Origin of the sequence: Caballeronia pedi, from assembly GCF_001544915.2 — a bacterium.
GTDB classification, from domain to species: domain Bacteria; phylum Pseudomonadota; class Gammaproteobacteria; order Burkholderiales; family Burkholderiaceae; genus Caballeronia; species Caballeronia pedi.
This window is the reverse complement of record NZ_FCOE02000008.1, coordinates 222,513-280,183: the sequence shown is the minus strand read 5'-3', so window position 1 is coordinate 280,183 and position 57,671 is coordinate 222,513. Positions and strand designations below refer to the sequence as shown.

The window sequence follows — 57,671 nt, the reverse complement described above, 5'->3', positions numbered from 1 at the left end:
TCATCGCGGTGAAGCAGGCGATGAGCATCGGCAGCAGCAGCGAAAAGCTCGCCGTCATCTCCGTGACGAGCACGATGCCCGTGACCGGCGCGCGCACCACCGCGACGAAGAACGCCGCCATGCCGACCACCGCGAACGTGCTGGTATCGCCGGCGGCGGGCGCCATGCCCGGGAACCAGTCGAAACATACGCGGCCGAATACGAGTCCGGTTTGCGCGCCGAGCACGAGCATCGGCGCGAAGATGCCGCCGGGCGCGCCCGCCGCGTACGAAACCGGACCCATCACGAAGCGCAGCGCGAACATCGCGATCACGCCGGCCACGGTGCCCGCGCCGAGCAGCGCGCGTTCGGTCAGCGCATCGCCGCCGCCGGCGAGATCCGGCGCGAACCACGCGATCAGACCGACCGCCGCGCCGACTGCCGCCGCGCGCACGGTCGCATGCTTCACCGATTCGGGACGCGCGAGCGAATCGGCGATATCGAGTGTCCATAGAATGAGGCGGCAATAGGCCGCGCCGAGCAGGCCGAGCAACGCGCCGAGCACGAGATGCGCGCCGGCCATTTCGAAGCCGGGAAACGGCTGCGCTGGCACATGAAAGTCGGGCAGATCGCCGTGCAGCAGCCGCGCCATCGCGATCGCGCTCGCCGATGCGCCGAGCGCCGCGACCGCCGTGCGCGTATCGAAGCGACGCATCAGTTCTTCGAGCACGAACACGGCGCCCGCGATCGGCGCATTGAACGCCGTCGCCAGCCCCGCGCCCGCGCCCGCCGCGAGCAGCACGCGGCAATCGACGGCGTTGCGCCTGAACATCGTGCCGATGGCATGCGCGATCGATGCGCCCATCTGCACCGTCGGACCTTCGCGGCCGAGCGCGAGCCCCGCACCGATGGCCAGCACGCCGCCGACGAACTTGATCGGAATGAGCACGAGCGGCGCGGGCGGCAGGCGGCCGTGCAGCACCGCTTCGACATGCGGAATGCCGCTGCCGCTCGCCATCGGTGCAAAGCGCGCGACGAGCCAGCCGGCGAGCCCGGCGGCGGCCGCTGCCGCCAGCACGACGAGCACGACCGCGATATCGTGTCCCGCGTGCGCCCACGCGACGAACGCGTTGCGCCATGCGTCGGCGCGTTCGAGGGCGAAGCGAAACAGCACGCCGATCGTGCCCGTCGCCGCGCCCACGACAACCGAGGCCGCTGCGAGCGCGCCGAGTCCCGCGCGTTCGTCGTCTGGATGGGTGACTTCGTTATTGTTCATCGCGCATGTCGCTCCGGATCGGCATGTGCATCGAAGCGTAGCATCATGGCGGGCATGCTGTTTGCAAAACGAAAGTCATTTGGCCGCGAAGTGCCGTCGAGAGGCCCATGAGCCACGCAAAAGCCGATGAACCGTTTTTCCAGCCGGGACGCAATTGCGCGAGCGTGCGTCATGCGTCACGCTTCAGCCTGCTCATCGATGGTGCGGATTATTTCCGCGTGCTGCGCGAGGCGATCACGCGCGCGGAACGCACCGTGTTCATCCTGGGATGGGATATCGACAGCCGCATGAAGCTCACGCCCGAAGGCGCGAACGACGGCTATCCCGAAGCGCTCGGCGATTTCCTGCACGCGATCACCGCCGACAGGCGACGCCTGCGCATCTACATTCTCGCGTGGGATTTCGCGATGCTCTATGCATTCGAGCGCGAGTGGTTACCCGTGTACAAGATGGGCTGGCGCACCAACCGGCGCATCGCGTTCCAGATGGACGGCAAGCATCCGCTCGGCGGCTCGCAGCATCAGAAGCTCGTCGTGATCGATGATCGGCTCGCGTTCGTGGGCGGTCTCGATCTCACGCGCTCGCGCTGGGACACGACCGCGCACGCACCCGACGAGCCGCTGCGCCGCGATGCCAATGGCACGCCGTATCAGCCTTTCCACGATGTCCATAGCATGTTCGATGGCGACGCCGCGCGCGAGATCGGCATGCTCGCGCGCGAACGATGGGCGCGCGCATGCGGCAAGCGTCTTGCGATCCGCGCGCATCGCGCGACGCTCGTGCAGGACCCGTGGCCGCCTTCACGGCGCGTCGATCTCGAAGATGTCGATATCGCGATCTCGCTTACCGAGCCCGCGTATCTCGGCCGCGAACCGGTGCGGCAGATTCGCACGCAGTACCTCGACGCCATCGCGCGGGCGCGGCGCAGCATCTATATCGAGAACCAGTACTTCACGTCGGGCACGGTCGGCGCCGCGCTCGCCGATTCGCTCGCGCGCGAGGACGGCCCTGATCTCGCCATCGTCGTGCCGCGCAATCAGAGCGGCTGGCTGCAGGAAGTGACGATGGGCGTGCTGCGCGCGCGCCTGCACACGCTCCTGAAGGACGCCGACACGCATGGCCGTTACAGCCTGCTGTGTCCGAGCGTGCCGAAGCTCGGCGAGCAGATCGTCAACGTGCACAGCAAGCTGATGATCGTGGATGACGAGTTGCTGATCGTCGGCTCGTCCAACCTGAACAATCGTTCGATGGTGCTCGACAGCGAGTGCAACATCTCGATCGACGCGGGCGCCGACGCGCGCATCCGCCGCGCGATCGCGACGATGCGCGACATTCTGCTCGCGGAGCATCTCGGCTGCGAGCGCGCGGACATCGTGCGCGAACGCGATGCGCGCGGCAGCATGAACGCCGCGATCCAGGCGCTGTTGCGCGACCGGGACGCGCATCGCACGCTGGTGCCGCTCGATCCGCAAGTGTCGACCGAGCTCGACCAGCTCATTCCACCCGAAGCGCTGATCGATCCCGAAACGCCGATCGCCGCCGACGAACTCGTCGATCAGTTCGTCCCCGCGGAAAAGACGCGCCCGCTCATCGGACGCTTTGCGCTGCTCGGCGTGCTCGCGCTGATGGTCGTGGTGGTCGCGGGTCTGTGGCACTGGACGCCGCTCGGCGATTACGTGAACCTCAGATCGCTCACGCATGCGACACGCCGCGTCGACGCGCTGCCGTTCGCGCCCGTGTGGATCGTCGTCGGCTATGTGGTGGCGGCGGTCGTCTCGGTGCCGATCACGCTGCTCATCGCGACGACGGGCCTCGTGTTCGGCGCTTCGTGGGGCGGCCTCTATGCGTTTGTCGGCACGATGATCGCGGCTGCGATTTCATATTCGCTCGGTAGCTGGCTCGGCCGCGATGCGGTGCGCAAGCTCGCGGGCGCGCGCGTCAACCGGCTATCGGAGCGCGTGGCGCGGCGTGGCATCGTCGCGGTCGTGGTGCTGCGGCTTCTGCCGGTCGCACCGTTTTCGATCGTCAATCTCGTCGCGGGCGCATCGCATATCCGCATGCGCGACTTCATGATCGGCACGATGCTCGGCATGGGGCCGGGCATCTTCCTGACGGTCGCATTCGCGCATCAGCTCGTCGCTTCGTTGCAACATCCGACGGTCGGCTCGTTCGCGGTGCTGATCGGCATCGGTGCGGCGTTGATCGGTGTGTCGTTGCTGCTGCAGCGCTTTCTCGGCCGCGCGGATCATCACGACGCGCACGAAGGCGCGCCGAGCGATGCCGACAAGCCGCGCGCCAGCGACGAAGCGAAGCGCGCGAATGCGTTGCGCGAGAACGGAACAATGAGCGGGACCATGCCGCGCGATGCGGCATCGAGGAACGAGCGTCCCGACGAGGTCAACTCATGACGCTGATGCACGAAGCGGTCATCGAACCGGAAAACGTGAGCGAAGCCCGCGCGCGCGCGCTGCGCATCGCCACCTACAACTTGCATGGCGCGATAGGTATCGACGGCAAGTTCGCGCCGGAGCGCATCGGCGAAGTGCTCGCCGAGATCGACGCGGATATCTTCGCGCTGCAGGAAGTGCCGCTCGGCGGCAGCGGCTCGCCCGATGTGCTCGACGTGCTGCAACGCATGACCGGCTTGCACGCCGTCGCGGGCCCGACGCTCGATACGCCCGAGCGCCGCTACGGCAACGCGGTGCTCACGCGCTATCCGGTACGCGCGGTGCGTACGCTCGACCTGTCGTTCAGAAGCCGCGAGCCGCGCGGCGCGCTCGACGCCGACATCGATTGCGGCGGCGAAGTGTGGCGCGTGGTCGCGACACATCTTGGCCTCGCATCGAGCGAAAGGCGCGCGCAAGTGCAGCAAGTGCTGCAAAGCTTCGATACGCCCGCGCTGCCCGTGATCCTGCTCGGCGACCTCAACGAGTGGTTCGTCTATGGCCGCACGCTGCGTCGGCTCGTCACACACTTTCATCGCGCAAGCGCGTTGCGTACCTTTCCGACGCGCTATCCGCTCTTCGCGCTCGACCGCATCTGGGTGCATCCGGGCGAGCGTCTCATGCGTGTCGATGTGCATCGCACACGGCTTTCGCGCATCGCTTCCGATCACTATCCGCTCATCGCTCACATCACGCATCGGCGTTGACGCAATGCTTCGAAATACATCGAAGAACATCGCCCATGATGCGTTGATGGCTCGCGTGTTTCAGCGACGCCACGAAAAACCCCTATAAAAACGATATAAAAGCGCAAAAGACTCGCACGAACTCGCTTGGCCTATGTAGAATCCGGCGTGATACGACGCATCGGTGCGAACGTATTCGAACATCACTGACCAAAAACAGGTAGGAGAAACATGCCGACTTCCGCTAAAACCGCTGCCAAGAAAGCCCCGGCCAAGAAGGCCACGGCGAAGACCGCCGCCGCACCGGCGAAGAAAGCAGCAGCGCCGAAGGTTGCCGCGAAGAAAGTAGTAGCCGCGAAGAAGACCACGGGCGCTCCCTCGCCGATCAAGGACACGTTCACGAAGGCATCGCTCGCGACGCACCTCGCCGAGCGCGCCGCTGTCGACGTGAAGGCAGTGAAGGCCGTTCTGGTCGCGCTGGAAGACACCATCCTCGGCTCGATCCACAAGAAGGGCGCAGGCGAATTCACGCTGTCGGGCCTGCTGAAGATCTCGGCGCAAGCCGTGCCGGCGAAGAAGAAGCGCTTCGGCAAGGACCCGTTCTCGGGTGAAGAGCGCTGGTTCCCGGCCAAGCCGGCAAGCGTTCGCATCAAGGCGCGCGCGCTGAAGAAGCTGAAGGACGCAGCGGCTTAAGTTACTTTCGCCGGCGTTTCGGCTTCGGTTTCGTCAGCGAAATCGAAGCTCGATGAAAAAGAGGCCAGCTTCCCTTCACTGGGATGCTGGCCTCTTTTGCTTTTGATTTTCGATCAGCCGCGCACGTTGTATCGAGCGAAGATCTCGCTCAACCAGTCCGCGAAAACCCGTACCCGTGCGGATAGCTGACGGTTATGCGGATAGAGCACGGAGATGGGCATCGGCGGCGGCGGCAGGTTGGGAAGCACGACATGCAGGCGGCCATCGGCGAGCGCATCGTCGACGTGATAGCGCGGCACCTGAACGATGCCGAGTCCCGCCAGCGCGGCCTGCGTGTACATCTCGACACCTGTCACGGAGATCGTCGCCTGCAGTTCGATCGCCTCGATGCGGTTATCCACGCTGAATTCCAGCGGCAGCACGCGCCCCGTCGCGCTCGATAGGAAGTTCACCGCGCGATGCGACGCGAGCGCTTCGAGATCATCCGGAACGCCTTCGCGCGCGAGATACGCGGCGCTCGCCACCGTGACCTGTTCGAGCAGCGCGACGCGCCGGCCGATCATCGATGAATCCTGCAACGTGCCCGCGCGCAGCACGCAATCGACGCCTTCGCGCACGAGGTCGACGAGCCTGTCGTCCTCGCCGATATGCAGTTCGATGCGCCCGTAACGTTCGAGAAACGCGGGCAGTCCCGGCATGATGAAGTGCCGCGCGAGCGTGCCCTGCAGATTCACGCGCAACAGACCCTTCGGCTCGATATGTCTGAACGAGTCTTCCGCTTCCTCCAGATCCGCGATCAGGCGCACGCAGCGCCGGTAGTGCGCTTCGCCGTCGTGCGTGAGGCGCACGGTGCGCGTCGTGCGTTCGAGCAGGCGCGTGCCGAGCCGCTCTTCCATGCGCTTCATCAGATTGGTGACGGTGGCGCGCGGTATCTGCAGATCGTCGGCGGCTTGCGTGAAGCTGTGCCGCTCCGCGATACGCACGAACACCTGCATCTCCTGGAATCGATCCATAGTGATTGAGCGTCGAATTGTTGAAGCAACTGGAACGATGATACTAAGCCACGCACGATGATCGCGGAAACGGAATGATCCATCATGCTTCTCATCGAACAGCCCACCTTTGAGGAGCACATCATGAGTCAGATCAAAACGAAACGCGTGGCCATCGTCACGGGCGCATCGCGCGGCATCGGCGCCGAGATCGCGCGGCGTCTCGCGCACGACGGTTTCGCGGTTGCGGTGAACTACGCGGCGAGCGCGCAGGAAGCGGAGGCGCTCGTCGCCGAATTGCGTGAATCGGGCAGCGCGGCGATCGCCGTGAAAGCGGATGTTGCCAACGCGGACGACGTGCGCCGCATGTTCGAAACGGTCGAAGCGGAACTCGGCAAGGTCGATGCGCTCGTCAACAACGCGGGCGTATTGAAGACCGTGCCGCTCGCCGACACGAGCGACGCGCTCTACGATCAGACCTTCGACATCAACGTGCGCGGCACCTTCAACACGCTGCGCGAGGCGGCGGCGCGCATGAACGGCGGCGGGCGCATCGTCAATTTTTCGAGCACGACGCTCGCGCTGAACATGCCCGGCTACGCGATCTACAACGCGACCAAGGCGGCGGTCGAATCGTTTACGCATGTGTTCGCGAAGGAGTTGCGCGGGCGCGGCATCACGGTGAATGCGGTGGCGCCGGGACCGGTGGCGACATCGCTGTTCCTCGACGGCAAGACCGACGAGCAGATCGCGGCGTTCTCGAAAATGCCGCCGCTCGAACGGCTCGGGCAGCCGGACGATATCGCGGCGGTCGTCGCGTTTCTCGTCGGTCCGGATGCGGGCTGGGTCAACGGACAGGTGTTGCGCGCGAACGGCGGCATCGCCTGAGGCGCGTTCAGAACATCAGCGCGAACTGATCGGCGACGATCGCGCGACGCTTTGTGGCGCGTTTCGTCTGCTGCGTGATGGTGACCACGCGTTGTGGCGCCTCTTGTACGACGAGATGAAACGCGGGCCGCGCATCGCATGCGATCCATGCGAGCTGCTCCGACGCGATACGCTTCGCAAGCAGGCCGTACACATCGGAATCGAAAGGGCGCAGATCGGGGGCATCGGCGAGCAGCGAAGCGATCTCCTCGCGCGTCGCACATGTGCCGACATAGCACCATCGATCGATCACGTGCCACGCTTCGCGGCCCGTGTGTTCGTCGCGCTCGGGGATGGCGATCGGTCCTTCGTGCGGCCAGCGCACGAGGCGCGCGTGTTCCAGCGCCGCGAGCGCGCGCGCCGCGTGATCCGCGACTGTTTCAACACCCGCACACGATCCCAGGCAGCGTTTCACCTGATAGCCGAAGCAGCCGCGACTGAGCGACAGCGGCGCTTTTTCCAGCCCGAGCGTCGCGTGACAGAGCGTGTGCTCATCGGCGACATGGCGCATGAACGCGTGCGCCTTCGCGCGCGACGCGAACACGCCGAACAGATGCGCCTCGCGCGACAGATCGCGCGCATTCGCCTTCACGAGCGTCGGCGCGCTCGCGCCGGGCAGCCACTGCCACGCGCAGGCTCCCGACGCGCCTTTCAGCAGGCGGTTGTGCGTCGGCTTCAACTCTTTCACGAGCCTGGCTTCGAGCAGCAGCGCACCGAGTTCACCGACCGTCTCGCGGCATTCGATGCGACGGATGGCCTGCGAGATCGACAAGTCCTTCTGAAGCCTGTGATCGCCCGAAAAATGCGCCGCGACGCGCTGTTTCAGGTTGATGCTCTTGCCGACATAGAGCGGCACGTCGTCGTCGCCGTGAAAGAGATAGACGCCGGGCGTCGACGGCAGCGCATCGAGCGCGCCTTCGGGCAGCGCGGCGGGCAGACTCGCGCGCCTGACGAGCGTCTTGATCGCGGCATCGACGAGATCCTGCCGATACAGCGCGTGAATCTTCTGCCAGAACTGCCAGAGCAGATCGGCGTCGGCGAGCGCGCGATGGCGTCCTTCCGGCGCGAGATTCAACCGCGCGATGAGCGCATCGAGCCCATGCCGTTCGACCGACGGAAAGAGCGCGCGCGACAGCCGCACCGTGCACAGCGTATCGGCGCGAAACGCGATGCCCGCGCGGCGGAAAGCGTTCTTGAGAAAGCCGTAATCGAAGCGCGCGTTGTGCGCGACGAAGAGCTTGCCGTGCAGCCGCTCGGCGAGCGCGGGCGCGAGCGATTCAAAGCTCGGCTGGCCGCGCAGCATGGAGTCGTCGATGCCGGTCAGCCGCGAGATGAACGGCGGCACCGGCACGCCCGGATCGACGAGCACGCTCCAGCGCTCGATGCCCGCCGTGCTCGCTTCCACGACGCCGATCTCGGTGATGCGGTCTTCGGTTGCGTTCGAACCCGTGGTTTCCAGATCGACGAACACGATCGGGCGCGCGAGTCCTGCGAGGAGGGCGTCGGCGAGCGAATCGGCTTCGTCTTCGAAGGCGTCGGACATGTTCAAACGTAGGTCGATGAAGGGAAAGTCTAGCGCGAAACCGCCGTGCACCATGAACGCGCGTTAAAAAAGTGGCACACGTCACGCGTTTTTCGTCCGATACTGCAACGAAACGCGCCGAAAAACGAAGGACGCAATGATGCAGATCTACGATGAAATGCGTCAGGACGACACCGTGCGCAGCCACTACGCGCGGTTCTCCCGCTGGCTCTCGATGCAGAGCCCCGAGACGATCGCGCGCAAGCGGGCCGAGGCGGACGTGCTGTTCCGGCGCGTGGGCATCACCTTCGCGGTGAACGGCGACCTGTCCGGCACCGAGCGGCTCATTCCGTTCGACATGATTCCGCGCATCATTCCCGGCGACCAATGGCGCGTGCTCGAAACCGGCTTGCGGCAGCGCGTGCAGGCGCTCAATCTGTTTCTTCACGACATCTATCACGACGGCGACATCGTGCTCGCCGGCCGCATTCCCGCCGAGCAGGTCTATACGAACGCGCAGTATCGGCCGGAGATGCAGGGCGTGGACGTGCCGCTCGACGTGTACGCGCATATCGCCGGCGTCGACGTGGTGCGCGCGGGCGAAGCGGGCGAGTTCTACGTGCTCGAAGACAATCTGCGCGTGCCCTCGGGCGTGTCGTACATGCTGGAAAACCGCAAGATGATGATGCGGCTCTTTCCCGAACTCTTCGTGCAGAACCGCGTCGCGCCGGTCGCGCATTATCCCGACCTGCTGCTGGAGACCTTGCGCTCGATCGCGCCCGAAGGCGTCGACGATCCTGCCGTCGTCGTGCTGACGCCCGGCATGTACAACTCCGCTTACTTCGAGCACACGTTTCTCGCGCAGCAGATGGGCGTGGAACTCGTCGAAGGCAAGGATCTGTTCGTCGACGACAATTACGTCTTCATGCGTACGACGCACGGGCCGCGCCGCGTCGACGTGATCTATCGCCGCGTCGACGATGATTTTCTCGATCCGCTCGCGTTTCGCGCGGATTCGGCGCTCGGCATTCCGGGCCTGCTGACGTCGTATCGCGCGGGGCGCGTGACGCTCGCGAACGCGATGGGCACCGGCATCGCCGACGACAAATCGATCTACCCGTTCGTGCCCGACATGATCGAGTTCTATCTCGGCGAGAAGCCGATTCTCAACAACGTGCCGACGCATCAATGCCGCAAGCCCGATGATCTCGCGTACACGCTCGCGCATCTGTCGGAACTCGTCGTGAAGGAAGTGCATGGCGCGGGCGGTTACGGCATGCTCGTCGGGCCGGCATCGACGCGTGACGAGATCGAAGCGTTTCGCGCGCGGCTCATCGCGCGGCCCGAAGGCTACATTGCGCAGCCGACGCTCGCGCTGTCCGCCTGCCCGACCTTCGTCGAGGCGGGCATCGCGCCGCGTCATATCGATTTGCGGCCGTTCGTGCTTTCGGGCCGCGAAGTGTCGATGTGCGCGGGCGGCCTCACGCGCGTGGCGTTGCGTGAAGGCTCGCTCGTCGTCAACTCGTCGCAGGGCGGCGGGACCAAAGATACGTGGATGGTCGAATGACTCACTCTCTGCCGATGATGTCATGCTGAGCCGCACCGCCGATCACCTGTTCTGGATGGCGCGCTACATGGAGCGCGCGGAGAACACCGCGCGCATGCTCGACATCAACCTGGAAGGCGCGCTGCTGCCGCAGACGCCGGAACAGGCGGCGCGCGCGCAGCGTTCGGTGCTGAAGATATCCGAACTGGAGGAGATGTTCGACGAGCGCTATCCCGGATCGTACGAGCGCGAAGACATGCTGCATTTCATGGCCGCCGACGCGCGCAATCCGTCGAGCATTCTCTCGTGCCTGCAGGCGACCCGCGAGAATGCGCGCGCGGTGCGCGGCACGCTCACGACCGAAGGCTGGGAAACCATCAACTTCACGTGGCTCGAATTCAATCAGCGGCTTGCGAAGCTGGAACTCGTCACGGGTCCGGATGCGCTGTTCGAATGGGTCAAGTACCGCTCGAACCTGTGCCGCGGCGTGATGCACGGCACCGCGCTGCGCGACGATGCATTCTTCTTCATGCAGCTCGGCGCGTATCTCGAACGCGCGGACAACACCGCGCGCATTCTCGACGTGCGCTTCGCCGACGCCACGCCGAACTCGCGCGAGGCGGCGCGCCAACTCGAAGATTTCTACTACTGGACGTCGATACTCAGTTCCGTATCGGCGCTGGAGATCTATCGCAAGGTGTATCGCGATGTCGTGACGCCCGCGCGTGTCGTCGAACTGCTGATCCTCAACGAGCAGATGCCGCGTTCGCTGCTGGCGTCGCTCGACGGCGTCTGCGAGACGCTCGCGAAGCTGCGCACGGATGCGTCGAAGGACTGCGAGCGCTTCGCGGGCAAGCTGCGCGCGGACGTCCTCTATGCCGACATCCGTCAGATTCTGGAGACGGGAGTGCACGCGTGGCTCACGCAGTTTCTGAAGCGTGTCGATGAACTCGGCCTGCGCGTGATGCACACTTTCCTCATGCTTCCGATTGCGTGAATCATGCTGCTGACCATTCGCCACGACATCCGCTACCGCTACGCCGCGCCGGTCACCTATTCGATCCAGCAGTTTCGCGTGACGCCCGCGAGCGGCGCGGCGCAGCTCGTGCGGCACTGGCACGTCGAAGCGCCGGGCAAGCTCGATACCGCGCGCGATGCCTACGGCAATGTGCTGCACACGCTCGTGCTGACGAAGCCGCACAGCGAAATGCATGTGAGCGTGGCGGGCGAAGTCGAAACCGAGGCGCTTGCCGATGGCCGCCTCTACGATGAAGCCGGTCCGATTCCGCTTGAACATTTCACCTGCGCGACGCCGCTGACTTCGCCGGATGCGGCGGTGCGCGAGCTTGCGCATCGCGTGCCGTCGCTCGATACGTCCGCGTCGCTCGTGGCGTTGGCGCAGCGTATCGCGGACAGCGTGAAGTATCGCCATGAACCGGCGTATGCCGCGGGCACGGCCGCGCAGGCGCTCGCAAGCGGCTTCGGCGACGCGCGCGACCTCGCGCATCTGATGCTCGCGTGCTGCCGTGTGCGCGGCGTGCCCGCGCGCTGCGTGAGCGGTTATGTCGATGCAGGCCCGAGCGCCGCCCCGGCGATGCACGCATGGGTGGATGTCTGGGTGGAGCACGGCTGGGTATCGGTGGATGCGACCCAGGCCGCGTTCGCGGGCGAGCGCCACTGCCGGCTCGCCGTGGCGCGCGATCACGAAGCCGCTGCGCCAGTGCGCGGCGCGCGCGTGGGCGGCAAGGAGGAGACGCTCGCGGTGCACATCGATATCGAAGCGCACCCCGATCCATGAGCGGGTGGATGCGACCCGCTGTCGCGCTCAGTACAATAGCGGTTTGCTTGTTTCAGGACGGATTGACATGACTTATTGCGTGGGCATGTGCGTGGACGAGGGGCTCGTGTTCCTGTCCGACACGCGCACCAACGCCGGCGTGGACCACGTGAGCGCCGCGCGCAAGATGGTTGTTTTCGAACAGCCGGGAGAGCGCGTGATCGTTCTGCTCGCGGCGGGCAACCTCGCCCTGACGCAGGCGGTGACCCATCTGCTCGGGGAGCCGTCCGACCCCGGCGCGCCCACGCTCTACAGCGTGCCGACGATGGCGGAAGCCGCGCGCATCGTCGGCGATGCGGTGCGCGAGGTGCATCGGCGCGATGCGCTGTCGCTCGCGGAATTCAGCGTCGACTTCAATTGCAGCTTCATTCTCGGCGGGCAGATCTGCGGCCAGCCGCCGCGCCTGTTCATGATCTACGCGGCGGGCAATTTCATCGAATCGACGCGCGTGTCGCCGTATTTTCAGATCGGCGAGTCGAAGTACGGCAAGCCGATCATCGACCGCGTGATCACGCCCGCATCGCCGCTCGACGAAGCCGCCAAATGCGCGCTCATTTCGATGGATTCGACGCTGCGCTCCAATCTCTCGGTCGGTTTGCCGCTCGACCTGCTGGTCTACGAAAAGGACTCGCTGCGCGTGACGCGTTTCGCCACGCTCGACAACAACAGCGCGTACTACCAGATGATCAACAAGACCTGGGGCGAGCGTCTGCGGCAGCTTTTCGGCGAGATTCCGAATCCGTCGTGGACCGAACTCGACGATGTTCCGCTGCGCCCGCGCGAGACGCGCAGCACGGTGCCGCGGCTCGTCATCGGTGATTTGCCGTGCGGCGGCGCGGATGCGCCCGCGCAGACGCTCGCCGAGGACACCAACCCCACAGGCAACGCGCCGCAGCGGTGAGCCGTCAGCGCGCGGCGGGCGGGCATTGCAGCGGCAGCGCCGTGTTCGCCCTGATCGCGCGCATGTTTCGCGGTGAATCGGTGAGCACGGCGGTTACGCCAAGGCACGCGGCGGCGCGGTAATCGTCGGCGTTGTCGATGCCGATCGCGACGATCGGCGTCTGCCCGTTTGCGCGGAAGCACTCGATCGCGTCAGGCGTCCACAGTTTCGCCGTGACCGCCGAGCGCGTTTCGCCGAGCGTGAACGTCTCGACCAGCTCCATCTTTCTCGCATATTCGAAAGCGGTCCAGGTTGCGGGCGGCGGCGCAGCCTCGCACGTCCTCGCGAGCGCGACGGCGGCGAGCCTTGCGCGCGCAGCATCGCGAGATTCGAAGAGGCGCGCCTGCGGATACGCTGCGAAGGCGTTCTGATACGCGGCATCGGTCGAATAGATCAGCACGCGCGGCCACGCGTTTTCCTCGTTCAGCACGTGCGCGACGGCTGCCGCCTGCGGCGCGGCGGGCAGCGCTTTCATGTCGAGCATCACGGGGACGGTGGGCGGAATCGCGCGCAACGCCGCGGCGAGCGTCGGAATCCGCACCGGATGGTCGCGATACGGCTGACGCGTCGTGCCGCTCGCGTCGTGTGGCGCGAAGTTCCATCCCGCATTCAGCCGCTCGAGCGCCGCCAGGTCGAAGTCCGCTACCGCGCCGCGGCCATCGGTGTTCACCGAAAGATCCACTGGACGATATAGCACCGGCACGCCATCGCGCGTGAGTTGCACGGTGAGCCAGATCGCATCGGCGCGATTGTGCAGCGCGCCCTCGATGGCGATCAGTGTGTTCTCGGGATAGTCGGCCGCGCCGCCGCGATGCGCGATGATCATCGGAAGGGCGGGTGCATCGACCGTTGCGCACGCGGCGCTCGCGACACACGCGGCGAGGACGAGGAAGCGATGAAGGGTCGAACGTGGCGGCATCGTGCGAATCTCCTGGATATCGATATCCGGGCGATTCTGCTGCCCTCAGCCGGACGCGTGGCGCGCGCGCGGTTGATTTTGACATTTTGTTGCGCTTTGCCGCGTGACGCGCGCACATAAAAAAACAGCCACCGGCATAACCGATGGCTGTTCGAGGGTACTGCGGTCCTGCCGACGCGGCACTCGCGTGCCACGCCAGTCGGTTGTTCTTAGAACTTGTGACGCACGCCCACGATGACCAGTTCCTGGTGGCTGCGGCCGCTTTCGTAGCCATACGAGCCGATCGACGCTTGCGCCGAGCTGGTCGTGCCATCGCCGTTACGCTGGTCGCCGCTTGCGTGCTGGTAAGCCGCAACAGCGTAGAAGTCGGTGCGCTTCGACAGCGAGTAGTCGGCGCCCAGGCTGACCTGGTGGTACGTCGCCGAGGTGTCGCCACCCGCCTTCGTGTACGTGTAGCCCAGACCCGTCAACAGAGCCGGCGTGACCTGGAAGTTCACGAAGCCGTTGCCGATGTTGAAGTGCTGCGAACCGAAGCGCGATGCGCCGTCAGCCTTGTACTGCGCGTTGCTGTACGAACCGCCGACCGTGAATGCGCCGATCGAGTACTGAACCGCGCCGCGAGCGATACCGATAGCCTGAGCCGTCGCGTACGCCGAGTTCACCGGGCTGTTGAACAGCGAGTCCGACGACGGGCTGCCCCAGCCGCTGGCCGTCGTTGCCGGCACACGGCCTGCGCTCGGGTTGTTCGCGTAGAAGTAGCCGCCTGCAACAGCCAACGGGCCGTTGTTGTACGTCGCAGCTGCCGACCACGTCTGGCCTTGGCCCGTCGTGCCCGCCAGGTTGCTGAAGCCGTACAGACCTTCGACCTGGAAGCCGGCGAAGTTCGGCGACACGTACTTGACGGCGTTGCTCACGCGCAGCGAGTTGTCGTAGTTGTCGACGTCGCCCGGCGTTGCGAAGGCAGCGCCCCAGTAGTTGTCACCCGTGATGCCTTGAACCATGTCGACCAGCGGATCGTACTGGCGACCCAGCGTGACCGTGCCCCACTGGTTGCCGGACAGACCGACGAATGCTTGACGACCGAATTCGCGGCCGCCTTGGCCGAGACGGCCGGTGCCGACGTCAAAGCCGTTTTCCAATTGGAAAATCGCCTTCAGACCGCCGCCCAGGTCTTCCTGACCCTTCAGGCCCCAGCGGTCGCCGGACAGGTTGCCGTTGATCATGCCGACCAGCTTGTCGCCGTTCGCGTTGGCATGGCTCACATAGCCGATACCAGCGTCGATCACGCCATACAGGGTCACGCTCGTTTGAGCTTGTGCCGCGCCTGCTGCGCCGAGCAGCGCCAGCGAGAGGGACGTCAGTGCGAATTTCTTCATCGAATTCTCCACGCGAATGATTAAAATCGTTGTTGCCGGCGCAGAGAATAACGCAACGTTTCGAAACTTAAGAAATGAAAAATATAGACTGTCTCGAAAAACACACACTCGGGTCATCTGCCCGTCTGTAAAGGTTTTCGGGCAGTTTCGAAACGAATTTTGGGAGACTGGGGCAGTTCGGAAAAGTTCCGTGCGCAATCGACTATTTGAATCGGCGGATTTTGGATCGCTGCGTGATTACCGTCGATTCAAATAACAAAGCGCATTTTTAGCGCCGGATTTTTCGGGTTTGGCCGACAGCGCTCACCGTGCCGATTCAGCGTCGCCCGGTGGGGTCCTGTTGCCGCGTCGTATCGCGCCGGGTCAGCAGCGCGACCGCCATGCCCGCGCTCGCCGCGACCAGAACCGCGCGCCACGGATGACGCCGCACCGCCGCATTCGCGCGCGACGCCTTGCGGCCCGCGCCGACCATCGCTAGCGCGGTGACGCGCGTGGCGGTCGATTCCGCCCGCGCCAGCTTGCGCGACAACGCCAGCGCCCGCGCCACGGCGGAGACTTTCTTGCGCGCCTGCCCGGTCAGATGTTGCGCATGCTGCGTGCGCGCGCCGATTGCGCGTCGCGTAGTTTCGTCGACTGGCGCCGCCGTCGATGCCGCGCCGGCCATCGGCGTGGCGGTGCGCGTCGACGCGGCGAGCAGCGAGCCGATCTTCGCGCGGCTGCCCGGCGGCACGCGGCCGTTGCTCTGCTGGCCCCACGCGCCGCGCGGATCATGCAGCCGCGCGCGCGCCGCCGAAAACTCCGCGCCGAGCAGCAGCACGGCGGCGGAGAAATAGAGCCACATCAAAAGCACCGCGAGCGAGCCCGCCGCGCCGAACGCGCTCGCGGTGCCCGCGTGCGTCAGATAGAGCGCGAACAGTTTCTTGCCCGCCGAGAAAAGCAGCGCGGCGACCAGTCCGCCGACCAGCGCATCGCGCCATTGCACGGGTGCGTCGGGAAGAAACTTCATCAGCGCGCCGAACGCGACCGTGAGAATCGCGAGCCCGGCCGCGAGTTGCACGACATCTCCGACGATCACGAACGGAGAGTCCGCCCACAGCCACATGCCGACGGCCTGAATCGCGGTGTCGAGCACGAGCGACACGATCAGCAGAAACGCGACGCCGAGCACGAGCCCGAACGAGACGAGCCGCACGCGCACCATCGCCATGACGCCGGAGCGCTGCTCGGCGGTCATCGGCCAGACGATATTGAGCGCCGTATTGAGCGATGAAAACGTCGCCGACGCCCCGGCCGCAAGCAGCACGAACGAGATGATCGCGGCGAGGCCCGTGCCGCCGCTGCGATGCGCATTCTCGACGATGCTCTGCACGCCCGCCGCGGCCTGATCGCCGATGAGTCCGTTCACCTGATGAAAAAGCTGCCCGCGCGCGGCTTCCGGCCCGAACACCCACCCCGCGACGGCGATCACCATGACGAGCGTCGGCGCGAGCGAGAACGCCGAATAGAACGCGATGCTCGCGGCCATCGCGGCGCAGCGGTTTTCCGAGAACTGCTTGAGCGCGCCGAGCGCCCACGAAGCGTCTTTCCTCACGACGGTTTGGATCTTCTGCGTGGAGACGGAACTCATGTCGACCTCTCGAAGCTTTGAACAACGATGTTCATCCGTCGAGCACGTTCCATTCCAGAACATGCGGCCTCGGGCGCGCGAGTTGCTTAGCGTGTGAAGTTTGCGGCGACAAACCGGCACATCGGTGCAAATACCGTATCAAACCGTCTGGCAGATGTAATCGAGCACCATATACTCTAGAAACCCACTTTACGACGTGCCGAGGGCAATCATGCTCCAAATGTCACGGCGACAGTTCCTCAAGGTTTCCGCGAGCACGCTCGCCGGATCGAGCCTGGCGGCATTGGGCTTCTCTCCGGCTCCCGCGCTCGCCGAAGTCCGGCAATACAAACTGTCGCGCACCACGGAAACGCGTAACACCTGCCCGTACTGTTCAGTCGGGTGCGGCATCCTGATGTACGGCCTCGGCGACAACGCCAAGAACGCCAAGGCAAGCATCATTCATATCGAAGGCGATCCGGATCATCCGGTCAATCGCGGCACGCTCTGCCCGAAAGGCGCCTCGCTCATCGACTTCATTCATAGCCCGAGCCGCCTGACGGTTCCCGAACATCGCGCGCCCGGGTCGAACGAGTGGAAGCCGATTTCGTGGGAAGACGCGCTCGACCGCATCGCCGTGCTGATGAAGGAAGACCGCGACGCGAATTTCGTCGAGGCGACGCCAGACGGCAAGAAGGTCAACCGCTGGCTGACCACGGGCTTTCTCGCGGCGTCGGCGGGGAGCAACGAAGTCGGCTATCTGACGCACAAGACGGTCCGCAGTCTCGGGATGCTCGCATTCGACAATCAGGCGCGTGTCTGACATGGCCCGACGGTGGCAGGTCTTGCCCCGACGTTTGGCCGTGGAGCGATGACGAACCATTGGGTCGACATCAAGAACACGGATCTGATTCTGGTGATGGGCGGCAATGCGGCCGAGGCGCACCCGTGCGGCTTCAAGTGGGTGACGGAGGCGAAGGCGCATCGCCGCGCGCGGCTGATGGTCGTCGATCCGCGCTTCACGCGCACCGCATCGGTTGCGGATTTCTATGCGCCGATACGCACCGGCACGGACATCGCGTTCCTGGGCGGCGTGATCAACTATCTGCTCACGCACGACAAGATCCAGCACGAGTACGTGAAGAACTACACGGACATGTCGTTCATCGTGCGCGAGGACTACGCGTTCAAGGACGGCGTGTTCTCGGGCTACGACGCGGAAAAACGCAAGTACGACAAATCGAGCTGGGACTACGAGCGCGGCGAGGACGGTTACGTGAAAACCGACCTCACGCTGAGTCATCCGCGCTGCGTCTATAACCTGCTCAAGCAGCACTACGCCGCCTACACGCCTGAAATGGTGACGAAAGTCTGCGGCACGCCGACCGACAAGTTCCTGAAAGTCTGCGAGATGCTCGCGTCGACCGCCGTGCCGAATCGCGCGGCGACGATCCTCTATGCGCTCGGCTGGACGCATCACTCGGTCGGCGCTCAGATGATCCGCACGGGCGCGATGGTGCAACTGCTGCTCGGCAATATCGGTATCGCGGGCGGCGGCATGAATGCACTGCGCGGGCATTCGAACATTCAAGGGCTGACCGATCTCGGCCTGATGTCGAATCTGCTGCCCGGCTACATGACTTTGCCGATGGAAGGCGAGCAGGACTACGAGGAGTACATCAAGAAGCGCGCGGCGCAACCGCTGCGGCCGAATCAACTGAGCTACTGGAAGAACTATCGCGCGTTCCATGTGAGCTTCATGAAGTCGTGGTGGGGCGACAACGCCACAGCCGACAACAACTTCGGCTACGACATGTTGCCGAAGCTCGACAAGTCCTACGACATGCTGCAGGTCTTCGAGCTGATGGCCGCGGGCAAGATGAACGGCTACATCTGCCAGGGCTTCAATCCGCTGGCGGCGGCGCCCAACAAGGCGAAGATCGGGCTCGGGCTGTCGAAGCTGAAGTGGCTCGTCATCATGGACCCGCTCGCGACCGAGACGTCGGAGTTCTGGAAGAACCACGGCGAATTCAACGACGTCGATGCCTCGAAGATCCAGACCGAAGTCTTCCGCCTGCCGACGACCTGTTTCGCCGAAGAACGCGGCTCGCTGGTGAGTTCGTCGCGCGTGCTGCAATGGCACTGGCAAGGCGCGGCCGCGCCGGGAGAGGCGAGGAGCGATCTGGAGATCATGTCGGGCCTGTGGCTGCGCATGAGAAAGGCATATCAGGAAAAGGGCGGCAAGTATCCCGATCCGATCCTGAAGATGACCTGGCCCTACGCGGACCCGGAAAGCCCGACGCCCGAAGAGATCGCGATGGAGTTCAACGGCCGCGCGCTCGCCGATGTCACCGATCCCGCCGATCAGACCAAAGTGCTGGCGAAACGCGGCGAGCAACTGGCGAGCTTCGCGCAGTTGCGCGACGACGGCTCGACCGCGAGCGGCTGCTGGATTTTCTGCGGCTCGTGGACGCAGGCGGGCAACCAGATGGGCCGGCGCGACAACTCGGACCCGACGGGTATCGGCCAGACGCTCGGCTGGGCGTGGGCGTGGCCGGCGAACCGGCGCGTGCTGTACAACCGCGCATCGTGCGATGTGAACGGCAAGCCGTTCGATCCGTCGAGAAAGCTGGTCGCGTGGAACGGGCGCGCCTGGACGGGCCCGGACGTCCCCGACTTCAAGGCTGACGAGCCGCCGGAAAAAGGCATGAGCCCGTTCATCATGAACCCGGAGGGCGTCGCCCGTTTCTTCGCGCGCGACGGCATGAACGAAGGGCCGTTCCCCACGCACTACGAACCGTTCGAAACGCCGCTCGGCTACAACCCGTTCTTCCGCGACAACAAGGCCGCGACGAGCAATCCCGCCGCGCGCGTGTTCCCGGACGATCGCGCCGCGTTCGGCGCCGCCGACAAATTCCCCGACACGGCGACCACCTACCGCCTCACCGAGCACTTCCACTACTGGACCAAGCACGCGCGCCTGAACGCGATCATCCAGCCGCAGCAGTTCGTGGAAATCAGCGAGGAGCATGCGAAGGAAGTGGGCGTCGTCGCGGGCGATCGCGTGAAGGTGTCGAGCAATCGCGGGCATATCGTCGCAGTGGCGCTCGTCACCAAGCGCATCAAGCCGCTGACCATCGAGGGCAAGAAGGTGCACACCGTCGGCCTGCCGCTGCACTGGGGCTTCAAGGGTCTCGCGCAGCCGGGCTATCTCGTCAACACACTCACGCCTTCCGTGGGCGACGGCAACTCGCAGACACCCGAGTTCAAGTCGTTCCTGGTGAAGGTCGAGAAGGCATAAGGGGGACGAGATGGCACTGCAATCGCTCGATATCAAGCGTGTCTCGGCGACCACCACGCCGCCGACGCAGGTGCGCGAGCCGGCCACGGGCGCGGTGGCGAAGCTCATCGACGTGTCGAAGTGCATCGGCTGCAAGGCGTGTCAGACGGCCTGCATGGAATGGAACGACTTGCGCGACGAGGTCGGTCACACGACCGGCGTCTACGACAATCCGCGCGACCTGACGGAGCATTCGTGGACGGTGATGCGCTTCACCGAATACGAGAATCCGAAGGGCGACCTCGAATGGCTGATCCGCAAGGACGGCTGCATGCATTGCGAGGACCCGGGCTGTCTGAAGGCGTGTCCGTCGCCGGGTGCGATCGTGCAGTACACGAACGGTATCGTGGATTTTCACGAGGAGAACTGCATCGGCTGCGGCTATTGCATCACCGGTTGCCCGTTCAACATTCCGCGGATTTCGAAGGAAGATCATCGCGCCTATAAATGCACGCTGTGTTCGGACCGCGTCGCGGTGGGACAGGAGCCCGCGTGCGTGAAGACCTGCCCGACCGGCGCGATCATGTTCGGCACCAAGGTGGACATGCAGGCGCAGGCCGCCGAGCGCGTCGAGGACCTGAAGGAGCGCGGCTTCGCGAACGCGGGCCTGTACGATCCGGCGGGCGTGGGCGGCACGCATGTGATGTACGTGCTGCATCATGCCGATCAGCCCGAGTTGTATCACGGACTTGCGAAAGACCCGCACATCAGTCCGCTGGTGTCGATCTGGAAGGGCGTGACCAAGCCGCTCGCGATGGCGGGCATCGCGATAGCGGCGCTCGCGGGCTTCTTCCACTACACGCGCATCGGCCCGAACGAAGTCAGCGAGGAAGACGAACTGGAGGCGCATCGCGAAGCGGAAGAGGTGCGTCGTCGCCGGGAAGGCGGACAGGAGCGTGAAGATGAAACACGATAGCGAACTGCGTGACGTGAAGGGCCACCGTCTGATCGTGCGCTACACGCCGAACGAGCGCACCAATCACTGGATCACCGCGATCACGTTCGTGCTGCTCGCGCTGTCCGGGCTCGCGATGTTCCATCCGTCGATGTCATGGCTCTACGCGATCTTCGGCGGCGGACAGTGGACGCGCATTCTTCATCCGTTCGTCGGCTGCGTGATGTTCCTTTCGTTCCTGATCCTCGCGCTGCGTTTCTGGCACCACAACTATCTGGACAGCAACGATGTCCAGTGGATGAAGCAGATGAACGACGTGCTCGCCAATCGCGAAGAGCGCCTGCCGGAAATCGGCAAGTACAACGCGGGACAGAAGCTGCTGTTCTTCGTGATGGTGGCGAGCCTCGTCTTGCTGCTTTTAAGCGGAATTGTGATCTGGCGCGCCTACTTCGCGTTCTATTTCCCGATTACGGTGATTCGCATCGCGTCGGTCGTGCATGCGGCGACTGCGTTCGTGCTGATCGTGTCGATCATCGTGCACATCTACGCCGCGATCTGGGTGAAAGGATCGATCGGCGCGATGACGCGTGGCACGGTCACGTATGGATGGGCGCGGAAGCATCATCCAAGGTGGTTCAGGGAAACGATCGGGAAGTAGGCGAACTCAGTCGAGGATGGCTTGCAGGCGGGCGAGCGCGTCTTCGGTGGTTGCGACCGACGCACGCTCGACTTTGCGCGCGCCCCGCGCTTCGAGATCGAGCGTACGGATCATGTTCACGAGCGCGACGCCCTGTGTTTCGACGCCGTCGCCGGCCAGCGGGACCGCGAAACCGGCGAAGCGGGCGAAGTTCCCGCCTTGGGTGATCGGCGCGACGACCGCGACGCCCGTGGCGTTGAACACGCCCGACGAGAGCACGAGAGCGGGCCGGAACTCGCCTTGCTGTTCATGGCCGACGCTCGGGTTCAGATTCACCCGCACGATGTCGCCGCGTTCGAATTTGACTCGCCTTACCATGCTTCACCTCCTACCGGCTTGAGGTTGTTCCAGGCGGCCAGGTCTTCGGGCATCGGCGCTGCGAAGTCGCATTGCGCGACCAGGTCGGCGAGGGCATAGCTGGGGCGCGCCGGGGTGAGCATGATGCCGTCCGGACGAACCTCGACGCTCAACTGGTCGCCGAGTTCGAGTTTCGCCTGATCCAGCAATGCGGCGGGCAAGCGCACGGCGGCACTGTTGCCCCACTTTTGTATCGAGAGTTTCATAAGCGAGAAGATGTCCCAGAAATGTAGATCCATTGTAGATACCATTATATGTCCCAGTCAGGTTGATGTGTACACGTTGTAGATACGCAGGTGCGGGCGCCATGCGACTTGACTTTATGCTGATATGCTAGGCAACTGCAGTCGGCCAGATGGCATAGGAACGGGTGCGTGCCCCTTCCGCAACGCTCTCCGAGGAAACCTTCCGTGGTCCAACGCATCGTCGAAGCCGCGAGAATCCAGTCGCTCGATCCATCGGCCATTCCGCGCCTGCGCATGCCCGAACGCGCAACGCTGTTCGCCGCGCGCGCCGCGCGTCTCTTGCAACTCGCGGACGCGAGCAATCCCATTGCCGGTTATCTGCGTCTGATGGCCGCGCTCGCCGACGCCCAGCAGCGCGTCCTCGCCAGCGTCGAAGCGTCGATGCCCCCGCGCGCATCGATCGAACTGAACCAGCGCCATTCGATGCCGATCATTCCCGCGCTCACGGACGAACGCGATCCCGCGTGGCGCGACGTGCTCTTCATGCTGCTCGACGGCATCGAAGCCGCGGGCGCGCTGACGCCGCCGCTCGCGCAGCTTGTGTCCCGCCTGCGCGCGCTCGACGCCGCCGCGCTCGACACCCAGGCCGATGCGATCCTCGCGCTGCGCTTCGCCGAGATCGACCCGGCCGCCGCGCCGTTCATCGCGGCTGCGTTGCAGGTCGTGTGGACCGATCTGGCGAGCCGCATCGACATGAATGACTTACCCTGGCTCGACGCGCCCGGCGTGTGCCCCGTGTGCGGCTGGGTGCCGGTGGCGAGCATCGTGCGCGTCGGCGGCGCGTATGACGGTTATCGCTACGTGCAATGCGGACTGTGCGCAACCGAATGGCATGTCGTGCGCGCGAAATGCTCGAACTGCGATTCGACCAAAGGCATCGCCTATCACGCGATGGGCACGGGCGACGAGGCCGACGAAGAAAAAGCCGCGAAGGCGAAAGGCGCGCCGCTCAAGGCCGAGTCGTGCGACGAATGCGGCACGTATCGAAAGATCGGCTATCAGGACAAGGCGTACGACTTCGAGCCTTATGCCGACGATCTCGCGAGCCTCACGCTCGATCTGCTGATGGGCGATGCGGGCTACCGGCGCGCCGCGCCTCATCCGTGGCTGTGGCCCGAGCAAAAAGAAGACGACCAATGAGCGACGTGACAGGAAGCGACGGCGGCGAACTGCGTGCATTGATGGCCCGGGTGCCGTCGGTCGAACGCGTGCTGGCATCGGCGGAATTCGAGCCGGTCATCGGCGGATATGGGCGCACGCAGGCGCTGGCCGCGTTGCGGCAGACGCTCGACACCTGGCGCGGCGACGCGCAGGCGGGCCGCGCATCCGTCGATGCCCTGAGCGATGCGCAACTCGCGCGCGCGGTCGGCGCGCGGCTCGCGAAGCGCGCGCAAAGCAATATACGCAGCGTCTTCAATCTCACGGGCACGGTGCTGCACACGAACCTCGGCCGCGCGCTCCTGCCCGACGAAGCCGTGCGGGCCGTCGCCGACATTCTGACGCGCCCCGCGAATCTCGAATTCGATCTCGACACCGGCGCGCGCGGCGATCGCGACGATCTCATCAACGGCCTGATCTGCGAACTGACGGGCGCCGAAGCGGCCACCGTCGTGAACAACAATGCGGCGGCCGTGCTGCTCACGCTATCGGCGCTGGCGGCGCGCAAGGAAGTGATCGTGTCGCGCGGCGAACTGGTCGAAATCGGCGGCGCGTTTCGCATTCCCGACATCATGAGCCGCGCGGGCGCGAAACTGCGCGAAGTCGGCACGACGAATCGCACGCATCTGAAAGACTACGACGAAGCGATCAACGCGAAGACCGCGCTGCTGATGAAGGTCCATTGCAGCAATTACGCGGTGACCGGCTTCACGAAGGAAGTGACGCTCGCGGAACTCGCGCCGCTTGCGAAAGCGCGCGGCCTTGCGCTGGCGATGGACCTCGGCAGCGGCACGCTGGTCGATCTCGCACAATGGGGTTTGCCGCGCGAAGCGACGGTGCGCGAGACCATCGCGGCGGGCGCGGATCTCGTCACCTTCAGCGGCGACAAGCTGCTGGGCGGACCGCAAGCCGGGCTGATCGTCGGGCGCCGCGAACTCATCGCGAAGATCAAGAAGCATCCGTTGAAGCGCGCGCTGCGCGTCGGCAAGCTGACGCTCGCGGCGCTCGAAGCGGTGCTGCGTCTCTATCGCGCGCCCGAAACGCTGGCCGAACGTCTCACCACATTGCGGCTGCTGACGCGTCCCGCCGATGCGATGCGCCTCGCCGCCGAGCGCATCGAGCCCGCGTTGCAACGCATGGTCGGCGAGGCGTTCATCGTCAGCGCCGAGCCGATGTTCAGCCAGATCGGCAGCGGCGCGTTGCCCGTCGACGTGCTGCCGAGCTACGGTCTCGCCGTGCGCCTCGCGAGCGGCAAGCGTCCGGGAAGTCAACTGAACCGCATCGAGAAGCGCTTGCGCGAGTTGCCGCGTCCAGTGCTCGGGCGCATCGCGGACGGCGCGTTGCAACTCGATCTGCGCTGCCTCGAAGAAGCCGATGAGACCACGTTCGTCGCGCAACTGGAAGCGCGCGAATGATCGTCGGCACGGCGGGTCACATCGATCACGGCAAGACCACGCTCGTGCGCGCGCTGTCGGGCGTGGACACCGATCGCCTGAAGGAAGAAAAGGCACGCGGCATATCCATCGAACTCGGTTACGCGTATGTGCCGTTGAACGATGGCGGCGTGCTCGGTTTCATCGACGTACCGGGTCACGAGAAGCTCGTGCACACGATGGCGGCGGGCGCGTGCGGCATCGATTTCGCGTTGCTCGTGATCGCCGCCGACGATGGCGTGATGCCGCAAACGCGCGAACATCTGGCGATACTCGAACTGCTCGGCGTGACGCACGGCGCGGTCGCGGTGACGAAATGCGATCGCGTGGATGCCGCGCGCGTGCGGGACGTGCACGCGCAAATCGGCGCGCTGCTCGCGGATGGCCCGTTACGCGACGCGCCCCTGTTCGACACCGACGCCACGAAAGACGGCGACGCGGGCGTCGCCGCGCTGAACGCGCATCTCCACGCTGCAGCCGCGCACGAACACACGCGCCGCGACGACGGCTTCTTCCGGCTCGCGGTCGATCGCGTGTTCACGCTGGCGGGACAAGGCACGATCGCAACGGGCACGGTGTTCGCGGGCCGCGTGAACATCGGCGACATGCTCGCGCTCGCGCCGCGCGAAGCGGGCAGCGAACCCATGCGCGTGCGCAGCATCCACGCGCAGAGCCGCGCGGCGCAAACGGGCCGCGCGGGCGAACGCTGCGCGCTCAATCTCGCGGGCATCGAGAAGGAAGCGCTGGCGCGCGGCGACTGGATCGTCGATGCGCGGCTCGCGCGCGCGTCCCCGCGACTGGATGTCGAGCTGACGCTGCTCGAAGACGCGCAGCTCACGCTCGCGCACTGGGCGCCGCTGCATGTGCATCTCGGCACGACGCATCGCGTGGCGCATGTCGCGCTGCTCGAAGCCGATACGCTCGCCGCCGGACACACGGCGCGCGTGCAGCTCGTCTTCGACGACCCCGTGTGCGCGCTGCCCGGCGATCGCTTCATCGTGCGCAATGCGCAGGCGAGCCGGACCGTCGGCGGCGGGCGCGTGCTCGATCCGTTCGCGCCCGCGCGCAAGCGCCGCACGCCGCAGCGCCGCGCGTGGCTCGATGCGCTCGTCGAGATGCTGGACACGGGCCGCGTCGATGCGCTCTTTGCGCAGGCGCCATACGGCCTGCAACGCTCGCTGATCGAACATCTGTGCGGACGATCGATGTCGCCGGAAGAGCTGCGCGCGATATCCACGCACGGCGACACGCTTTACATTGCACCGCGTCAATGGGACGCCATGAGAACGCGCCTCGTCGATGCGCTCGACGCCTTCCACGCACGCTTTCCCGATGAACCGGGCGCCGACGCCGCGCGCCTGCGCCGCATGGCCGCGCCGGTAGCTCCAGATGCGCTGTGGCGCGCGCTCGTCGATGACGCGCTGGCGGGCGGAGCGATCGCGAAGAGCGGGCCGTGGCTGCATCTACCGTCGCACACGGTGACGCTCGACGAAACGGAAGAAGCGCTCGCGCGCGCGGTGCTCGCATCGCTCGAACAGGGCCGCTTCGATCCGCCGTGGGTGCGCGATCTCGCGAACGCGCACGGCGTCGGCGAGGACGAGATGCGCAGGCTCCTGAAAAAGCTCTCGCGGCGCGGCGACGTGTATCAGGTCGTGCGCGATCTGTTCTACTGCCGCGCGTCGATCGGCGCGCTCGCGCAACTCGTGGCGCAGGCGGCGCGAGAGCAGGGCGGCGCACTCGGCGCGGCCGCCTTTCGCGATGCCAGCGCGCTCGGCCGCAAGCGCGCGATACAGATCTTGGAGTTCTTCGACCGCGTTGGGTACACTCGATTCCACCGCGACCTGCACCTGTTGCGCGCCGATAGCCGCTGGCACGAGTCCGTCTGACGGTCGCGCGCCCTGTCGATCACGATGGAGCATGCCTACTTCAAGCTGCTGCACCTCCTGTCGGGCCACCCGGAATGGGCGCTCGCGGTCGTGCTGCTCGCGTCGTTTCTCGAATCGGTCGCGTTCATCGGTACGTTCGTGCCGGGCAGCACCGCGATGTTCATCGCCGGTGCGCTGGTCGGCGCGGGCGCGCTGAATCTCGGCTGGGTATTCGTCTGCGCTATTGCGGGCGCCATCGCGGGCGACGCCGCGAGCTTCTGGTTCGGCCAGCGCTATGCAGACCGGATCGCGCAGATGTGGCCGTTTCGCGCGCATCCCGGCGCGCTCGTCGCCGGCAAGAAGTATTTCGATGCGCACGGCGCGAAGAGCGTCGTGCTCGCGCGCTTCGTCGCACCGATGCGCGCGGTCGTGCCCGTCGTCGCCGGCGTCGCCGGCATGACGCCCGCGCGCTTTCTTCTCGTGAACATCCTGAGCGCGCTCATCTGGGCGCCGACGCATATCCTGCCGGGCGTCGTGTTCGGCGCGTCGATCGAACTGGCGGGCGCGGTGTCGGTGCGGCTCGTCGTGATTCTGATCATCGTCGCCGCGCTCGGCTGGATCGTGTTCAATCTCGCGCGGGTGATCATTTCACACGCGATGCGCTGGACCATCGCGTCGCGCGAACTCATGCTCGCATGGGCGCAACGCGGGCGCGGTCTGCCGGCCCGGCTCGTGGCGCGCGCGCTCGATCCCGGCAATCCGGCGACCGGTCTCATCGTGATCATCTCGGCGCTGCTGCTCGCCTCGGCGATCCTGTTTTTCTCGGTGCTCGCGAATGTCGCGCGCGGCGCGTCGATCGTGCAGGTGGATGTATCCATCTATCGGCTGCTGCAATCGTTTCGCTCGACCTGGACCGATTCGATCCTCGATGCCGCCGCGACGCTCGGCAGCACTCAGACGCTGCTCGCGCTCGGCGCCATGGTCATCGTGTGGATGAGCATCGAGCGGCGCTGGCGCACCGTTGCTTACTGGATCGTGGCGATCGTGTTCTCGCAGTTGCTCGTCGCGGCGATCCGCTTCACGGCGCACGAGCCGGACCTCGTTTCCTTCGCGCCGACGGAACACCTCTTTCCGAGCAGTCATGTAGCGGCCACCGTCGTGATCTACGGTTTTCTCGCGTTCCTGCTGTTGCGGCGCGTGGGCATGCTGACGGGCGTGTTCATCGCGACGGCGACTTCGGCCATTGTGACGGCGGTCGGTCTCGCGGGCCTCTATTTCGGCCGCTTCACGATCTCCGATGCGCTCGGCAGCGCCGCGCTCGCCGCCGCGTGGGTCTTTCTGATCGCGCTCACGGCCGTGTGGCGCAATCCGGCCAAACCGAAGCCGCGCCCCCTGATGCCGATTGCGGTGCTGGCCGTGATCTGCGCGAGCGTCGCGCTGCAACTGAGCGACGAGACGGAGGCGCATAGCGCGGAGCCTTCGACCGTCGTCATCTCGCCGATCCAATGGACCGATACCGTGTGGCGCACCTTTTCCTGTTACCGGTCGAGCATGGAAGGCGACCGCCGCGAACCGATCACCGTGCAATGGGCGGCGACGCCCGAGCAGATTCGCGCGCAATTGATGTCGCGCGGCTGGACGGAGGTGTCGCACGTGAGCTTGCAGAGTGTGATGTCGGTGGTGTTGCCGAATGCGCCCGCGATCGCGCTGCCCGCGCTGCCGCGCCTGAACAACGGCGAGCCGTCGCAGCTCGTGTTCGCGCGTTCATTGCATGGCAGCGACGAGCGCGACGTGCTGCGCTTCTGGCCGACGCATTACGCCGTGCGCGAGCGCGCGGACATGCCGCCCGCGCCGATCTGGCTCGGCTCGGTCGTGCACGAACGCTTGCGGCGTCCGTCGTGGCCGTTCAACGTGCTGCGGCCGGACCGCCGCGTCGATCCGATGGCGTTCGACCCGACGCCGTGGCGCGGCATCCAAATTGCGAGGAGTACGGGATGTGGAAGCGTACCGGTGATGCTGGTCGAATCGAGGTCCGAATGATGTTTCGGTTGGTTGATCCTGGAGGTGCAGCTTGATCCAGATTCCGCCGTCGGCGATCGTGCAATGGGGCGGCGCGGCCGTGTTCGCGAATGTCCTGCTGACGCGTCTGGGCGTGCCGTTGCCGTCCGCGCCGCTGCTCGTGTTCGCGGGCTCGGCCGTGGCGAGCGGGCGGCTGTCGTTCGCGCACGTGCTGTTCGCCGCGCTGTGCGGCGCGCTGCTCGGCGACAGCGTGTGGTTTTCGGCGGGACGCATCTACGGGCGGCGGCTCGTCGCGGCGCTGTCGCGCCGGTCGTATGCGGTCGATAGCGGCATGCGCACGACGGGCGAACTGTTCGAGCGGCATGGCGCGCCGATCGTCGCGGTATCGAAGTTCGTGCCCGGGCTCGGGCTCGTCACGCCGCCGCTGATGGGCACGACGCAGATCGCCGCGCTCGCGTTCTTCTGCTGGGACACGGCGGGCATCGTCGCGTGGGCGTCGTTCTGGCTGCTCGGCGGCGCGCTTTTCGAGCGGCAGTTGGGGATCGCCGTGCGGGCGCTGGAATCGCATGGCGCGACGGTGGTCGACGTGCTTGCAGCGGCGGCGTTGCTGTATTGCATCTATCGGTTGATGCGGCGGCGGCAGCCGCGCTCGCATCAGGGAGATGGCGGCGCTTGATACGCCGCTATAATCGGTCGGCCGAGGAAGGCATCCGTATCCGGTGGTGCGGCCGGGCTTCAAACCCGGTAGGGGGTGTCAGACACTCTCTGGTCGGTTCGACTCCGGCTGCCTTCCGCCATGTTGATCAATAGACCCCGGGCATACCCGCTGGACGGTGTTTGAACCGTCGGTGCACCCAGTAATACTGGGCAGGGATTTTCATGATCTGGGTCTCGAGGAACGCGTTCGTGCGACACGCGTCATCGGCATCGTTTCCGGATGGAAAATCGCTGAGCGGCTCGAAGACCCTCAACCGGTATCCCCTGAAATCCGGCAGCACTTCGGTGACGAACGGCACAACGCGCGCGTGCCCCATACGTGCCAGTCGCGAAACAGACGTCAGCGTGCAGGCGGGCACGCCGAAGAATGGCGCGAACACCGAATTGCCGACGCCGTGATCCATGTCCGCGGCCAGCATCACCGGTGTGCCCGCCTGCAGCAGCCTGACGATTTGCCGGGCGCTGGTCGAACGCTCGATGAGCTCTGCGCCAAAGCGGCCGCGCTGTCGTCTGGCCAGCTCGCAAAGACGCGTGTCGGACATACGCGTGTACAGGGAAGCAGCCGGCATCTTCAGCGAATAAAACAGGCATCCGGTTTCGATGGCCACGAAATGGAAGCCCAGGAAAATCGTGGGCGGCGCATTTTTGTCTTCGAGGTCGATCGCGCTTTCGACCTGAACGAGATTTTCGACCCGTCGTGCGCTACCGAACCACTGAATGCCGCGTTCGAAATAGCTGCGCACGACCTGCCGGAAGTGTTCTTTGGCGAGCGCGTCGCGTTCGATCGCCGGCATGTCGGGAAAACAAAGGCGAAGATTGACCTGCACGATGTGCCGGCGCCGGCCAGGAAGCGTGTAGAGGGCTGCGCCCAGCGCACTGCCCAGCCTTGCGACGAACGGGTAAGGAAGTATTGCAAACAAACGCAACAGCGCGACGACCAACAGATAACCAGATTGTTTCAGAACAGCCTCCAGAATGACAAACGGGTTTGCAACCAACCTTCGTCGCAGGCGTAAAAATCAGGAATCGCAAATAATTGGCGATTCAATGGCTCGTGTTTATCGTGAAACTGAAATAATCTGAACTCGATAGGGCCACACATCTTACACGCGGCGTGCGCGAGGATGCATTTTAAAAATCGGCATGTCTGATCGCGTAGATAGCGATCACGGAGGGGCGTCGTCGCCGCTACGTCAACCGCGGCGCCCCCAGCGCCTCGCCTTGCCCGATATCGCAGCCTTCCCATCTGAAGAACTGCAGAACGTCGCTGTCCGGCACGCCATCGGCGATGGCACTGACCCCGAGCGTATGCGCAAGCGCAATGATGGCGCGCGCAACCACCGCGCGTTCGCTCTGATGCGTGACATCCCTGACGAACTTCGAATGGATCTTGATCCGGTTCGGGCGCAACGCCTGAAGATCGAAGAGCGAGATGCGCTCCAGACCGAAATCCACCAGCGTGATCGATACACCCAGCGCCTGCAACGCGCGCGCGGCGAGACGGCGCGCCCCGAGCGATGCGCCGCTGAATTGCAGATCGAGCGCATCGCCGTGGAGGTTCGCATCGGCGAGCGATGTCTTCACCATCGCGATCAACTGCTCATCGGTGAGATGCTTCGACAGCAACGGCATCGAGACGCGCGGCGCGGGTGCGTCGCCGCTGTCGCGTGCGAGGGCACACGCGCGACGCAGCAGCGCCTCGTCGAGCGACTGGAGCAACGCGGCATCGTCGGTCAGCGCGGCGATCTGTTCGGGCGATACCGTGCCCGCTTTCGTCGGCCATGCAGGCTGCATTTCGATGCCCCTGAGCGCATTCGATGCAAGGTCGATCTGTGGCAGCGCCTGAACGCTCCACGTATCGTCATGCAAGGCCGCTTCGAGATCCGCGCGGATCGCACGCTCCTGTTCGCGATCGATCGGGCCGTCGGTATCGTTGATCGCGGGCGCGGCGGCGAGCGTTTGCGCGCAGCGCAACGCCTTGATCGTCTCGTACGTGCGCAAGCCGGTGACCACGATGGACGTCAGCTTCTGCGCGGTCAGCTCGGTCTTCAGAAAGTAGCCGTTGATCTCATAGCGCGTGATGACGTCGCGTTCCGGCGCCATGCCGGGCTGGCCGGTGCGCAGGATGATCTGCACGTCGCGGTCTTCGAGCGTGTCGCGGATATGGCGCACGAGTTCGAGCCCGGCGTCGTCGGCTTCCATCACGACGTCGAGCAGGATCAGCGCCGTGCCCGGATGCGCCGCGAGATACGCGCGCGCCTCGGCGGCGGACAGCGCGCTCGCCAGTTCGATGGGCCTGCCCGAGAACGCGGCATCGGCGAGCACGAGGCGGGTGACTTCGTGGATCTCGGGCGCATCGTCGACGAGCAGGACATGCCACGGCGGAGCCTGCGGGCCAGCCAGCGCGCGCGATGCATCGGCGCGCGCCGGTTCGCTGCGCAACCATGAAGGCGCGGTCATTTTGGTTCTCCCTGAGCGCCCGGTATAGCATGGATCGCGCCGTCGTGCGAGCGCGCGGTGCGCGGCAGCGTGACCACGAACACCGTGCCCGCGCGTGCGCCGTTGCGCACCGCGAGCGTGCCGTCGAGCGCGCGCGTGACGAGCGCGTAGGCGAGATGCAGGCCGAGACCGCTGCCGCCCGAGCCGCGCCGGGTCGTGAAGAACGGCTCGAAGATGCGCTCGTGCAGTTCGTCGGGAATGCCGCAGCCATCGTCTTCGTGTTCGAGCACGACATGCGTATCGCCCGAACGCCGCGCCGAGATCACGATATGCCCGACCTCGCCCGGCGAAAACGCATGCACGAGCGAGTTGAGGATCAGGTTGGTCAGCACTTGCGCGAGCGGGCCCGGAAACGAGTCCATCAGAATGCCGGGCGGGCAGTCGATGCGCAGCGCCACGCGCGTGCCGCGCAGCTTCGGCTCGACGCTCAACACGGTTTCGCGAATGTACTCGCCGAGATCGAAATGACGCCGCGCCTCGCTGACCTGATCGACGGAAACCTGCTTGAAGCTCTGCACGAGACGCGCGGCGCGATCGGCGTTGGACAGCATGAGGCGCGTCGATTGCCCTGCATCACGCAGATAATTGCCGAGCGCTTCCTCGGTGAGATCCTGACGCTTCAGGCTCTCGCTGATGCTTTCGGTCCGGTCGCGCAGATACGACGCCGCACTCACGACGATCCCGACCGGCGTGTTGATCTCATGCGCGACACCGGCGACGAGTCCGCCGAGCGAAGCCATCCGTTCCGACTCGACGAGTTCCTTGCGCGTCGCTTCGAGGTTGTGCAGCGACTGCAGCAGGTCGCCTTGCGCGAGTTCGCGGCTTTCCTGCGACAGCACGATCCACCACGCGCCGAACGCGAGCAGGGGCAGCGTGGCCGCATAGGTGTGCAGCAGGACATCGGCGATCTGGCCGCGCGCCGTGGCGTCGGCAATTTCGATCAGTCGATACGACAGCAGAAACACCGCGCCCGTCGCGGTCGATGCGATCACGAACAGGCCGAAGAAGCGCCCGATGCGCCGCCCGAAATGCGGCGCGAGCGTGCTGGGCCCGGGCGGTTGCGCGAGTTCGTCCACGCTCGAAGCGGCGGGCATCTTGCAGCGGTCGCGGCAATGATTGTCGAGACCGCAGCACAGCGAGCAGATCGAGCCTTGATTGAACGGGCACCACGCCATGTCGGCGGCTTCGTAGTCGCGCTCGCAGATGCAGCAGCGCACGAGTTGCGTGCGCGGCACGTCGGCGTGCCGCTCGTCGACGCGCGCGATGTAATAGCGGCCGCCCGTCGCGTAGGCAATCGCGATCGCGCTGACGAACGCGAGAAACAGCGCGATGAACGCCGAGTACGCGCGCGCGTAATCGCCGAACAGCCCTGCGAACGCGCATGTCGATACGACCGATGCGATCAGCATCGCGCCGCAGCCGACCGGATTCACCTGATACAGATGCGCGCGCTTGAACTCGATGCGGCGCGGACTCACGCCGAGCGGCTTGAGCACGACGAGGTCCGCGACGAGCGCGCCGAGCCACGCGATCACGAGATTCGAATACACGCTCAATACGGTTTCGAGCGTCTTGAAGATGCCGAGCAAGGTGAGCAGCAACGCGATCATCACGTTGAACACGAGCCAGACGACGCGGCCCGGATGGTAATGCGTGAGGCGCGCGAACACGTTGGACCACGCGAGCGAGCCCGCATACGCATTGGTCACGTTGATCTTCACCTGCGAGATCACGACGAACACCGTCGCGACCGCGAGCGCCAGCGCGGGACTCTCGAACACATGCCGGTACGCGGTGACATACATGTGCACGGGCACGACGGCATCGATCGCGGGCAGCCCGTCCTGCAACGCGAGCACGGCGAGCAGGCTGCCCGCGAGAAGCTTAAGGCCGCCCACGACGATCCAGCCGGGACCGGCCGTGAGCATCGCGGCCCACCATGCGAAGCGATTCTTCGCCGTGCGATCCGGCAGGAAGCGCAGATAATCGACCTGTTCGCCGATCTGCCCCATCAGCGAGAACAGCACGCCCGCGGCCGCGCCGAACAGCAGGACGTCGATGCTGCCGCCGCGCGCTCCGGCCGTCGCGCCGAGGCCGGGAAACGCGGCCCATCGATGCAGCACGTCCGGGTCCTGCCAGAGAATGAAGACGAACGGCGCGACCAGCAGGATCGCCCAGAGCGGCTGCGTCCACCTCTGCAGCTTGTTGATCAGCGTCACGCCGAAGAACACGAGCGGAATGATCAGCAACGAAGACAGCAGATAGCCGATCACGATATTGATGCCCGCCGCCAGTTCCAGCGCCTGCGCGAGTATCGCGGCTTCGAGCGCGAAGAAGATGAACGTGAACGACGCATAGATCAGCGACGTGATCGTCGAGCCGACATAGCCGAAGCCCGCGCCGCGCGTGAGCAGGTCGATATCGACATTGGCTTCGCTCGAGTAATACGCGATCGGCACGCTGACGAGAAAGATCAGCGCGCACACGACGAGAATGGCGGGGAACGCGTTATGAAAGCCGAAGCTCAGCGTGATGCTCGCGCCGATGGCTTCGAGCGCGAGAAACGAGATGCCGCCGATGGCGGTATTGGCGAGCGTCGCAGGCGACCAGCGCCGATACGAACTGGCCGCGTAACGCAGCGCATAGTCTTCCAGTGTTTCGTTGGCCACCCAGGATTGATAGTCGCGTTTGATTCGCATGAGGGTTGGCCACCGGATCTGCAAGCCTTTCGATTGGACGATCCGATTATTCGCTCAAAGCTGCATCGCCGCAATATCGGAACCGGCCGTGAAAGGGTTTGTGCCGATTGACCGTGCATGTCCATCTGCCAACACTGGCAGGCGACATCTTCATGATGTCGTTTCGCTTTTTTCCCGACGCATCCACATTCCGTTTCGGAGCAGACATGACGCCGCTGTTCGCGAGCGCCGTGGCACCTGTCGCCGGCGACGACCTTGTCTATCGCGTTCACGCCGCCGGCGATTCCGACGACGCCTGGTCCGGCGTGCTCACCCAGATTCGCGAGCGCTTCCGCGTACGCTGGGCCGCGCTCGCGCGTCATAGCTTCGCCACGCGTCAGGGTTTCGCGTTGTATTCCGCGCCGCGCGACCCGCGGTTGAGCGCGGCGCTTTCCGATTACGCATCGCGCAATCCGTGGTTCCTGTCGAGCGATGCGTATCGCGAAGGCCGCGTGATGGCCGGCGACGAACTGCTCAGCAATCGCGAACTCGTCAAGACCGATTTCTATCGTGGGCTGATGCTGCCGCACGGTCTTTATCACCGGTTGTGCGGCGTGATCGCGCGGCGCAACACGCTCGTCTATTACCTCGACCTGCATCGCGGTCCCGACGAGCCTCGCTTCGGCCCGCGTGAACGCAACGCGTTCGCCGCGCTCCTCCCGCATCTCACGCTCGCCCTCGACGTGCGCTGGCGCTTGCGCGAAACGGACGACATGAATCGCGCGCTCAGAAGCATCGTGAGCACGCATGCACGGGCGGCGATGCTCGTCGATGCGGACGCGCGCATGGTGTTCGGCGATGAAGCCGCGCGTGAAGTGTGCGAAGCCGTGGCGGGGCTGCGGATCGAGGACGGGCGTATCGTTGCCGCCGCCAGCGCGGATCATCGCGTGTTGCAGGAAGCGATCGCCCGCGCGACACATGCGTCCGCCGACGTCGACGAGCGCGCGGCGCAGGTGCTTTCTCTGTCCGCGCCGGGCCGTTCGCAGCCGAGCGTCATATCGATTCGCGCGGCCGGCGCCGTGTTCAGCGCGGAACTCGGCGAGATGCGGCGCCTGGCGATCGTTACGGCGCTCAACGTACCTTCGGAAGACGATCACGCCGATTGCGCGTTCGTGCGGCAATTCGGCCTGAGTCCGGCGCAGGCGCGCATGAGTTCGCTGATCGTCACGGGGCATTCCATCGCGAGCGCGGCGCGTGAATTGCATGTCTCCGAAAACACCGCGCGCAGCCATCTCAAGCAGATCTTCCAGAAGACCGACACGCACAGCCAGATGGAACTCGTCCATCTGCACGGCCGCATCTGCATATCCCTCTGATCTGAAACCTCACCCAATTGGGTGAGACCGCATGCCCTAAACGGGCGAAACAGATTCCTCGCGCTGGGGGATTCGCGCGTCGAAGCGCATCCCTATCATGAGTCGTGTCCCAAGCCGCGATGCCAAACGCCTTGCGCCGCTCCCGTGCGCGATGAGGAGATCACCATGCTGGGTTTGTGTTTGCTTTATGTCGGCGCCGTGCTGTTTCTCAATGGGCTCTGGTTGCTGGGAAAAATCGGCGATCGCGAGATATGGGTCATCAATGTTTTCGCGGGCGGCATTACCTTGCTCGCGTCGCTGAAACTCGCGTTCGGCTCGGGCGCGGATGCGGCATCGATCAAGGCCGCCGCGCTCACCTTGCTATTTACGTTCACGTATTTCTGGGTGGCGATCAATCGCTATAACGGCGCCGATGGCCGCGGGCTCGGCTGGTTCAGCCTGTTCGTCGCGATCACGATCATTCCGGTCGGCATCGATTCGATCATGCACGCGAGTTCCGCATGGTCCGTGTGGTTCGCGCTCTGCTGGTTCGGCTGGGCGTTCCTGTGGCTGCTGTTCTTCGTACTGCTCGCGCTGCAACGTCCCATCGTGAAGCTGACAGGCACGGTCACGGTGATCGCGGGCATTCTCACCGGCTGGCTGCCTGGCTACCTCTTGCTCAACGGCACGCTGAGCTGATCACGCTGCAACCGAAGTGCTGTCCCTCTGCCGGCATGCGAGCCGGCCTGATCCGACAAGGAGACATACGTCATGGCTGAAACGCTCATCAAGGTCGACCTGAATCAGTCCGCATTCGATAACGAGCAGGTGCACAACCGCTGGCACCCCGACATTCCGATGGCCGCATGGGTCAAGCCCGGCGAAGAGTTCATCCTGGAGACCTACGACTGGACCGGCGGCTTCATCAAGAACAACGACTCCGCGGACGATGTGCGCGACATCGATCTGTCGATCGTCCATTTTCTATCGGGGCCGGTCGGCGTGCACGGCGCGGCGCCGGGCGATCTGCTCGTCGTGGATCTGCTCGATATCGGCGCGAAATCCGATAGCCAGTGGGGCTTCAACGGTTTCTTCTCGAAGAAGAACGGCGGCGGCTTCCTGACCGATCACTTCCCGCTCGCGCAGAAATCCATCTGGGATTTTCACGGGCTCTACACGACCTCGCGCCATGTGCCGCAAGTCTCGTTCGCCGGCCTGATCCATCCGGGTTTGATCGGCTGTCTGCCCGATCCGAAGCTGCTCGCCACCTGGAATCAGCGCGAGGTCGACTTCATCGCGACGCAGCCCGACCGCGTGCCGCCGCTCGCGAATCCGCCGTTCGCCGCGACCGCGCACATGGGCAAGCTGACGGGCAACGCGCGCGAAAAGGCCGCAGCCGAAGGCGCGCGCACGGTGCCGCCGCGCGAGCATGGCGGCAATTGCGACATCAAGGATCTGTCGCGCGGATCGAAGATCTTTTTCCCGGTGTATGTGGATGGTGCGGGCCTGTCGGTCGGCGATCTGCACTTCAGCCAGGGCGACGGCGAAATCACGTTCTGCGGCGCGATCGAAATGGCGGGCTGGGTGCATATGCGCGTGAGCGTGATCAAGGACGGCATGGCGAAATACGGCATCAAGAATCCGATCTTCAAGCCGAGCCCGATCACGCCGCGCTACGACGACTATCTGATCTTCGAAGGCATTTCCGTCGATGAAGCGGGCAAACAGCACTATCTCGACGTGCATATCGCGTATCGGCAGGCGTGCCTGAACGCGATCGAATATCTGACGAAGTTCGGCTACACGCGCGCACAGGCCTATTCGATTCTCGGGACCGCGCCGGTGCAAGGGCATATCAGCGGCGTGGTGGATATCCCGAATGCATGCGCGACTTTGTGGCTGCCCACGCAGATCTTCGACTTCGACATTCGCCCCAACGCCGATGGTCCGGTGAAGGCCGTGAAGGGCGGCGTGGACATTCCGCTGTCGCAGGACAAGGCCTGACGTCGAGGCGATCGAATGGCGCGATGCGAGGCACGCATCGCGCCTTCTTGCACTGAGCGGGGGACTCATGCCGATCTATCAATACGAATGTGAATCGTGCGGCAGCTTCGATGTGATGCGCAGCATCGCGGATCGGGATGCGCCGCATCTGTGTCCCGAATGCGGCGCGCAGACGATACGCGCGATCACGAGCACGGCGATGCTTTCGCTGATGCCGCAAAGCCGGCGCGATGCCTGCGCGACCAATGAGCGCAGCGCGCATGCGCCGACGAGTTCGAAGAGCCTCGGTTATCGGCATGGACCTTCATGCGCGTGTTGCAAGCCGAAAGCCTCATCGGGCGATGCCGCGCGTTCTGCGATGAAGTCGCCGGCGGGGCGGCCGTGGATGATCAGTCATTAGCTTGATGTGGGGCGTGCCGCTCACCAATCTGCGCAATCGCGATCCGCGCCGCCTTGCGCACTTCCGGATCTCCATCGCCGAGTGCGGCTTCGAGAACGGCGAGCGCGTCGCGGCTGCCGATTTCGCCAAGCGCGAGCGCCGCCTCCTTCCGAACGTTGCTGATCGGAAAGGTCAGCAACTCGGCAACCGCGTGCGTGCTTGCGACATCGCGCAGACGGCCGAGCGCGCGCGCCGCCTGCAACGTCACCTGCCAGTAGTCGTCCGCAAGCGCGTGTTCGAGCGCAACGCGCGCGGCAACGAGGCGCAGCTTGCCGAGCGTCGCGGCCGCTTCTTCGCGCACGCGCCATTCATCGTCCGATAGCGCGTGCTTCAGCGTATCGAGCACGCTGTCGTCGGTCGCGAAGCCGAGCGCGCCGACCGCGGCATGACGTACCTCGACCGACGTATCGGCGCGTGCGAGCTGCGTCAGTTGCGGCAGCGCGCTCGCATGACGCAGCCAGCCGAGCACGCCGACCGCCTCGCGCCTCACGAGCGGCGCAGCATCCGATAAAGCCGCGAGCGCGGGCGCCGCCGCTTTCGGCAGGCGCAATTCACGCAATGCGCGTAACAAGGCCGCGCGCGTGAACGCATCGGCACTGGCGCTCGCGAGATGCGGCAGCAGACGTTCGCCCGCAACGGGGTCCTTCAACGCAGAAAGACTGTCGGCGGCGGCTTCGCGCGTGCCCGTGTCGTTATCGGCCAGCGCGGCGCACAGCGCATCGACGGCTTCATCCGTGTCCCATGCGCCGAGACGTTGCGCCGCCGTTCGACGCACGGCGGCATCCGCGTCGTGGCGCAACGCATCGGCGATCGCGGGCAGCCACGCTTCTTCTTCGAGGTCCGCGGCTTCGATGACGGCGAGGCGTCGCACGGCGGCGTCGGCATCGGTGAAACGTGCGGCGAGGGCGTCGTCGGTGACTGGATCGAAGAGGGGATTGGTATGCGTCATGAAAAGACCGAGTGTGAGATGTCGATGCGCGCGGGCGCGTCGCTCGACGTGACGGGTGCGCCTGCATGCGGATGCCGGAGCAACGCGAGACAGCGGCGTTTGAGCGCAACGAACGCCGGCTCTGTGACGAGATCGCGCTCGCGCGGCCGCGCGAACGGCACGCGCAGTTCTTCGAGCACCGTGCCGGGGCTGTGGCTCATCACGAGAATGCGGTCGGCGAGAAACAGCGCTTCGTCGATGTCATGCGTGACGAACACGACAGTCGGCCGCCGCTCGCTCCAGACATCGAGCAGGAGCGACTGCATCAGCGCGCGTGTTTGCGCATCGAGCGCGCCGAAGGGTTCGTCCATCAGCAGGACGCGCGGCTCGTTGAGCATCGCGCGCGCGATCTCCGCGCGTTGCTGCATGCCGCCCGACAGTTGCGCGGGATAGCGGTCCGCGAACGCGCCGAGCCCGACGCGATCGAGCAGCGCCTGCGCGCGACGATGCCGCTCGCGCTTGCCCACGCCGCGCATCTTCAGGCCGAAGGCGACGTTGTCGAGCGTCTTGCGCCACGGCAGCAGCGTGTGCTGCTGAAACACCATGCCGCGTTCGGGATGCGGTCCGTCGATCGGCTTGCCGTCGAGCGTCGCGCGTCCCGCGTGCGCGCCGACGTGTCCCGCCAGTGCGGCCAGCAAGGTCGACTTGCCGCAGCCCGACGGCCCGAGTATGCAGACGAACTCGCCCGCTTCGATGACCGCGTTCACATCGCGCACGGCGGTGAATGCGTTCGCGCCTTCGCCCAGCGTGATGGCGAGCGCTTCGAGATGGATGCGGCCCGCGCTCATCGGCGTCTCCCTGCGGCGAGCCACGGCGTGAGCCGGTTGCCAGCGATGCGCACGAGCGCGCTGCTGCCCATGCCGAGGAGGCCGATCAGCAACATGCCGACGACCACATCGGGATAACGCTGCACCGTGTACGACTGCCACGTGTAATAACCGATGCCGAATTGCCCCGAGATCATCTCGGCGGTGACGAGGCAGAACCACGACGTCCCCATGCCGATCGCAAGCCCGGTGACGATCGCGGGCGCGGCGCCCGGCAGGATCACTTCGCGCAGAATCACGCGCTGGCTCGCGCCGAGACTGCGCGCGGACGACACGAGGCGCGGCTCGACACCTTCGACGCCGTGAATCGTGCCGAGCAGGATCGGAAAGAATGCGCCGGTGAAGGTGATATAGATCATCGACATTTCGGAAGATGTAAACATAAGGATGGCTAAGGGTATCCACGCGACGGCGGGAATCGGCCGCAAGACTTCGAGCGGTGTGAGCAACGCGAGACGCGCCCATTGCGAACGGCCGATGGCGAGCCCGAGCACGACGCCGCCGACAGCCGCCGCGAAATAACCCGCCGCGATGCGTCGCACGCTGCTCGCGAGATCCGACAGCAGCTTGGGCGAATGCACAAGTTCGACGATGGCCGCGAGCGTATCGGCGGGCGTCGGCACATTCTCGAAGGTGACGATGCCGAGATTCCAGCGCTGCGTCGTCGCGAGATGCCAGAGCACGAGGCACAGCGCGAGCGACGCCCACTGCACGCCGGCACGCGCGCCACGTGAACGCAAGAGCGCGGGAGTGGAGTATGCGAGCGTCGCCATGTTCGCCTCAGCGAGTGGCGAGCGCGGTCGGCTGGCGTACGGCGGCGAAATCGAGCACCTGTCCGCCATGCGCGTTCGCCCACGCCTGCGCGCGATCCTTCAGCAGGAACGCGTTCAACTGGCCGTCGCCGGTTTTCGCGAACCAGGCCTGATTGCCGAGCAGCTTGATGCCGCTCTCGCGATCCTGCGCATAGAACGCGCGCACTTGCTTGCCATCGCGTTCGAGCGTGGCGAGTTCGCGCACGGCCGCTTCCGGCGACGCGAAACTGCGCACCTTAGACTCGCCGCGCACCCAGATCTGCGCGACGCGATCCGTCTGCGCAATCGGCTTGCCGGTGAGCGCATCGTTCGCGACGAGCGGCGCCGGCGCGTAGTTCTTCAGCGCGGCGTCGTAATCGAGATGTTCGGCCTTGAAGGCGGCGCGCAGATAACTATCGTCGATGAAGGCGTTCGCGTTCAGATCGCCGTCCGCGCGCTTGAGCAGCTTGAGGGTATCGAACGAAGTCTGCACGGCCTTGCGATATTCGGGCTTCCACGTGAGATCGCGTGTCTGCAAGCCGAGCGGGCCATGAAACAGATAATCGACTTCAGGCTCGATGCCCGTGACCTTCGCGATCAGCTCGCTGTACTTCTCGGGCTCGGCCGTGAGCAGCCGGTTCGCTTCGATCGCCGCGCGCAGATACGCCACGACGACCTCGGGATACTTCTGCGCATAGTCCTTCTCGACGAGCGTGCCATGCAGCGTCGCCGATCCGGCCTGCGAGCCGTCGTAGATCTTGCGCGCGAAGCCGCGATACGGAAACAGTTCCGCAAAGGGCACGAAGTCCGCATGCGCATCGATCTTGCGCGTCTGCAACGCAGGGCCGGCCACTTCGGGCGCCTGCGTGACGATGTTCACGTCGCGCTCCGGGTCCCAACCTTGCGCGGCGACGGCGCGCAGCAGCATGCCATGCGCGGTCGATGCGAACGGCACCGAAATGGTCTTTCCCTTCAGATCGGCGATGGACTGCGCGGACGAATCCGTCGGCACGACGATGCCGTTGCCGCTGCCGCGCACGCTGCCCGACAGCACGCTGATGAAGATGCTGCTCTTGCCCGCCTTCTGGTTCGCGACGCCGTTCAGCACGCCGGGGAAATCGGCCATCGAGCCGAAGTCGAGCTTGCCCGCGACCATCTCATTCGTGATCGGCGCGCCGCTCGTGAAGTTCTTCCACTGGATGTCGTATTGCGCGTCCTTGTATTTGCCATCGTGCGGCAAATACTTGTCGAGCAGATGTAACTCGCGGATCAATGCGCCGCCCGCCGCCGTGTTGATCGTCGTGTCCTGCGTGCCGATGGCGACGCGGATCGTTTCCGCATGCGCGGCGCTTGCGAAGAGCGCGGCCGTCAGGGCCAGCAATAGCGTCTGTTTCATGATGCGTGTGTCCTCGTCATCGAAGAAGATACGGAATGTCGACATGCACGGCATTGGTCGGACAATCGCGCTCGCAGGGCATGCAGTACCAGCATTCGTCGAACTTCATGAAGGCCTTGCCGGTGTCGGGATCGATCGCGAGCAGATCCATCGGACAGACGTCGATGCAGACCGTGCAGCCCTTGTCGGCGATGCACTTGTCTTCGTCGATCATCACGGGAAGGCTTGAGCGCTGACGCGCTTCGCGGGGCACGAGGGCCATGCTTTTTTCTCCTATGCAGCGACGGGCTGCGACGTGCGAGCGAGCCGCAGACGCGAATACGCGCCGCGCTCGGACTCGTCGATGGGAACCACATACGGTTCCACGGCTTTTTTGAACGATGTCATGCGTCCCGATGCATCCTTCTTCAGATGCGCGTGGCAGAACCACTCGTCATCGTTGCGCTCGGGAAAATCGACGCGATGGTGATAAAGACCCCAACGGCTCTCCGTGCGATACAGCGATGCCCGCGCGGCCATCTCGGCGCAATCGAGAATCGCGGCGACTTCGGCGGCGCGCATCAGTTCGTGCGGATCGGCGGCGGCGAGGTTCTCGACATCCTCGCGAATCTCCGCGAAGCGTTGCAGCCCGATCTCCATGCGCCGCGTGACCTTGGGTGGCTGCAGATAGTCGTTGACGAAGCGGCGCAGCTTGTATTCGACCTGCGCGGGCGGCAGGCCATGCTCGCGCGTGAGTGGCGCGAAGATGCGCGCACGTTCCTGCTCGACCTGCGACGCATCGAGCGCGGGCAACGCACGGCCCGCGACATGCGATGCAGCGTCTTCACCCGCGAACCAGCCATAGGTGAACGCGCCGAGCATGTAGTTGTGCGGCACGGCGGCCATGTCGCCCGCTGCGTAAAGGCCTTGCACGGAGGTGCGCGCGTGCTCGTCGACCCATACGCCCGACGCGCTGTGACCGCTGCACAAGCCGATCTCCGAGATATGCATCTCGATCATGCGTGTGCGGTAGTCGTTGCCGCGCCGCGCGTGAAAGCGTCCGCGGCTCGGGCGTTCGTTGGTGTGCAGGATCGTCTCGATGGTCTGTATGGTTTCTTCCGCGAGATGATCGAGCTTCAGAAACACGGGGCCGTTGCCGCTCTGGAGTTCCTGATAGAACTCCCACATCATCTGCCCGCTCCAGTAATCGCATTCGATGAAGCGTTCGCCCTTGCCATTGGCCGTATAGCCGCCGAGCGGGCCGGTCACATACGCGCACGCCGGGCCGTTGTAATCCTTGATGAGCGGATTGATCTGGAAGCATTCGAGATTCGACAACTCCGCGCCCGCGTGATAAGCCATCGCGTAACCGTCGCCGGCGTTGGTCGGGTTCTCGTAGGTGCCCATCAGATAACCCGATGCAGGCAAGCCCAGGCGTCCGGCCGCGCCGCAGCAGAGAATCACGGCCTTCGCGCGGATCACGTAGAAGTCGGCGCTGCGGCAATCGAAGCCCATCACGCCCGCGATCTCGCCGTTGGGGCCGTTCAGCAGGCGCGTCGCGACGACGCGATTCGTGATTTCCACGCGCGCACGTTTCAACTGCCGGTACAGCACCTTCTTGACGTCGTGGCCTTCGGGCATCGGCAGCACATAGGCGCCCATGTGGTGCACCTTGCGCACCGCGTAGTCGCCGGTGTGATCCTTCTCGAACTTCACGCCCCAGCGATCGAGCTCCTCGATCGTCTTGAAGCTGTGGCGCGCATACGCGTATATCGTGGCCTGATTGACGATGCCGTCATTCGCGACCGTGATTTCCTTCGTGTACTGCTCGGGCGTCGCGTGACCGGGGATGATGGCGTTGTTCAGCCCGTCCATGCCCATGGAGATCGCGCCGCTGCGTTTTACGTGCGCCTTGTCGATGAGCAGCACGCGCAGGCTCGGGTCGCGCTGTTTCGCCTTGATGGCCGCCATCGGGCCGGCCGTGCCGCCGCCAACGACGACGATGTCGTATTCGAGTTCGTGGGTCTGCATGATCTGGGGTCGCCGCTTGTTATGACAAGTCAGGACCAGATTCTAGAAGCGCGCGAACCGCGTTGGAATCAATTGTTTGTGCTTTGCTTGTGCCTGCTGCGAATAACGCGCTGTGCGCTGGCGGCAGGGCGCTCGCGGTCGATGCGCAGACGATACTGAAACGTATCGCCACGGAAATAGAGGTATTCGAAATCGACCGGCTTGCCGTGCGCATCGTGCGTGAGGCGCTCGATGCGCAGGAGCGGCGCGCCTTTCTTCACATCGAGCGCTTCCGCGATATCCTGCGCAGCCGCGATGGCGTCGATGGCGAGATCCGCATGGCCAAGCGGCATGGCGCAGTCGTTTTCGAGCATCAGGAAGATATCGCGCGTCGCGAGTTCGGCGCGCTTGAGACGCTTGCCGAGGGCCTCGGGCAGAAACGTCACTTCGTACGAAACGGGCGCGCGATTGAGCAGCCGCACGCGATGAATCTCGGCGACGCTCGCGCCCTCGGCAAGACCGAGTTGCGCCGCGACTTCCGCGGGCGCACTGACGAAGCGCATCTGCACGACGCGGTTGATGATCTCGTGGCCGCTTTCCGCCATCGCTTCGGCGAAACCCTGCAGCGAGGTCACGTTCTGAAACGCCTTCGGCTGCGATACGAACGAGCCCTTGCCGTGGACCTTGAAGATCAGCCCTTCCTTTTGCAGATCGCCGAGCGCCTGGCGGATCGTGATGCGGCTCACGTCGAACATCGCCATCAGCTCGCTTTCCGAGGGCATGCGGCTCATCGGCGGATAGCGGCCATCGAGAATGCCGGTGCGCAACACGTCCTTGATCTGTGCGTAGAGGGGCACGTGTGAATCGAGCGAGACGGATGGGCGGCGGATGGGCATGGGAGAGGGCGGGGCAAGGAGGCGGCGCGTCGAGCAGCGATTATAGCGGCGCGTCCCGGCTTCATTCCCATAAACAAATGACGAAATATTGGTTAGCCGCGCTCACGGGGTCATCGAGAATGGAGACTGGCTAGTTCGAGTCGCAGCGAGGATCGAAGATGAGTGAACGCAGCGCGTGGAATGCACGGGGAACGGGGCTGTCGTCGTCGCCGGTTACGCTCGTGACCGTGCCCGGCCTGTACGGCAGCGAAGACGCGCACTGGCAGAGCTGGCTGGAGCGCGAGATGCCCGGTGCGCGGCGCGTCGAGCAGCGTGACTGGGATGCGCCGAATCTCGCCACCTGGAGCGATGCCGTGCGCGACGTGATCGCGAGCGTCGACGGCCCTGTGGTGCTTGCGGCGCATAGCTTCGGCTGTCTTGCTACGGCGCATGCGCTGTCGCACGCCGGCGCTTTTCATGCGCATGTCGCGAGCGTCAAGGGCGTGTTGTTCGTTGCGCCCGCGAGTCCTGCGAAGTTCCGCTTCGCGGGCGCGTTCAGCGCGCGCCGGCTCGATACGCTGTCGCTCGTGGTCGGCAGCGAGACCGATCCGTGGATGCCGCTCGATGAAGCGCGCACGCTCGCGCAACGCTGGAACAGCGCGTTCGTGAATCTCGGCAACGCGGGGCATATCAACACATCGGCGGGATTCGGGCCGTGGCCGCTCGCGAAGCATTTCGTCGAAACGCTCGCGCGCCGCGTATCCTCCGAATACGAAGAAGAGGAGCAACGCGCGTACGGCTGATCCCGCATCGGGATGACGCGCGATGCCTGCATGGCCGCCTTCGGGCGGCCTTTGTCTGTTGTGCTGTATGGTTTGAACCCCTGTCTCTGGAGAAAAAATGGCGGTCTATAAAAAGCTGGTCATCACCGTTGCGCTCGGCATTGCGGCGAGCATCGCGCAGGCTGAAACGACGTTGCTCAACGTGTCCTACGACGTGACGCGCGAGCTCTACAAGGACATCGACGCGGCCTTCGTCGCGGACTACCGGCAAAAGACCGGCGAGACGGTGTCGGTGCGGCAGTCGCACGGGGCGTCGAGCGCGCAGGCGCTTTCGGTGACGCAAGGCCTGCAGGCCGATGTCGTGACGATGAACCAGCCGAACGACATCGACCTGCTCGCGGAACGCGGACAACTCGTGCCCGCGAACTGGCGCAGCCGTCTGCCGGACGCGAGCGCGCCCTATACCACGACGATGGTCTTTCTCGTTCACAAGGGCAATCCGAAGAACATCAAGGACTGGAGCGATCTCGCGCGGCCGGGCGTGCAGGTGGTGATCGCCAATCCGAAGACCTCGGGCAACGGGCGCTATGCGTATCTCGCGGCGTGGGGTTACAAGAAGCAGCAGGGCGCAACCGACGCGCAGGCGCAGGACTTCGAGAAGGCCATCTTCAAGAACGTGCCCGTGCTCGATACGGGCGGACGAGGAGCCACGACGACGTTCACGCAGCGCGGCATCGGCGATGTGCTCGTCACGTTCGAGAACGAAGTCGGGTTGATGAGCGCCGGGCCGGGCGCGAAGGATTTCGAGGCGGTGTATCCGTCGGTGAGTCTGCTGGCGGAGCCGCCGGTTTCCATCGTCGACAAGGTGGTGGACAAGCGCGGTACGCGCAAGCAGGCGCAGGCTTATCTCGACTTTCTGTTCACGCCGGCTGCTCAGGAGATCATCGCGCAACATCATCTGCGGCCGCGCAGCGCGGATGTGCTCGCGAAGCATGCGAGTGAATTCAAGACGTTGAAGACGTTTACCGTGGAGCAGATGTTTGGTAGCTGGCAGAAAGCGCAGCAGACGCACTTCGCGGATGGCGGCACCTTCGATCAGGTCGTGGCCGACAAGAACTGAGGCTGCCCGTCACGTCAGCGCAACCCTCCTGCGCTGAACCACCGCGCCGGCCTTGCGGCACACGACTTCGAGCCGCTCCCCGGCCGCGGGACGCGGCAGCTTCAGAACCCCGTCTCCGATCGAACGCGCGGCTTCGAGCGGCCGGCCGTCCACATAGAGTTCCAACTCATCGACCCCGGCCGTCGTCACCGTGAGTTCTGACTTGCCAAGCGCCACACGCAAGCTCGAATACGGCGCGCCCGCCAGAAACCGCGCGCACCAGTCGATGAGATCCACGTTGCCATCGAGCACATCGCGCCTGGTCATCGCGTACGGAATGCCGGCGATGCCGAGGTCTTCGATCGGCACGCCGGCCGCGTCACCCGCGCGCACCGCGCGGCGAAACGCCATCGTGAAACTCACGCCATCAGGCAGTCGCGGCAACGCGAAGTCGGTGCCGTCCAGCGCATCGGTCAGATCATGGCTCGTCCACACATTCGCCCCGCCCGCGCCCGTCGCCTGGCCCACGCACACGAGCGGCCCTATTTCGTTGTCCACGAAGCCCGCGCAGAAGAGATCGCCCGACGAATATGTGTTGGCATCGGCGACGCACACGACCGGCCCGCCATAACGCTGACCGACGTCATCGCACCAGGACGGATCGGTGATCGGCAGCGCCTGCGAGTACGCCTCGCCGGTCGAGATCGCCGATTCGAGCGACGCGATCCACGGTTCGAGCTCCATGCGGTTGAACGCGCTCTTCGCCATCGCGCGCGTCAAGGGCGTGGCGACGAGACTGAAGCGCGTCGGCTGCACCTTGTTCGGCGTGAAGAGTTGCAGAAGGCGCTCCGCCGCCCAGATCAGGCCGCCGGGATTGCCGCGCACATCGACGATGAGACCCGTGTCCGGCAACTGCTCGACGAGGCGCGTGACTTCATCGACGAAGGCTTCGTGATCGTTGACATCGAAGGTCCAGATGCGCACGTAGCCGACATCGCCGAGTACTTTGGTCGGAAACGTGCGCGCGGATAGCGCGTCGGGAAAGCGCGTTTTGATCCAGCCAGCGTCGCGCGCCATCTCCGCGCGCAGATGCTCGGCGTGCCACTCCTTGCCCGAGAACATCAGCTTCTTCGCGCGCCGGACCTGTTCGGCCGCCGGACTCACCGCGACGCGCAGCGCGGTGTGCGCGCCGGGCCGCACGCCGGTGGCGGGGCGGCCCGGCCAGACGATGCGCCACGGTATGCGCACTTCGCGCCGCGCCTTGCCCGGACCATCGCGAAAGCCGATATCGACCCACATCTCGTCGGGCGGCGGGCCGTATTGCAGCGAGCGGAACGTCAGCGATTCGAGCGCGCGCGCGAGCCGCGCATCGGGGCGTCCGCCCGTTTCGCGATCGGCATGGATCGCGACGGCGCGCTCGAACGGGATGCCGTTCCAGGTATCGAGCAAGACGCCCGGCTTGAACGCGGGGTCCTTGATGAGCTTGCTGTGTCCGACTTTGGTGACGAGAAACTGCGGCTCGTCCGTCGAGCCGTACTGTTCGACCAGAAAGGGCAGTTGCGCGACCGCGCCGGCGAGCGACGCGGGTCCGGCATAGAGCGTGTGCGCATCGCGCAGATCGACGACGATGCCCGTGACGATCATATGGAACTCGGCTTCGCTCATGTCGGCGGCGCGCACGCGCAGCAGTTCGAGCGCCTGCACGGGATCGTTGGCGTAACCCGCGCGCTTCTGATGCAGATGACAGTACGCCCCGGCGATGGCGGTCAGCAGCGCATCGACGATGACTTCGCGATCGGCGGCATCGAGCTGATCGGCGGACGCGGCCGGAAGCCTCATCAGGCCCGCGCGAGTGGCGAGCAGCACGCCCGTCTGCGACTTCAATAACGATGGTGTTCTCGTGGCCATGATTCGCTCGCGATGTCACGCATAGAACTTTTTGAGGCCGTCGAGCAGTCCGCCGTGGAACCCGCGTCCCACGAGCGAGGCGAAGAAGGCCGCATCGTGCGCGAGCGGCTGGATCGGCGGCACGACGATCTCGGCGAGATTCTTCGGCAGCCCGCCGATGGGCAGCTTGCCGAGCGGCATGTCGAGCGCGAGCCGCAGGCGCGGCGCTTCGCCCGCCAGCCGCGCCGCCGCCGACGCATTGCCCGCTGCATCGATTTCCTTCTTCGGATCGGTGCGCACTTGTTCCAGCCGTGTCAGCACCTGCGCGAAACTCCACGGCCGGGAGGCGTCGTCGAGCTTCGTCATCGCGAGGACGCGCTTCGTTCCGGCGATCTTCAGTTCGGATGGAAGCGTCGCCTTCGCGGCCTTCATGAGCTTCGCATTGCCATAGCGCGCGCTGCCGCCGATGACCACCAGTTGCACGTCTTTCTCGGTGGCGGCGAGCACGGTCGCGAACGGATCGGCGGAAGCCTTGGCCGCGATCACGACGACGTCGCCAAGTGCATCCGGCTGAAGACGTCCCGCCTGCACGTTCCACGGACTGGCGAGCGCGTCGCCGGGATCGCACGTGATCATGCGCACGAGATCGAAGGGCGTGAGCTTCCATCGCTCGCGCCTGGCCACCAGCGCGGCGACCTTGATTTCGCCGAGCACGTTGCGCGTGCCCGACGGTCCCCAGTCGGACCCGACGCACACGCGGATCTTTTTCGCCAGCGCGGACGGCACGTTGGTCGTGCTGCCATAGAGCCACAGGTTCGAGAACGGCGACCAGACGACGGTGCCGGGATCGGTCCAGGCATCGTAGTCGCCGGGATTGAGCGCGTTGGTGTGAATGGCGACAAAGTCCTTCTGCAGGCAGCCGCACTTGCGCGCGCTTTGATACTCGTTGACGGCGATGGAGTTCACCTGCCCTTCGGCGCAGTGATAGATGAAGCCCGCGCCCGCCCTCATCTGCGCCGATCGTGTCGCGAGCACTTCGGGCTTGAGCGTCAGCGTGGATGCCAGCACGCGGTTCGACGAGACGTTCCCGCCGAAGCTCTCGTCCTCGACGTTACGCACCATCCAGCCATCGAGCGGCCGGTTCTTCGGCGGCGAGCCCTGAATGCTCGTCGTGCCGCCGACGAGCGCGCGCACTTCGGCGTAGGCCAGCAACGCTTCGGGCGCGGCCTCGATGAACGCATAGGCGGGCCAGGTGATGTCGCCGGCATAGGTGCTGGCGGATGGCCACGAGTCGTGATGCAGGAACGGGGTCGTGCGGCCGGGCTCGGTCCAGAGCGGCAGCGTCGCGTAGGCGAGATGACTGTGCAGATCGATGAAACCGGGCAGCACGAGGTCGTCTCCGACATCGACGACGGCGGCCTTGTCGAAACCGCTGCGCGGACCGGCCGCATTGCCGCGCGTGACGCGTTCGATGCGCCCGTCGTCGCCGATCCACACCTTGCCGGCAAACGTGCTTTTCTCCGACGTGCGCGCAAGCGCAACGATGCGGCCGGAAATCACCAGACTCACGCTGCCTCCCGGATGTTTTTCGATACCTTATTGTCCCGAGGATAGTGGGCGTTTGCGCATTTCCCAAGAAGATTTCGGGCATCGAAATAATGCCGTGCATATCTATAATTCGATGCATCCCGCGAGACGCGCGCAACTCAGCCGCGCTACGCTATGCCTTTTCCTGCGAGGTGAGCGCGATGCCGTCATCGACACCGACCGTGAAGCTCATCGTCGTCACCGTGCTCGTCGGGCTGGGCGCAGGGCTCGGCGGCATGCTGCTCGCGCTGCTGCTGCACGAGATCCAGCACGTCGCGTTCGGCTACAGTCTCGATGCGCTCACCGGTGGCGAAAGCTTTCTCATCGGCATCTCGGCTGCGCCGCCGCTGCGTCGCTTCATCGTGTTGACGCTGTGCGGCGTGATCGCGGGCGTCGGCTGGTGGTGTGTGTATCGCTTCGGCAAACCGCTCGTGAGCATCCGCCAGGCCGTCGATTCCGACGATCCGCGCATGCCGCCCGGCAGCACCATCGCGCATGCGCTTTTGCAGATCGTCACGGTGGCGATGGGCTCGCCGCTCGGCCGCGAAGTCGCGCCGCGCGAAATCGGCTCGCTGTGGGCAGGCTGGCTCGCGCACTACGCGAAGCTCACGCCCGCGCAATCGCGCATCATGGTCGCGTGCGGCGCGGGCGCTGGACTCGCCGCCGTCTATAACGTGCCGCTCGGCGGCGCGGTCTTCGTGCTCGAAGTGCTGCTCTGCACGTTCGATGGCGTCATCGTCGCGACGGCATTCGCCACCTCGGCGATCGGCGCGATCGTCGCGTGGATCGGCCTCGGCGACGGGCATCAGTACCGCTTGCCCGCCTTCACGCTCGATACGCAGATGGTCGTCTGGGCCATCGTCATGGGGCCGGTGTTCGGCGTGGCCGCGTGGTACTTCATGAAGCTCGCGAGCGCCGCACGCAAGCACGCACCGCGCGGCAACGCATTGCCCATGCTGTCGATCCTGAACTTCGCGCTGATCGGCGTGCTCGTCATCTGGTTCCCGCAACTCGCGGGCAACGGCCGCGGCCCCGCCGGTCTTTCGTTCGATGATTCGCTGGGCTTCGCGCTCGCCGGCGTGCTGCTGATCCTGAAGGTGACGATCGAAATCAGCTCGCTGCGCGCGGGCGCGCAAGGCGGCTTGCTGACGCCGAGCCTGACCAACGGCGCGCTGCTCGGCGTGGTCCTCGGCAGCGTGTGGAACGCCATCTGGCCCGGCACGCCGCTCGGCGCGTTCGCGGTGATCGGCGCGGCGGCGTTCCTCGGCCCGGCGATGCAGATGCCGCTGACCGCGCTCGTGCTGATGATCGAGTTCACGCGCTTCAATCACGATTTCCTGATTCCGACGGCGCTGGCGATGGCGGGCGCGTCGCTCGCGTATCGCGCGCTCGCGCAGGCGCGTATCGAACGTCCGTCAACCGCGCCTGAGCAGACGCTGCGGCGTCTCACCGATTGAACGCCTGAACATCGCGATGAAGCTGCTGCTGCTCTGATAGCCGAGCTGATCCGCGACGCGCGCGACCGAATCGCCGAGCGCGAGCCGCGCCATCGCCTCGACGAGCCGCAACTGCTGGCGCCATTGCCCGAAGGTCAAGCCCGTTTCCTGCCTGAAAAGACGCGCCAGCGTGCGCGCGCTCGCGCCGACCGTCTGGCTCCATGCATCCAGCGTGTCGTCGTTGTCGGGCTCGGCGAGCAGGCGGCTGCAGATCGCGCGCAGGCGCCGGTCGTTCGGCAGCGGCAAACCGCCTTGCGTCGTCGATTCCGCGCCGCGCAACAGCGCAAGCAGAAGCGTTGCGACATGCGCGCCGATGCTGTCGTCGGCATAGTCGTGCGGTTCCTGTGCGAGCGCCATGATCAGCTCGTGCATCAGCGACGTGATCAGAATCACGCGGCACGACGGCCATAGCCACGGTGCGGCGTCGGGCTCCAGATAAACGTTGTACGCGGCAAGATCGCCGATCGCGTGCAACTCGTGATCGACGCCCGGCGGCAGCCAGATCGCTCGCATCGGCGGGAGCATCCAGCTTCCCATCGGCGTCAGTACGCGCGCCGCGCCGTTCATCGGATAAAAAAGCTGCGCCTGTTCGTGCGAATGCCAGATTTCGCGATGCCCGCTGTCGTAGTGGGTGCCACGCGCCATGACCGGCCGCGGCTGCCGCCTGTATTCGATGCCGAACTGCGCTCTCCAGATGGGATCCATGTTGCCCGCCTCGCCCGCAGGGACTGCCAAAAGTTGTCCGTTTCGCCGTATTTGATGGCAAGACAGCGCGTTACTCCAGTCGCTATCCTTTCTCGGCTTCCATTTTATATGGGAACGATTCTCATTCAGAACAATTTCGAACGAATCAGAGGACGGGAAGGAAGAGGGATGCGCACGCTCTGGTATCTGGTGAAAGGCTCGCGCGCGCGGCTGATTCTTGCAGGCGCGATGAGCCTGATAAGCGGTTTCGGCAGCGCGGCGCTCGTTGCGCTCATCAATCAGGCGCTGATCGCATCGCGCGAAGAACTCGTGCAGCTCGGCCTGCGCTTTCTCGCGATCAGCGTGCTCGTGCTCATCACGCGCACCGGCTCGCAGACGCTTTTCATGAGCCTCGGACAGAACGCGAAGGCGAGCCTGCGGATGCGCACCATCGCGCGCATTTCGGGCGCGCCGTTCGCGCATCTCGAACGGCAGGGTTCAGCGCGCGCGTTGAACGTCCTGACGCAGGATCTCGATGCGATCGTCGTGCTGTTCATCGGCCTGCCGGGGCTCGTCATGAACGGCGCGGTAGTCGCGGGCTGTCTCGTCTATCTCGGCTATCTGTCGTGGCAGGTGCTCGCGTTCGCGGCGGCGACCGTGCTGCTCGGCGCGGCGGGCTTTCACATGGCGAACGTGCGCGGGCTATATCACCTGCGCAGTTCACGGCAGCGCGAGGATGCGCTCGTGCGCCACTTTCGCGCGCTCTTCGACGGCGCCAAGGAACTCAAGCTGCATCGCGCGCGCACGCGTGAATTCGTCGATGAACTGCTGGCGAGCAATGTCGAAGCGGTGCGTGTGCAGCGCACGCGCGGCTACGTGCTGTATGCGGCGGCCGCGAGCTGGGGCAGCTTCATCTTCTTCGCGTTCATCGGTTGCGTGCTGTTCGTGCTGACGCGCTATGTGCCGGTGTCGCCGCATGTGATGTCCGGCTACGCGATGATCTTCCTCTACATGATCATGCCGATTGAAGGTGTGCTCTCGGCGATTCCGAACCTGAGCACCGCGCGTGTCGCACTGGAACGCGTGGAGCAGGTCAACGCCGAATTGCCCGCCGAAGCGAACGGACCGGCAATTGAAGCGGCGGCGTTCGAAAGCATCGTGCTCGATCGCGTCACGCATCGCTACTTCCGCGAAAAGGAAAACGATGTCTTCACGCTCGGACCCGTCAGCCTGACGTTCAAACCGGGCGAGCTGGTCTATCTGATCGGCGGCAACGGCAGCGGCAAGACGACGCTCGCGAAGATGATCGTCGGTCTCTATGCGCCGGAAAGCGGGCGCGTCGTGCTCGATGGCGCCGATGTGACCGAAACGGCGCGCGACGCGTATCGCCAGCTTTTTTCGGTCGTGTTCAGCGACTTCTATCTGTTCGATTCGCTGCTCGGCCTGCGCGCCGGCGATAGCGACGCCACCGCGCGCGCGTTGCTCGACGATTTGCAGCTCGCGCACAAGGTGAAGATCGAAAACGGCGCGTTCTCGACGCTCGATTTATCGCAAGGGCAGCGCAAGCGGCTCGCGCTGCTCGTCGCGTATCTGGAGGACCGGCCGTTCTATCTCTTCGATGAATGGGCCGCCGATCAGGACCCGCTCTTCAAGGAAGTGTTCTATCGAAGGCTGCTTCCCCAACTGAAGGCGAAGGGCAAGACGGTCGTCGTCGTCACGCATGACGACCGCTATTTCCATCTCGCCGATCGCACCATCAAGCTCGATTTCGGCCAGGTCGTCGAAGAAGGCAACACCGCATGACAAACGAAACGCCGCTCTTCGAGCTGGACAAGGTCCGCTTCGACGCGGACACGGCGACCCTGCTCGACGACATCGATCTGTCGATTGCGCCGGAACGTGTGACGGGTCTCATCGGCCATAACGGCTCCGGCAAGACGACGCTGATGCGCCTGCTCGCGCGCCATCACGCACAGGGCGCGGGCTCGATCCGCTTTCACGGCAAACCGATCGCGTCGTGGCGGCCGCGCGAGTTCGCGCGCCATGTCGCGCATCTGCCGCAGACGACGCCATCGACGGACGGCATGCTCGTGCGCGAGTTGGTCGCGCTCGGCCGCTATCCGTGGCACGGCAGCCTCGGCATTTTCGGCGACGACGATCGCAGCCACGTCGATGAAGCGATGAAGATGACCGATGTCGCGCAATACGCCGGGCGTCTGGTCGACAGTCTCTCGGGCGGCGAGCGTCAGCGCGTGTGGCTCGCGATGCTGATCGCGCAGGACAGTCGCTGTCTGTTGCTCGACGAGCCCACCTCGGCGCTCGACATCGCGCATCAGGTGGAAGTGCTGGAACTCGTGCGCACGCTGTGCAGAAGGCGCCGCATCGCGGCCGTGATCGTGCTGCACGACATCAACATGGCCGCGCGCTTCTGCGACCACATCGTCGCCTTGCGGCACGGGCGCATCCTGATGCAGGGCGCGCCCGGCGACATCATGACCGGGCCGAATCTCGAATCCATCTACGGCGTGCCGATGAACGTGCTGCGCGATCCGTCGAGCGGACGCGCCGTCGGAGTGCCGCGATGAAGCGGCGCGTGTTCGTGGCTGCCTGCGCGCTTGCCACGCTGGCGGGCAGGGCGAGCGCGAGTCCGTCGCCCCGCGTGATCGTGCTCAGTTGGGATCTCGCGGAGATGCTGCTTTCGCTCGGGCTCGCGCCGGTCGGCCTGCCCGCGCCCGCGTGGTACACGAGCGGCATCGTCGAGCCGCCGCTGCCGCTGGGCGTCGTGGATATCGGGCTGCTGTTTCAGCCGAACTACGACCTGCTTTACGAACTGCGGCCGAATCTCATCGTGGCGACGCCGGCGCATGCGAGCGTGCGGGCGTCGTTCGAACATATTGCGCCGACGCTCACGCTCGGCGAATACATGACCGCGCGCGAGCCGTATCGCGCGATGCGCGGCGAAGCATTGGCGCTCGGCGCGCGCATCGGACGTCCGGCGCAGGCGGCCGCGTTGCTGGATCGCACCGATGCGGTGATCGCGCAAGCGCGCGACACGCTTCACGGTGCGCATGCGCCATTGATCGTCGCCGAAGCCATCGACGAGCGGCATCTGCGCATCTACGGCGCGGGCAGCATGTTCGACGAAATCCTGCAGCTGCTCGGTCTCGTCAACGCCGCCACGCGCGCGGGGCTGGTGACGAATCGCGCGAATGTCGTCGAGATGGAGCGCGTCGCGCAGATGTCCGACGCCAGTCTGTTGTGGATCGGACGCGATGGCTCGGCCGCATTGCAACGCAATCCCGTGTGGCGGCAGATGCCGTTCGCGCAGCCGCATCGGCAGGCGACCCTGCCGATGATCTCGTCGACGGGCGCGCTCGTCTCCGTGCAACGTTTCGCGCGCGCGCTGGCGCTTGCGGTTCCTTCGCTGGCGGCCGGTCATGACATGTGATTCCGTGTGCGATTCCGCTGTGCATCGCGAGCCATCGCGCGATGAACGATCGCATCGGCGTCTCTGGATCGTCGCGCTGTCCGGCGCGGCGCTCGCGCTTGCGCTGACCCTGTACGCGATCCACGCGCAACTCGCGGGCGCGAGCGTGTGGCGCGCGCTGGTCGCGCCCGAGCCCGGCAACCTGCATCAATGGCTCGTGCACGAAAGCGCGCTGCCGCGTCTCGCGATGACGCTCGTGTGCGGCGCGGCGCTGGCGCTGGCGGGAACGGTCGCGCAGCAGGTGTTGCGCAATCCGCTCGCCGAGCCGATGACGCTCGGCATCTTCCCCGGCGCATATCTCGCGCTCTCCGTCGCGACGATCTGGGCGCCGGCGTGGGCCGCGTCGTCGCGCGAGCCGATCGCGCTCGCGGGCGGCGCGCTCGCGATGCTGCTCGTGTTCGCGCTCGCCTGGCGGCAGCGGCTCGCATCGCTCGCGGTGATTCTCGCGGGCATGATCGTGAGTCTCTATTGCGCATCGCTGAGCCTCGCGCTCGCGATCTCGAACTTCCAGTTGCTGATCGGCCTGATGATCTGGGGCGGCGGCGCGCTCGACGGCCAGAGCTGGCATGCCTGCATCGCGCTCTTCGCGCGTTTGTGCGTTGCGATCGTCGTCGTGTTCCTGTTGCGACGTCCGCTCGGCCTGTTCGAAGCGGGCGAGAGCACGGCGCGCGGGCTCGGCGTATCGCTCGCGCGCACGCGTTTCGCCGCGCTCGCGCTCGCGGTGGCGTTGACCGCGTGCGTGGTGAGCGCGGTCGGCGTGATCGGCTTCATCGGACTGGCGGCGCCGACGCTCGCGCGGCTCGCGGGCGCGCGGCGTTTCAATGACCGGCTCGTCTGGGCGCCCGTGTTCGGCGCACTGCTGCTCTGGCTCACCGATGCCGCCGTGCAGTCGATCGCATCGACGGGCGTGTTCGGCGCGCAACTGATTCCGACAGGCGCCGTGACCGCGCTCTTCGGCGCGCCGATGCTGCTGTGGCTGCTGCGCCGGCTCAAATCGCGTCCGGACCTGCGCGGGCAGGACGAAGGCCATGCCGCGCCGATCCGCAACGCGCGGCCGCGGCGCGCGATCGCGTGGCTCGCGCTGGCGGCGGCGCTGGCGTCGTTCGGCTCGCTCGCGATCGGCCGCGGGCTGGACGGATGGCGCATCGCGAGCCTCGCGCAAATCGGGGCGCTCGCGTTCTGGCATATCCCGCATCTGGCGGCCGCGCTCGCCGCCGGGACGATGCTCGGCCTTGCCGGCACGCTGATCCAGCGCATGACCGGCAACCCGGTCGCGAGCCCCGATCTGATCGGCGTGAGTCCGGGCGGCGCGCTCGGGATCGTCGTGGCGGTGTTCGTC

General features: G+C 65.3%; 48 protein-coding genes and 1 tRNA gene (2 of these 49 cut by a window edge). 28 read left to right on the top strand and 21 right to left on the bottom strand.

Annotated features, from left to right (window positions below; translation table 11 throughout):
• Positions 1-1,255, bottom strand: the 5' portion of a protein-coding gene (clcA, locus tag AWB80_RS15290) for a H(+)/Cl(-) exchange transporter ClcA (protein ID WP_061175492.1). Its footprint begins 98 nt before the window's first position; only the first 1,255 of its 1,353 coding nucleotides appear in the window; it begins with the start codon at positions 1,253-1,255; its stop codon lies beyond the left edge, outside the window.
• A 107-nt stretch (positions 1,256-1,362) separates the two neighbouring features.
• Here clcA and AWB80_RS15285 point away from each other — a divergent pair, with 107 nt between their 5' ends.
• The 3 genes from AWB80_RS15285 (at position 1,363) to AWB80_RS15275 (ending at position 5,078) form a co-directional block, all read left to right on the top strand.
• A complete protein-coding gene (locus AWB80_RS15285; protein WP_061175491.1) occupies positions 1,363-3,663 on the top strand; it encodes a VTT domain-containing protein in 2,301 nt (766 codons plus the stop codon).
• The gene (locus AWB80_RS15280) at positions 3,660-4,406 is read left to right on the top strand and encodes an endonuclease/exonuclease/phosphatase family protein (protein ID WP_061175490.1); all 747 of its coding nucleotides are present in this window, start codon (positions 3,660-3,662) and stop codon (positions 4,404-4,406) included. The genes AWB80_RS15285 and AWB80_RS15280 overlap by 4 nt, the downstream gene beginning before the upstream one ends.
• A 210-nt stretch (positions 4,407-4,616) precedes the next feature.
• On the top strand, positions 4,617-5,078 hold the full coding sequence (locus AWB80_RS15275; RefSeq protein ID WP_061175489.1) for an HU family DNA-binding protein: 462 nt from the start codon (positions 4,617-4,619) through the stop codon (positions 5,076-5,078).
• 113 nt (positions 5,079-5,191) lie between these two features.
• Here AWB80_RS15275 and AWB80_RS15270 read toward each other — a convergent pair whose 3' ends face one another.
• Entirely contained in the window at positions 5,192-6,091 is a 900-nt protein-coding gene (locus AWB80_RS15270) for a LysR family transcriptional regulator (RefSeq protein WP_061175488.1), read from the bottom strand.
• A 123-nt stretch (positions 6,092-6,214) separates the two neighbouring features.
• Here AWB80_RS15270 and AWB80_RS15265 point away from each other — a divergent pair, with 123 nt between their 5' ends.
• Entirely contained in the window at positions 6,215-6,958 is a 744-nt protein-coding gene (locus AWB80_RS15265; protein WP_061175542.1) for an SDR family oxidoreductase, read from the top strand.
• Positions 6,959-6,965: 7 nt separating this feature from the next.
• On the opposite strand, the gene AWB80_RS15260 is transcribed toward AWB80_RS15265, so the two are convergent.
• On the bottom strand, positions 6,966-8,540 hold the full coding sequence (locus AWB80_RS15260; protein ID WP_244206515.1) for a 3'-5' exonuclease family protein: 1,575 nt from the start codon (positions 8,538-8,540) through the stop codon (positions 6,966-6,968).
• A gap of 139 nt (positions 8,541-8,679) precedes the next feature.
• Here AWB80_RS15260 and AWB80_RS15255 point away from each other — a divergent pair, with 139 nt between their 5' ends.
• From AWB80_RS15255 to AWB80_RS15240, 4 genes are all read left to right on the top strand, one after another.
• Positions 8,680-10,086 (top strand): circularly permuted type 2 ATP-grasp protein, encoded by a 1,407-nt coding sequence (locus tag AWB80_RS15255; protein ID WP_061175541.1) that lies wholly within the window; start codon positions 8,680-8,682, stop codon positions 10,084-10,086.
• 22 nt (positions 10,087-10,108) lie between these two features.
• The gene (locus AWB80_RS15250) at positions 10,109-11,062 is read left to right on the top strand and encodes an alpha-E domain-containing protein (protein ID WP_061175486.1); all 954 of its coding nucleotides are present in this window, start codon (positions 10,109-10,111) and stop codon (positions 11,060-11,062) included.
• 3 nt (positions 11,063-11,065) lie between these two features.
• On the top strand, positions 11,066-11,863 hold the full coding sequence (locus AWB80_RS15245) for a transglutaminase family protein (protein WP_061175485.1): 798 nt from the start codon (positions 11,066-11,068) through the stop codon (positions 11,861-11,863).
• A 67-nt stretch (positions 11,864-11,930) separates the two neighbouring features.
• On the top strand, positions 11,931-12,803 hold the full coding sequence (locus tag AWB80_RS15240; protein WP_087131301.1) for a proteasome-type protease: 873 nt from the start codon (positions 11,931-11,933) through the stop codon (positions 12,801-12,803).
• 4 nt (positions 12,804-12,807) lie between these two features.
• Here the strand turns inward: AWB80_RS15240 and AWB80_RS15235 are convergent, their stop codons facing one another.
• The 3 genes from AWB80_RS15235 to AWB80_RS15225 form a co-directional block, all read right to left on the bottom strand.
• A complete protein-coding gene (locus AWB80_RS15235; RefSeq protein WP_061175483.1) occupies positions 12,808-13,761 on the bottom strand; it encodes a glycerophosphodiester phosphodiesterase family protein in 954 nt (317 codons plus the stop codon).
• A 209-nt stretch (positions 13,762-13,970) separates the two neighbouring features.
• Positions 13,971-15,137, bottom strand: a complete 1,167-nt coding sequence (locus AWB80_RS15230; RefSeq protein WP_061175482.1) for a porin — start codon at positions 15,135-15,137, stop codon at positions 13,971-13,973.
• Positions 15,138-15,453: 316 nt separating this feature from the next.
• Positions 15,454-16,764, bottom strand: coding sequence for a YihY/virulence factor BrkB family protein (locus AWB80_RS15225; protein ID WP_061175481.1), 1,311 nt, complete (start codon positions 16,762-16,764; stop codon positions 15,454-15,456).
• A 211-nt stretch (positions 16,765-16,975) separates the two neighbouring features.
• Between AWB80_RS15225 and fdnG the strand changes: the two genes are divergently transcribed.
• Genes fdnG through AWB80_RS15210 form a run of 3 tightly spaced genes read left to right on the top strand, consistent with a single transcriptional unit; the run spans position 16,976 to position 21,636 of the window.
• The gene (fdnG, locus tag AWB80_RS15220; RefSeq protein WP_087131300.1) at positions 16,976-20,044 is read left to right on the top strand and encodes a formate dehydrogenase-N subunit alpha; all 3,069 of its coding nucleotides are present in this window, start codon (positions 16,976-16,978) and stop codon (positions 20,042-20,044) included.
• A gap of 10 nt (positions 20,045-20,054) precedes the next feature.
• On the top strand, positions 20,055-20,999 hold the full coding sequence (gene fdxH / locus AWB80_RS15215; protein ID WP_061175478.1) for a formate dehydrogenase subunit beta: 945 nt from the start codon (positions 20,055-20,057) through the stop codon (positions 20,997-20,999).
• Positions 20,986-21,636 carry a formate dehydrogenase subunit gamma gene (locus AWB80_RS15210; protein ID WP_061175477.1) on the top strand — a complete coding sequence of 217 codons (651 nt, stop codon included), beginning with the start codon at positions 20,986-20,988 and terminating at the stop codon, positions 21,634-21,636. Before fdxH ends, AWB80_RS15210 begins: the two co-directional genes overlap by 14 nt.
• A gap of 6 nt (positions 21,637-21,642) precedes the next feature.
• Here AWB80_RS15210 and AWB80_RS15205 read toward each other — a convergent pair whose 3' ends face one another.
• Both AWB80_RS15205 and AWB80_RS15200 read right to left on the bottom strand, forming a co-directional pair.
• Positions 21,643-21,993 carry a type II toxin-antitoxin system ChpB family toxin gene (locus AWB80_RS15205; RefSeq protein ID WP_061175476.1) on the bottom strand — a complete coding sequence of 117 codons (351 nt, stop codon included), beginning with the start codon at positions 21,991-21,993 and terminating at the stop codon, positions 21,643-21,645.
• Positions 21,987-22,238, bottom strand: a complete 252-nt coding sequence (locus tag AWB80_RS15200; RefSeq protein WP_061175540.1) for an AbrB/MazE/SpoVT family DNA-binding domain-containing protein — start codon at positions 22,236-22,238, stop codon at positions 21,987-21,989. Before AWB80_RS15200 ends, AWB80_RS15205 begins: the two co-directional genes overlap by 7 nt.
• Positions 22,239-22,442: 204 nt before the next feature.
• On the opposite strand from AWB80_RS15200, the gene fdhE reads away from it, so the two are divergent.
• From fdhE to AWB80_RS15170, 6 genes are all read left to right on the top strand, one after another.
• Positions 22,443-23,417, top strand: coding sequence for a formate dehydrogenase accessory protein FdhE (gene fdhE / locus AWB80_RS15195; protein ID WP_061175475.1), 975 nt, complete (start codon positions 22,443-22,445; stop codon positions 23,415-23,417).
• Positions 23,414-24,850: an L-seryl-tRNA(Sec) selenium transferase gene (selA, locus tag AWB80_RS15190; protein WP_061175474.1), complete on the top strand. Its 1,437-nt coding sequence runs from the start codon at positions 23,414-23,416 to the stop codon at positions 24,848-24,850. Before fdhE ends, selA begins: the two co-directional genes overlap by 4 nt.
• Positions 24,847-26,754, top strand: a complete 1,908-nt coding sequence (gene selB, locus AWB80_RS15185) for a selenocysteine-specific translation elongation factor (protein WP_061175473.1) — start codon at positions 24,847-24,849, stop codon at positions 26,752-26,754. Before selA ends, selB begins: the two co-directional genes overlap by 4 nt.
• 24 nt (positions 26,755-26,778) lie before the next feature.
• Positions 26,779-28,773: a VTT domain-containing protein gene (locus tag AWB80_RS15180; RefSeq protein WP_061175472.1), complete on the top strand. Its 1,995-nt coding sequence runs from the start codon at positions 26,779-26,781 to the stop codon at positions 28,771-28,773.
• A gap of 31 nt (positions 28,774-28,804) precedes the next feature.
• Positions 28,805-29,428 (top strand): DedA family protein, encoded by a 624-nt coding sequence (locus AWB80_RS15175; protein WP_061175471.1) that lies wholly within the window; start codon positions 28,805-28,807, stop codon positions 29,426-29,428.
• A gap of 25 nt (positions 29,429-29,453) precedes the next feature.
• Positions 29,454-29,549, top strand: a tRNA-Sec gene (locus AWB80_RS15170).
• A gap of 6 nt (positions 29,550-29,555) precedes the next feature.
• Here the strand turns inward: AWB80_RS15170 and AWB80_RS15165 are convergent.
• The 3 genes from AWB80_RS15165 to AWB80_RS15155 all read right to left on the bottom strand — a co-directional run bounded on the left by AWB80_RS15165 (position 29,556) and on the right by AWB80_RS15155 (position 34,667).
• The gene (locus AWB80_RS15165) at positions 29,556-30,431 is read right to left on the bottom strand and encodes a lipid A biosynthesis lauroyl acyltransferase (RefSeq protein WP_061175539.1); all 876 of its coding nucleotides are present in this window, start codon (positions 30,429-30,431) and stop codon (positions 29,556-29,558) included.
• A gap of 226 nt (positions 30,432-30,657) precedes the next feature.
• The gene (locus AWB80_RS15160) at positions 30,658-31,929 is read right to left on the bottom strand and encodes an EAL domain-containing protein (RefSeq protein WP_061175470.1); all 1,272 of its coding nucleotides are present in this window, start codon (positions 31,927-31,929) and stop codon (positions 30,658-30,660) included.
• The gene (locus AWB80_RS15155; RefSeq protein WP_061175469.1) at positions 31,926-34,667 is read right to left on the bottom strand and encodes an ATP-binding protein; all 2,742 of its coding nucleotides are present in this window, start codon (positions 34,665-34,667) and stop codon (positions 31,926-31,928) included. The genes AWB80_RS15160 and AWB80_RS15155 overlap by 4 nt, the downstream gene beginning before the upstream one ends.
• Positions 34,668-34,873: 206 nt before the next feature.
• Between AWB80_RS15155 and AWB80_RS15150 the strand changes: the two genes are divergently transcribed.
• The 4 genes from AWB80_RS15150 (at position 34,874) to AWB80_RS15135 (ending at position 38,405) form a co-directional block, all read left to right on the top strand.
• Complete coding sequence (locus AWB80_RS15150) at positions 34,874-36,022, top strand: helix-turn-helix transcriptional regulator (protein ID WP_160147442.1); 1,149 nt, start codon at positions 34,874-34,876, stop codon at positions 36,020-36,022.
• 165 nt (positions 36,023-36,187) lie between these two features.
• A complete protein-coding gene (locus AWB80_RS15145) occupies positions 36,188-36,700 on the top strand; it encodes an AmiS/UreI family transporter (protein WP_061175467.1) in 513 nt (170 codons plus the stop codon).
• Positions 36,701-36,772: 72 nt separating this feature from the next.
• Entirely contained in the window at positions 36,773-38,005 is a 1,233-nt protein-coding gene (fmdA, locus tag AWB80_RS15140) for a formamidase (RefSeq protein ID WP_061175466.1), read from the top strand.
• A gap of 67 nt (positions 38,006-38,072) precedes the next feature.
• Positions 38,073-38,405: an FmdB family zinc ribbon protein gene (locus AWB80_RS15135; RefSeq protein ID WP_061175465.1), complete on the top strand. Its 333-nt coding sequence runs from the start codon at positions 38,073-38,075 to the stop codon at positions 38,403-38,405.
• Here the strand turns inward: AWB80_RS15135 and AWB80_RS15130 are convergent.
• From AWB80_RS15130 to AWB80_RS15100, 7 genes are all read right to left on the bottom strand, one after another.
• A complete protein-coding gene (locus AWB80_RS15130; protein WP_061175464.1) occupies positions 38,395-39,393 on the bottom strand; it encodes a HEAT repeat domain-containing protein in 999 nt (332 codons plus the stop codon). The genes AWB80_RS15135 and AWB80_RS15130 overlap by 11 nt on opposite strands.
• Complete coding sequence (locus AWB80_RS15125; protein WP_061175538.1) at positions 39,390-40,220, bottom strand: ABC transporter ATP-binding protein; 831 nt, start codon at positions 40,218-40,220, stop codon at positions 39,390-39,392. The genes AWB80_RS15130 and AWB80_RS15125 overlap by 4 nt, the downstream gene beginning before the upstream one ends.
• Positions 40,217-41,032 (bottom strand): ABC transporter permease, encoded by an 816-nt coding sequence (locus AWB80_RS15120; protein ID WP_061175463.1) that lies wholly within the window; start codon positions 41,030-41,032, stop codon positions 40,217-40,219. Before AWB80_RS15120 ends, AWB80_RS15125 begins: the two co-directional genes overlap by 4 nt.
• Before the next feature lie 7 nt (positions 41,033-41,039).
• Entirely contained in the window at positions 41,040-42,446 is a 1,407-nt protein-coding gene (locus AWB80_RS15115; protein ID WP_061175462.1) for an ABC transporter substrate-binding protein, read from the bottom strand.
• A 16-nt stretch (positions 42,447-42,462) separates the two neighbouring features.
• The gene (locus tag AWB80_RS15110) at positions 42,463-42,708 is read right to left on the bottom strand and encodes a 4Fe-4S dicluster domain-containing protein (RefSeq protein ID WP_008352838.1); all 246 of its coding nucleotides are present in this window, start codon (positions 42,706-42,708) and stop codon (positions 42,463-42,465) included.
• An 11-nt stretch (positions 42,709-42,719) separates the two neighbouring features.
• Entirely contained in the window at positions 42,720-44,456 is a 1,737-nt protein-coding gene (locus tag AWB80_RS15105) for a fumarate reductase/succinate dehydrogenase flavoprotein subunit (RefSeq protein ID WP_061175461.1), read from the bottom strand.
• A gap of 68 nt (positions 44,457-44,524) precedes the next feature.
• Positions 44,525-45,331, bottom strand: coding sequence for a GntR family transcriptional regulator (locus tag AWB80_RS15100; RefSeq protein WP_061175460.1), 807 nt, complete (start codon positions 45,329-45,331; stop codon positions 44,525-44,527).
• Between the two features lie 158 nt (positions 45,332-45,489).
• Between AWB80_RS15100 and AWB80_RS15095 the strand changes: the two genes are divergently transcribed.
• On the top strand, positions 45,490-46,113 hold the full coding sequence (locus tag AWB80_RS15095) for an RBBP9/YdeN family alpha/beta hydrolase (RefSeq protein WP_061175459.1): 624 nt from the start codon (positions 45,490-45,492) through the stop codon (positions 46,111-46,113).
• Positions 46,114-46,210: 97 nt separating this feature from the next.
• Positions 46,211-47,212: a sulfate ABC transporter substrate-binding protein gene (locus AWB80_RS15090; protein WP_061175458.1), complete on the top strand. Its 1,002-nt coding sequence runs from the start codon at positions 46,211-46,213 to the stop codon at positions 47,210-47,212.
• A gap of 9 nt (positions 47,213-47,221) precedes the next feature.
• Here the strand turns inward: AWB80_RS15090 and AWB80_RS15085 are convergent, their stop codons facing one another.
• Together AWB80_RS15085 and AWB80_RS15080 are read right to left on the bottom strand one after the other, a co-directional pair.
• Positions 47,222-49,099 (bottom strand): S41 family peptidase, encoded by a 1,878-nt coding sequence (locus tag AWB80_RS15085; protein WP_061175457.1) that lies wholly within the window; start codon positions 49,097-49,099, stop codon positions 47,222-47,224.
• Positions 49,100-49,114: 15 nt separating this feature from the next.
• Positions 49,115-50,647 carry an amidohydrolase family protein gene (locus AWB80_RS15080; RefSeq protein ID WP_244206514.1) on the bottom strand — a complete coding sequence of 511 codons (1,533 nt, stop codon included), beginning with the start codon at positions 50,645-50,647 and terminating at the stop codon, positions 49,115-49,117.
• Between the two features lie 179 nt (positions 50,648-50,826).
• Here AWB80_RS15080 and AWB80_RS15075 point away from each other — a divergent pair, with 179 nt between their 5' ends.
• A complete protein-coding gene (locus AWB80_RS15075; RefSeq protein ID WP_061175456.1) occupies positions 50,827-52,122 on the top strand; it encodes a chloride channel protein in 1,296 nt (431 codons plus the stop codon).
• On the opposite strand, the gene AWB80_RS15070 is transcribed toward AWB80_RS15075, so the two are convergent.
• Entirely contained in the window at positions 52,081-52,866 is a 786-nt protein-coding gene (locus AWB80_RS15070; RefSeq protein ID WP_061175536.1) for an AraC family transcriptional regulator, read from the bottom strand. The two genes, AWB80_RS15075 and AWB80_RS15070, sit on opposite strands and share 42 nt — an antisense overlap.
• Before the next feature lie 168 nt (positions 52,867-53,034).
• Between AWB80_RS15070 and AWB80_RS15065 the strand changes: the two genes are divergently transcribed.
• The 4 genes in view from AWB80_RS15065 to fhuB are tightly spaced (each overlapping or abutting the next) and all read left to right on the top strand, a layout consistent with a single transcriptional unit that may run on beyond the window.
• The gene (locus tag AWB80_RS15065; RefSeq protein WP_061175455.1) at positions 53,035-54,648 is read left to right on the top strand and encodes a cyclic peptide export ABC transporter; all 1,614 of its coding nucleotides are present in this window, start codon (positions 53,035-53,037) and stop codon (positions 54,646-54,648) included.
• A complete protein-coding gene (locus AWB80_RS15060; protein ID WP_061175454.1) occupies positions 54,645-55,430 on the top strand; it encodes an ABC transporter ATP-binding protein in 786 nt (261 codons plus the stop codon). The genes AWB80_RS15065 and AWB80_RS15060 overlap by 4 nt, the downstream gene beginning before the upstream one ends.
• Positions 55,427-56,293, top strand: a complete 867-nt coding sequence (locus AWB80_RS15055; RefSeq protein ID WP_061175453.1) for an ABC transporter substrate-binding protein — start codon at positions 55,427-55,429, stop codon at positions 56,291-56,293. Before AWB80_RS15060 ends, AWB80_RS15055 begins: the two co-directional genes overlap by 4 nt.
• Positions 56,283-57,671, top strand: the 5' portion of a protein-coding gene (gene fhuB / locus AWB80_RS15050; protein ID WP_087131298.1) for a Fe(3+)-hydroxamate ABC transporter permease FhuB. Its footprint extends 669 nt past the window's final position; the window shows 1,389 of its 2,058 coding nt (coding positions 1-1,389); its start codon is at positions 56,283-56,285; the stop codon falls past the right edge of the window. Before AWB80_RS15055 ends, fhuB begins: the two co-directional genes overlap by 11 nt.

Excerpts from the sequence above, each read along its gene's own strand:
- AWB80_RS15285 (WP_061175491.1), top strand. The coding sequence starts at position 1,363 with ATGAGCCACGCAAAAGCCGATGAACCGTTTTTCCAGCCGGGACGCAAT.
- AWB80_RS15280 (WP_061175490.1), top strand. The coding sequence starts at position 3,660 with ATGACGCTGATGCACGAAGCGGTCATCGAACCGGAAAACGTGAGCGAA.
- AWB80_RS15275 (WP_061175489.1), top strand. The coding sequence starts at position 4,617 with ATGCCGACTTCCGCTAAAACCGCTGCCAAGAAAGCCCCGGCCAAGAAG.
- AWB80_RS15270 (WP_061175488.1), bottom strand. The coding sequence starts at position 6,091 with ATGGATCGATTCCAGGAGATGCAGGTGTTCGTGCGTATCGCGGAGCGG.
- AWB80_RS15265 (WP_061175542.1), top strand. The coding sequence starts at position 6,215 with ATGAGTCAGATCAAAACGAAACGCGTGGCCATCGTCACGGGCGCATCG.
- AWB80_RS15260 (WP_244206515.1), bottom strand. The coding sequence starts at position 8,540 with ATGTCCGACGCCTTCGAAGACGAAGCCGATTCGCTCGCCGACGCCCTC.
- AWB80_RS15255 (WP_061175541.1), top strand. The coding sequence starts at position 8,680 with ATGCAGATCTACGATGAAATGCGTCAGGACGACACCGTGCGCAGCCAC.
- AWB80_RS15250 (WP_061175486.1), top strand. The coding sequence starts at position 10,109 with ATGCTGAGCCGCACCGCCGATCACCTGTTCTGGATGGCGCGCTACATG.
- AWB80_RS15245 (WP_061175485.1), top strand. The coding sequence starts at position 11,066 with ATGCTGCTGACCATTCGCCACGACATCCGCTACCGCTACGCCGCGCCG.
- AWB80_RS15240 (WP_087131301.1), top strand. The coding sequence starts at position 11,931 with ATGACTTATTGCGTGGGCATGTGCGTGGACGAGGGGCTCGTGTTCCTG.
- AWB80_RS15235 (WP_061175483.1), bottom strand. The coding sequence starts at position 13,761 with ATGCCGCCACGTTCGACCCTTCATCGCTTCCTCGTCCTCGCCGCGTGT.
- AWB80_RS15230 (WP_061175482.1), bottom strand. The coding sequence starts at position 15,137 with ATGAAGAAATTCGCACTGACGTCCCTCTCGCTGGCGCTGCTCGGCGCA.
- AWB80_RS15225 (WP_061175481.1), bottom strand. The coding sequence starts at position 16,764 with ATGAGTTCCGTCTCCACGCAGAAGATCCAAACCGTCGTGAGGAAAGAC.
- fdxH (WP_061175478.1), top strand. The coding sequence starts at position 20,055 with ATGGCACTGCAATCGCTCGATATCAAGCGTGTCTCGGCGACCACCACG.
- AWB80_RS15210 (WP_061175477.1), top strand. The coding sequence starts at position 20,986 with ATGAAACACGATAGCGAACTGCGTGACGTGAAGGGCCACCGTCTGATC.
- AWB80_RS15205 (WP_061175476.1), bottom strand. The coding sequence starts at position 21,993 with ATGGTAAGGCGAGTCAAATTCGAACGCGGCGACATCGTGCGGGTGAAT.
- AWB80_RS15200 (WP_061175540.1), bottom strand. The coding sequence starts at position 22,238 with ATGAAACTCTCGATACAAAAGTGGGGCAACAGTGCCGCCGTGCGCTTG.
- selA (WP_061175474.1), top strand. The coding sequence starts at position 23,414 with ATGAGCGACGTGACAGGAAGCGACGGCGGCGAACTGCGTGCATTGATG.
- selB (WP_061175473.1), top strand. The coding sequence starts at position 24,847 with ATGATCGTCGGCACGGCGGGTCACATCGATCACGGCAAGACCACGCTC.
- AWB80_RS15180 (WP_061175472.1), top strand. The coding sequence starts at position 26,779 with ATGGAGCATGCCTACTTCAAGCTGCTGCACCTCCTGTCGGGCCACCCG.
- AWB80_RS15160 (WP_061175470.1), bottom strand. The coding sequence starts at position 31,929 with ATGACCGCGCCTTCATGGTTGCGCAGCGAACCGGCGCGCGCCGATGCA.
- AWB80_RS15155 (WP_061175469.1), bottom strand. The coding sequence starts at position 34,667 with ATGCGAATCAAACGCGACTATCAATCCTGGGTGGCCAACGAAACACTG.
- AWB80_RS15150 (WP_160147442.1), top strand. The coding sequence starts at position 34,874 with ATGACGCCGCTGTTCGCGAGCGCCGTGGCACCTGTCGCCGGCGACGAC.
- AWB80_RS15145 (WP_061175467.1), top strand. The coding sequence starts at position 36,188 with ATGCTGGGTTTGTGTTTGCTTTATGTCGGCGCCGTGCTGTTTCTCAAT.
- fmdA (WP_061175466.1), top strand. The coding sequence starts at position 36,773 with ATGGCTGAAACGCTCATCAAGGTCGACCTGAATCAGTCCGCATTCGAT.
- AWB80_RS15135 (WP_061175465.1), top strand. The coding sequence starts at position 38,073 with ATGCCGATCTATCAATACGAATGTGAATCGTGCGGCAGCTTCGATGTG.
- AWB80_RS15130 (WP_061175464.1), bottom strand. The coding sequence starts at position 39,393 with ATGACGCATACCAATCCCCTCTTCGATCCAGTCACCGACGACGCCCTC.
- AWB80_RS15125 (WP_061175538.1), bottom strand. The coding sequence starts at position 40,220 with ATGAGCGCGGGCCGCATCCATCTCGAAGCGCTCGCCATCACGCTGGGC.
- AWB80_RS15120 (WP_061175463.1), bottom strand. The coding sequence starts at position 41,032 with ATGGCGACGCTCGCATACTCCACTCCCGCGCTCTTGCGTTCACGTGGC.
- AWB80_RS15115 (WP_061175462.1), bottom strand. The coding sequence starts at position 42,446 with ATGAAACAGACGCTATTGCTGGCCCTGACGGCCGCGCTCTTCGCAAGC.
- AWB80_RS15110 (WP_008352838.1), bottom strand. The coding sequence starts at position 42,708 with ATGGCCCTCGTGCCCCGCGAAGCGCGTCAGCGCTCAAGCCTTCCCGTG.
- AWB80_RS15105 (WP_061175461.1), bottom strand. The coding sequence starts at position 44,456 with ATGCAGACCCACGAACTCGAATACGACATCGTCGTCGTTGGCGGCGGC.
- AWB80_RS15100 (WP_061175460.1), bottom strand. The coding sequence starts at position 45,331 with ATGCCCATCCGCCGCCCATCCGTCTCGCTCGATTCACACGTGCCCCTC.
- AWB80_RS15095 (WP_061175459.1), top strand. The coding sequence starts at position 45,490 with ATGAGTGAACGCAGCGCGTGGAATGCACGGGGAACGGGGCTGTCGTCG.
- AWB80_RS15090 (WP_061175458.1), top strand. The coding sequence starts at position 46,211 with ATGGCGGTCTATAAAAAGCTGGTCATCACCGTTGCGCTCGGCATTGCG.
- AWB80_RS15085 (WP_061175457.1), bottom strand. The coding sequence starts at position 49,099 with ATGGCCACGAGAACACCATCGTTATTGAAGTCGCAGACGGGCGTGCTG.
- AWB80_RS15075 (WP_061175456.1), top strand. The coding sequence starts at position 50,827 with ATGCCGTCATCGACACCGACCGTGAAGCTCATCGTCGTCACCGTGCTC.
- AWB80_RS15070 (WP_061175536.1), bottom strand. The coding sequence starts at position 52,866 with ATGGATCCCATCTGGAGAGCGCAGTTCGGCATCGAATACAGGCGGCAG.
- AWB80_RS15065 (WP_061175455.1), top strand. The coding sequence starts at position 53,035 with ATGCGCACGCTCTGGTATCTGGTGAAAGGCTCGCGCGCGCGGCTGATT.
- AWB80_RS15060 (WP_061175454.1), top strand. The coding sequence starts at position 54,645 with ATGACAAACGAAACGCCGCTCTTCGAGCTGGACAAGGTCCGCTTCGAC.
- AWB80_RS15055 (WP_061175453.1), top strand. The coding sequence starts at position 55,427 with ATGAAGCGGCGCGTGTTCGTGGCTGCCTGCGCGCTTGCCACGCTGGCG.